We start from the raw sequence: 56,492 nt of genomic DNA, 5'->3' as shown, positions 1-56,492 counted from the left end.
AGGTGGACGGACGCCGCATCGACGTGGTGTACCGCTTCTTCCTCGTCGAAGAGATCGTGGGCCCCGCCGACGCCGCGCTCGTCGAGCCCATTCTGCGCGCGTTCGAAAAGGGCACGGTCGGGCTCTTCAGCCGTCTCGACGCCGAGCTGTACGGCAACAAGGGCGCACTCGCCATGCTGTCCGACGACCGCAACAGGTCGGCATTCTCGGCGGAGGAACGCGCCTGCATCGACCGGTTCCTTCCGTGGACCCGGTATGTGCGGAGTACCGCGACCGACCTCCAGGGGCAGGAGATCGACCTCGTGGAGCACGCCGTCGCCCAGCAGCAGGACCTGATACTCAAGCCGACGCTGCTGCACGGCGGCAATGGCATCGTTCCCGGCTGGACGGTCACCGCGGACGAATGGAAGGCCCGGCTCACCGAGGCGATGGACGGCCCCTACGTGGTCCAGGAGCGCATTCGCCCGCTGCCCGAGACATTCCCCGCCGACGAGGGCAGCGGAACTCAGGAACTCTTCCTCAACTGGGGTGTCTTCCTCACCGATCCCACGGTCACGGGAGAGGACGGATACAACGGGTGTCTGGTACGGGGAAGCACCGATCCCCAGGTCGGCGTCGTCAGCATGTCGGGTGGCGCCCGGGTGGCCTGCGCCTTCCATGAAACCAGCGAGCCGGCCTGAACAGCCGGCGGGATATCGAGGACGCCGTACACATGAAGATCGCAGTTGTCGACGGATATTCGACCGGACGCACACTCGTCAGCGCACTCCGCAACCGCGGAAGCGCGTGTATCCATGTGCAGAGTTCCCCGGACATGTCCGACTACTTCACCCGGGGATTCCACGCGGACGACTACGAAGCCGTACTCGGCGCCGGCGAACCCACCGAACTCGCCGCCGAACTCGCCGGGTTGGGCGTGCAGCGCGTCGTGGCCGGAACGGAATCGGGCGTCATTCTCGCCGACACCCTCACGCATCTCATGGGGCTGCCGGGCAACCGGTACGAAACCATCGCGGCCCGCCGCGACAAGGTTCTGATGGGCGATACGGCAGCCGCCGCCGGCGTGGCCACTCCTCTCGGCGGGGCATTCGCCGACGCGGCCGAGGCGGCGGAATGGTTCGCCTCGCACGGCCTGGAAGAAGGGGTCGTCAAGCCGACCAGCAGCGCGGGCACCGACAACGTACGGTTCTGCCGTACACCGGCCGACATTCACAGCGCCTGCGAGGCGGTGCTCAACTCGGCCAATCTGTACGGGCAGCCCAATACCGTGGCGCTGGTCCAGGAACGTGTACGCGGCGTCGAGTATTACGCGAACACCGTCTCCCACGAGGGTGTGCACCGCATGGCGGAGCTGTGGCGGTACACCAAGCGGGTGGGCAGCGCGGGATACCCGATATACGACTACGAAGAGCCGGTACCGGTCGCCTCGGCCGAGGCGGCACCGCTGCGGGAATTCGTCGCCGCGACCCTGGACGCCCTGGGCGTGGTGTCCGGCGCCGCCCATACCGAGGTGATGATGACGGCCCGCGGCCCGGTACTCATCGAAACCGGCGCCCGGCTGGGCGGCGGAACCGCACCGGCCGTCGTGGAGAAATTCTCCGGGACCTCCCAGACCAGCCTCTTCGCCGACACCCTGATCGACCCGGAGCATCTCCAAGAATTCGATGACGCGGCCATCACGTGGTCCCGCACGGTACGGAACGTCGCCCTCATCAATCCCGTTGCCGGACAGGTGAGTTCACTGGACTGGACGGAGCGGATCGAGGCACTGCCGACGCTGGTCACGCTCACCCATGGCGTCACTGTCGGGGAGCATCTGGCGGCCACCACCGATCTGATCAATTCGCCCGGATACGTGTATCTGGCCGCCGAAGACCCGCAGGACATCGAGCGGGATTACCGCGCGCTGCGGGACATGGAGGAAGAGGGCCTTTACACAGGGCGCGTCCGTACCGGCTCCGCCGCGCGGCACGCCTGAAGGCCGCCACCTGCGACAACCGCCCGCCGGGGCGAGCCGCTCGCGCGGTGAATCCCGGCGGCGGTCGGCCGGGGCCCGTCGGCTCCGAGCCTCGACGGCACCACCACGCGGCCCGCACCCGCCACCTCCCGCTCACTCAACGAATCGATGTCTCAGGGCCGCCGGTTATGTCAGGGGGAGGGCTGAGGCCGATGGATCAGCTGTGAAAGGAACCCGATGACACTGGCCATGGGGCCCGTGCCCGCTATCAGTCATCATCAGATGCTCGTGTTTCTCATACAGATAGGTCTGCTCCTGGCTGTCGCCGTGGGGCTCGGCCGGCTCGCGGCACGCGTGGGCCTGCCCTCAGTGGTGGGTGAACTCACCGCCGGAGTCGTTCTCGGCCCTTCCCTGCTGGGAAATCTCGCGCCGGGAGCCTCGCAGTGGCTGCTGCCCAGGAATCCCGAGCAATTGCATCTGCTCGGCGCGGTCGGGCAGTTGGGTGTCATTTTCCTCGTGGCCATCACGGGAGCCCACATCGACCTGGGACTGCTCAAGCGCAAACGACGGGCCATCAGCTGGGTGAGCGCCGGAAGCGTATTACTGCCGCTCATCATCGGATTCGTACTCAGCCTGCTGCTTCCCGACGCGCTGATGGGAAAGGCGAGCGACCGCCTGACCTTCGGCCTTTTCATGGGCGTGGCGGTAGCCGTGAGCGCGCTCCCGGTCATCGCCAAAACACTGCTGGACATGGGTCTTCTGCACCGCAATGTCGGCCAGATCATCATCGGGGCCGCCGCGGTGAGCGACATCATCGGCTGGCTGCTGCTGTCGGTGGTGTCCGCCATGGCGTCGTCCGGATTCCGCATCGGCGTGCTGATGGAATCCGTCGGCTACCTCATTCTCGTGCTGCTCACCACGGCGTACGTGGCCAGGCCCCTGATCGGGCGGCTGCTGCGCACCGTCGAGCGGTCGTCAGGGCGCGAGGTCAGTCTTTCCGCCATCGCGGTGCTGATCGTGCTGGCCGCGGCCGGCACCCATGCGCTGGGCATGGAACCCGTCCTGGGCGCCTTCCTCTGCGGCATCGTGGTGGGCTCCCTGGGCACGGAGAGCCGGAGGTCGCTGGACTCCATGCGGGCGTTCGTCATGGCGACGCTCGCCCCCCTGTTCCTCGCGACGGCCGGCCTCCAGGTGGATCTGACCGCTCTGGGGAAGCCCCAGGTGCTCATCGCCGCTCTGGTCACGCTCGTCGTCGCCATCGGGGCGAAGTTCGCGGGCGGCTATCTGGGGGCCCGCGCCGGCCGGTTGGCGCACACCGAATCCGTCGCCATCGGTGCCGGCCTCAACGCCCGCGGCGTGGTGGAGATCATCCTCGCCTCCGTCGGGCTGCAACTCGGTGTGCTGACCACCGCCTCGTACACCATCGTCGTTCTGGTCGCGGTGGTCACCTCGGTCATGGCACCGCCGATCCTGCGCCGTACCACTCGGCGCATGGCCAAGACCGAGACGGAGATCGCGCGCGAGCGGGAGTTCATGGCTCAGGCCCAGTAACTCATCGGTACACCGGGCGAGTTCGCACCCCGGGCGCGTCAGAAACCGTGGCGCGCGCCGCCGTCCACCGGAAGCATGACGCCGGTGATGTAGGAGGCCGCGGGGGACAGGAGGAAGGCGGCGGCGCGCCCGAACTCGTCGGGTGTGCCGTAGCGGCCCAGCGGGATGGCTGCCGAGCCGCGGGCCCTGACGGCTTCCGCGTCGCCGGACATCTCGTCCAGCTGCCTGGTCCGGTCCGTGTCGATGCGGCCGGGGATGAGGCCGAGTACGCGGATGCCGCGCGGGCCGAGTTCGTTGGCGAGCGACTTGGCGAATCCGGCCAGTCCCGGGCGCAGACCGTTGGAGAGCATGAGGCCGGGGATCGGCTCGTGGACGGAGCGGGAGAGGACGAAGCCGATCACGCCTCCCTCGGGCAGGGCGCCGGCGGCCGTGCGGGCGAGCCGGACCGCGCCGAGGAAGACGGCCGAGAAGGCGGCCTGCCACTGCTCGTCGGTGTTGGCGCTCTCCCCGGAGGCGCCGCTGCCGGGGGGCGGCCCTCCGACGCTGATGAAGACGCCGTGCAGGGCGCCGAAGCGGTCACACGCCGCGGCGACCAGGCGCTCGGCCGCCTCCGGGTCGGCGTTGTCGGCAGCGACCCCCAGAGCGCGCGGGCCGAGCGCGGTGGCCGCGGCCTCGGCGGACTCGGGCGTACGGCCGGTGACCACGACGTTCGCGCCCTCGGCGGCCAACTGGCGGGCGGTGGCGTAACCGAGCCCGCGGGTCGCTCCTGTGACGAGGAAGGTACGGTCCTTCAGTCCAAGATCCATAGGGACATTCTGCCGCAGTTTCCTCAACCCCCTTGCCCCCGGCCCTCGTTGGCCACGCCCACCCCGGAACGCACCGCTTCGCCCCCGCCTCCGACCGCGCCGCGGTAGGCGAACCACGGAACGAAGAACTGGGTGATGGGGCCGACGGCGAGCGCGTACAGCACCGTGCCGATGCCCGCGGTGCCGCCGAGCAGCCAGCCCACGACGAGCACACTGATCTCGATCACGGTGCGGACGAGCCGCATGGAGCGCCCGGTGACCGCGGACGCGCCGGTCATCAGGCCGTCCCGCGGCCCGGGGCCGAAGCGCGCGCCGACGTACACGGCGACGGACAGCCCGTTGAGCAGGATCCCGCCGACGAGCAGGCAGGCACGGGCGGGGATCCCCAGGTGCGGCGGGATGAGGAAGAGACCGAGGTCGGAGAAGCACGCCAGGACGACGATGTTCGCGAAGGTGCCGAGCTTCGGCGCCTGTTTGAGCGGGATCCACAGCAGCAGCACGAGAACGCCGATGACCGCGCTGATCGCGCCGAAACTCAGGGAGGTGTGCTGCTCAAGGCCCTCGTACAGGACGCTCCACGGGTTGACGCCCAGCGCGGCCCTGACCATCACCGACAGGCTGAAGCCGTAGAGGGCCAGGCCGATGAACAGCTGGGGAAGGCGCCGCAGCGGGCGCTCGCTGACGCGGACGTAGGTGAGCGGGGGCAGCTGCGGGGCCGGGCGGCCCCTCAGACGTGCCGCCCGGCGATGCCTGAGCCCGCCTTCGCCGCCATCGGAGATCTTCTGATCCACACTCGCCTCCACAAGGAAGTTGTCTGTCCGTCAGGTCTGTCCGTCAGGCCAATAAGGCGAGTCTGTAGACTGATTGGCCCAGTTGACATGGCCAATCGGAGAGGAATGGTTGGTATGGCTGATCCGGACCCGCTGCATCCCGTGGACGGCATAGAGCGCAGCGACCGCACCCTGGGCAGTCGTCAGCTCGCCGCGATGCTCCCCGATCTGACGGGCATTCGGCCCGCCTACCGCCGGCTGGCCGATGCGATCGGCGAACTGATCCTGGAGGGGCGGGTCGCCCTGCACGTCAGGCTCCCCGCCGAACGGGAACTCGCCACCGCCCTGCACACCAGCAGGGCCACCATCACCGCCGTCTACGACCTGCTGCGCGAGCGCGGGTTCGCCCACAGCCGCCAGGGCTCCGGCACCTGGACGGATCTGCCCGAAGGCCGCAAGCCCAAGGGCGTCACCCGGCTCCTGGGCCCCGAGGACACCGCGATCGACCTCGCCCGTGCCGCCCCAGGACTGCCCGAGCAGGCGCTCGTCGATGCGCTCGCCCACGTCACCCCGCACCTCGCCGCGCACGCCCACACCCCCGGCTACCACCCCTACGGCCTGCCGGAACTGCGCGCCGCCATCGCCGAGCGCTTCACCCGGCGGGGGCTTGCCACCGTGCCCGAGCAGATCCTGGTCACCTCCGGCGCGCAGCACGCCTTCACCCTGGTCCTGGGCCTGTTGTGCGCTACCGGCGACCGGATAATGGTCGAGAACCCGTCCTACCCCAACGCCCTGGACGCGGTGCGCAGAGCCCGGCTGCGCACCGTGTCGACGCCCATGACCGACGTCGGATGGGACATCGAGATCGCCGAGTCGACGCTGCGTCAGGCAGTGCCCCGCCTCGCCTACTTGATCCCCGACTTCCACAACCCGACCGGCTGCCTGATGCCCGAGCACGAGCGGATCCGCCTCCTGCGGGCCACCCAGCGCTCCGGCACCTGGCTCGTCATCGACGAGACCCTCACCGACCTCGCCCTCGACGTCCCGGCCCCACCGCCCTTCGCCTCGCACGCCACACCGGGCGGCGCAGGACAGATCATCACCATCGGCTCGATGAGCAAGACCCACTGGGCGGGCCTGCGCATCGGCTGGCTGCGCGCCCCGGCCAGGCTCGTCACGGAAATCGCAGGACAGCGGGTCGCCACCGACATGGGCGGCTCCGTCATCGACCAGCTCCTGGCACTCGCCCTGCTGGCCCGCGCCGACGAACTGCTGCCGCCCCGCCTGGAACAGCTGCGCACCCAGCGCGCCGCCCTGGCCGCCGCCCTGGCCGAGCACATCCCGCAGTGGAGCTGGCAGCTGCCACCCGGCGGCCTGTCCCTGTGGGTCGACCTGGGCAAGCCCATCGCCTCGGCGCTGGCCGACCGCGCACTGGACTACGGCGTGCGGATCGAGGGCGGCACCTACTTCGCCACCGACCCCGGCATCTTCGAACAAAGGCTCCGCATCCCGTACACCACCGCCCCCGACACCCTGCGCGAGGCGGTACGCCGCATGGCCAGGTCACTGGACGACGAGCCCACCCCCTCGTCCGGTAGCCGCCGCCCCCACTGGGTCGCCTGAATCCGACCGTCCGGTCCCCGTCGGCCGCGCTCATCGCGGCGGATCGTCGTCCGATGGCCCTTCTCCGGCGGCCCGCGACACCACATCACTGAGCCAATGGCCCAGTGACATCGGTTTCTGTTGAGCCAGGCGCGCTCAGGATGGTCTGATGGTCCTGTCGATGGCGCTGCGGATCCCGCGGCGCCTTTTTCATGCCGTAGCGGAGGTTGGGTTGGCAAGCGTGCTGAAGAGAGTGATCGTCGCTCCGGATCCCGGGCGGATGCGCCTGCGGAGCGCCACTCGGGCCGTGCTCGGCATCGGCCCGGCCGCGGCGCTCTCGGGCCTTGCGGGCGGCTCGCTGCCGGCCGCTGTCGTCGGCGGGCTCGCCGCGCTGCTCGCGCTCTTCACGGTCACGGACACCACCGTCAAGGGGCAGGCCGTCACGACCGCACTGCTGCCCGCCGTAGGTATCCCCGTACTGGCGCTGGCCGCCGTCCTGCACGAGCTTCCGCTGCTGCGGGACGTCACGTTCCTGGCCACCGTCTTCGCCGGTGTCTACGCCAGGCGCTGGGGCCCGCGCGGCCATGCGCTGGGAACCTTCGCCTTCATGACGATGTTCGCGGCACAGTTCCTGCACACCGTCCCCGGGCAGTTGCCGATGCTGTACGCCGCCATCGCCCTCGCCCTCCTCGTCTCCTCGACGGTCCGTTTCGGGCTGTGGTGCTACGAGCGACGCCTGACGCCGCCCGCCGTGACGGCCCCGCCGGCCGGCAGAGGGCTGGCCCGCGCGACGACGCGCCAGGCGCTCCAGGCGACCGTCGCGGGAGGGTTCGCCCTCGTGGCGGGACAGATGCTGTCCGCCGACCGTTGGTACTGGGCGGTCGGCGCCGCGTGGTGGATCTTCGTGAACACCGCCTCGCGCGGGGAGGCGCTGGTCAGAGGCTTCCGAAGGATCCTCGGTACGGTCCTCGGCATCGTCGTCGGACTGTTCGTCGCGGTCCCGCTGCACGGCGCCGCGATCCCCACCGCCGTGCTCCTCGCGGTCTGCGTCTTCGGGATCTTCTACACCGCCGCGGTGTCCTACAGCTGGATGGTCTTCTTCGTGACGGTCCTCGCCGGGCTGCTCTACGGAACGCTGGGGGTCCTCGACGGCGGGCTGCTCGTGCTGCGGGTCGCCGAGACCGGCGCCGGAGCCGTGGGCGCGGCCCTGGCCGTGCTGCTCGTGCTGCCGGTCACCACGCACGTCACCACGGACGCGTGGATCCGGCACGCGCTGCGCTGCGTCCACGCCTGCGCCGCCGAGAGCGCCGCGCGGCTGGCGGGATCGCCGACCGCCGACCCGGCCCCGCGGGTCGCCGAACTGGAATCGCTGCTCGGCAAGGTCAGGCAGACGCTGGCCCCGCTGACGCACCCCGTCAACCCGTTGCGCGCCCGCAAGGCGCGCGCCGCCCACGTGCTGCGGCTGCTCGACGACTGCGCCCGCGAGGTCCGTGGACTCGCCGCCGTAGCGGCCGACCCGGATGCCTCGCACGACGCGCGCCTGACCGCTGCCTGCCGTCGCGTGGAACTCACGGTCGAGGCGCTCTTCGCGCCCGGCGACGCCCCCGGCGACCAGGCCGTTCCGGCGGCGCAGCACGGTGCGGCGGAGCCCGCGCTCGCGCATCTGCACGGCCTGGAACGCGCACTCGCCGAACTGGCCGCGCCGCTGCGCAGCCGGACCCGGGAACCGCTGGGAGCCTGAGCCGGCAGCGAAGTCCGCCGTCCGCCCGATGCCCCCTGGCCCCGGCTGTTAGCGTCGCCGTATCCGTGCGGGCGGACGCCTCCCGGCCTCCTGCGGGCGGCCGGGCAGCCGGCCCGGACGGGGACGAGCGGCGGCCGGTGACGAAGGGCGGAGCAGTGGGGACCACGGAGCGCGGACTGCGGGCGTACATCGGATCGTTCACCACGGCGGGCGGCGCGGGCCTCACCACCGCCGCCGTCGACCCGGGGACCGGCGCCCTCACCGCGCTCCACACCACGGACGTGCTGCCCAACCCCTCCTTCCTCGCCCCGAGCCCCGACGGCCGCCACCTCTACGCGGTCAGCGAGACCACCGACGGCACGGCTGCCGCCTTCGCCCTCACCCCCGAAGGCCCCGCACCCCTGGGCCCGCCCGTCCCCGTCGGCGGCGCCGACCCCACCCATCTCACCCTGACCTCCCGTCACTTGGTGACCGCCCACTACACCTCCGGCAGCATCAGCGCCCTCCCCGTGCGCGCCGACGGCACACTCGGCGGACTCGCCGCCGTCCTGCGGCACGAGGGCAGCGGCCCGCGGGCCGACCGCCAAGAGGGCCCGCACGCGCACGCCGTACGTGCCGACCCCTCCGGCCGCTGGCTGCTGAGCGTCGACCTCGGCACCGACTCGGTCCGCTGCTGCACCCTCGACCCCGCGAGCGGAACGCCGGCCGTCCACGCCGAGGTCAGGCTGCGCCCCGGCAGCGGACCGCGCCATCTCGCCTTCCACCCCGGCGGCGCCTTCGCCTACGTCATCAACGAGTTGACGCCGACGGTCACCGTCTGCCGCTGGGACGCGGCGACCGGCACCCTGACGCCACTGGGAGAGACCCGGCTCCTCCCGGACGCCGGGGACGCACCCGGTGCGCCCGAGACCTTCCCCTCCGCGCTGGTCCTCTCCCGGGACGGCCGGTTCGCCTGGGCCGCCAACCGCGGGCACGACAGCATCTCCGTGCTGGCCATCGACCCGTCGGACGGGCACGCCACCCTGGTCGGCACGGTTCCCTGCGGCGGTCACTGGCCCCGCGACCTGGCGCTGCACCCCGGTGGCCGGCACCTCTACGCCGCCAACGAGCGCTCCGGCGACGTCACGTGGTTCACCCTCGACCCGCACACCGGCCTGCCGGTCCGTGCCGGATCACTCGCCGCCCCCGCCGTCTCCTGCGTGGTCTTCGCCTGACCAGGCCCGCCGCCGTCAGCCCGATGCGGCGGCCCGACCGGCCTGACCGGCCCGAATCGTCGTCCGCCGGTCGCCGTGGGCATCCCAGGTCCGCCCCGAGAGGCCCTGACGGCCCTCCTCGCGGGCGCCCGCCCGGCGGGCCGCTCCCCGCGACCCACCCGCCTGCCGCAAGCCGTCTGACGGGCATCTGGCGACCTCGGCCGACGGGCCGGGCCAGGGAACGCGCGAGGGCCGCCCCACGCCCTGCGTGAAGCGGCCCTGCGAAGTGCTGCGAGCGCTACAGGTGTCCCCGTGCCGGGCCCCGACCCCGGCTCGACGGCACGACCTAGTGGGCCGGTGTGCTCTGGCCCGCCGGCCGGAGGGTGATGCCCACCGAAGCCGCGTAGTTCGACAGCACCAGCCGGCCCACGGCGCCGTACGCCCCCAGGGCCTCGGCCGACGCACAGCCGGCCTCCGCGGCAGCCGCCCCCAGCAGCCCGTCGGAGATCTCAGGGCCGATCAGGTACGGCGCGAGCGCCAGCTGCCGCGAGCCGGACCCGCGCAGCTGCTCCGCCGTACGCGAGATCGCGCCGTCCTCGTCCAGCGCGGCGGCCAGTACCGGCACCGCAAGACGGGCCGAGAGCAGCATGCCGGTGATCCCGGCGGCCTGCACGGCCTCCTCGCCTCCCACGGTGGCCAGGATGATGCCGTCGGCCGCGGTGGCGACGGTGAACAGCCGCGCGCGGTCGGCGCGTGCCAGACCCGCCTCGGACAGCCGGACGTGCAGCGCCTCGGCGAGCAGCGGGTGCGGGCCGAGCACGTCGGTCAGCTCGGCGCCGGAACCGCTGTTCATGATGGCCTGGCGTATGCGTCGCAGCAGCGAACTGTCCGGCCCCGCCAGCAGCGGCACGACCACCGCGGCGGGCCCGGTCTGGCCGGTGGCGCCGGTCCGCGCCTTGTGCTCGGCGCCGGCCTGCGCCAGCACCGCCTCCAGCGCGGGGAACTCCGCGTCGCCCCCGTCGACGTACCCGATCCGGGCGTCGAGGCCGGGCAGTTCGGAGCGGGCGATGCTGGAGACCTCATCCGCCAGGCTGCGGGCGGCGGATGTGGGGGTGCCGGGCACGGCCAGGACCAGGACGGGTGCGTCCTCAGGGGCGGCGAGCGGCTCCGGCTTGCGGTGGCGGCCGGACTGCCGCGGGCGCGGCATACGTACAGGCAGGCCGGGTGCCGGGCTCAGGGAATCGTCGTCAAAGCGGGGCGAGCCAGGTGCGGGCCCAGTGGGGGAACTCATGGCGCCGCATGCTAACGCCTCGGAGTACCCCGGTGCCGAGGGAGGGTTCGGTCAGGGGGCATCCGTCCCGATTTATCCCGCGCGTCTTGGTGGCTTCAGCCCGCCACAGGCCGCGTGATCTGCAACAACTCGCCGTCGGCCGGCAGCGTCAGCTCCTCGCGGGCCAGCGCGGCGGCGAGGGTCAGCGCACCGTCGAGCGGGCTCCCAACGGCCTGGGTGCAGACGACCCCGGGAAGCCGCGTGGCGAGTGCGGTGCGCAGCGGGCCGAGCAGCGGCTCGCCCATGCGGAACAGCCCGCCGGTCCACGCCACCGTCCGCGCCCCGCCCGCCGGGCAGACCGCGGCTGCCGCATCGGCGATGTGCCGTGCGGCGTCCCGCAGGATGCCCGCCGCGACCTCGTCGCCGTCCGCGCATCGTGCGACCAGCGGGGCGAACGACGCCAGGACGGCGGGCCTGTCGGTCCGTGGGTAGAGTTTTCCCGGCAGCCCGCCGGCCGGCCCGAACTCCGCCTCGGCGCACGCCAGTAGCGCCCGCGAGCCGCCTGTGCGTCCGTCATGGGCGCGCAGTGCGGCCTCCAGACCGGCCCGGCCGATCCAGGCGCCGCTGCCGCAGTCGCCCAGCAGATGCCCCCAGCCGTCGGCCCGCCGCCAGCTTCCCGCCGCGTCCGTGCCGAGCGCGATCAGGCCGGTGCCGGCGGCGATGACGGCACCGGGGCGCTGGCCGAGCGCGCCGGCGTACGCGGTGACCGCGTCGGCGGCCAGCACCAGATGCCGGGTGCCGAAGGCGGCGGCCAGCGCCGCGGGGAGTACGGCTCGCAGGTCCTGCCCGAGCGTGCTCATCCCGGCGGCTCCGACACAGACGGCGGCGAAGCCGTCCGCTCCGGCAGCGAGCCGCAACTGCTCGGCGGCGGGCAGCAGTTGGGACATCAGCTGCTGTGCGTCGATGCCGCGCGGGCCGGTGCGCACCGGCTCGTCCGACGTGTACGTGGCCGCCGTCCCGGCACGCGGGTCGGCCGCGGGTGCGACGGCCATCCGCAGCCCCGAGCCGCCCGAATCGACGCCGAGAACATGGCGGCCGGGTGCGGCGGATCTGCGCTCCGCGGTGCCCGGCGGCTCAGCCAAGGCCGCGGGCGTCCTGCTTGAGCGCGGTGTCGACGGTCAGCGCCGTGGCGACGACCAGGCTGAGCAGCGGATCGGGGAGCTGCCGGTGGACCTGGAGCACGTAGTTGTCCGCCGTGGTGAACATCGTCTTGGCGAGACCTTCCCAGGTCTTGGTGATCCGGGCGACCTCGGTTTCGGTGTGGTCGACGATCGCGAAGTTCCAGGCGCGCCAGTTCTCCGCCTTGATGGCGCCGATCTGCTGGCCGTTGACCATCATCCCGAAGTTGATCTTGCCGATGGCGTTCTGCTGCACGATCTCGCCGACCGGCTGGCCGTCGGGGCGCTGCACGATCACCTTGGACTTGAGGATCTTCGCGGGCCGGGTCAGCACCAGCAGCGGCTGCCCGTACGCGTCCCGGATCTCCAGCTTGTGGGTCATGTACTGGTCCAGGCTGGAGACGACCCGCAGCACCTTCTTGGCCGTGCTCTGGCCGACCTGGACGACCGTGCCGAGCGTGTTCCCGTGCTGGTCGAAGACGCTGTACTCGTTGGTGACCTCAATGAGCTTGGCCTTCTGGTTCACCACCAGGACCGGCTCGGTGAACAGGCTGCCGCCGCCGGGACCGCCCGGCGCGACCCCTGCCTGCTGCTGGACCTGACGCTGCACACCCTCCGGATGGCCGCCGGCCGCTCCCGGTGCGTGCTGGGGCGGGTACGGCTGCGGCATCGGCTGCCCCGGCGCCTGCTGCGCGGGCTGCCCCTGCGCGTACCCCGGCTGTCCGTGCGCCGCGCCGGCCGACTGTCCGTACGGCGCCTGCTGCTGTCCGTACGGCGCCTGTCCCTGCTGGTGCGGGGCCTGTTGGGGCGCGGGCCCCGCGGCCTGCGGGGCGGCCTGGACCGGCTGGGCGGGGGCGGGCTGCTGCTGGGGGACCTGCTGGGCGGCCGGCTGGGGCTGCTGCGGCTGGGCCCGTTGCGGCTCGGCGTGCGTGTGCTCGGTCCATCGGGCGCCGTCCCACCAGCGCAGTTGGTGGGGGGTGCCCTGCGGGTCGGCATACCAGCCCGCAGGGATGTTCGCGTTCGTCATGCCGGAACAGTACCGCCCGGCCTCAGGGCAGCTGCCAGTCCACCGGCTGGGCTCCCTGCTGCGCCAGGAGGTCGTTGACGCGGCTGAAGGGACGGGATCCGAAGAACCCGCGGTCGGCGGACATGGGGGAGGGGTGTGCCGACTCGACGGCCGGCAGATTGCCGAGCAGCGGACGCAGGTTGCGCGCATCGCGGCCCCACAGGACCGCGACGAGCGGGCGGTTGCGGCCGACCAGTGCGCGGATCGCCTGCTCGGTGACCTCTTCCCAGCCCTTGCCCCGATGCGCCGCCGGTTTGCGGGGCGCGGTCGTCAGCGCTCTGTTCAGCAGGAGTACGCCCTGTCTGGTCCAGGGGGTCAGGTCGCCGTTGGACGGCCGGGGAAGGCCGAGGTCGGAGTGCATCTCGCGGAAGATGTTCTCCAGACTCCCGGGCAACGGTCTGACGTCCGGCGCGACGGAGAAGCTGAGTCCCACCGCGTGTCCCGGCGTCGGATACGGGTCCTGTCCGACGATCAGCACCCGTACGTCGTCGAACGGTTGCTGAAAGGCGCGCAGCACATTGCTGCCTGCCGGGAGATAGGTGCGTCCCGCGGCGATCTCCGCCCGCAGGAAGTCGCCCATCGCGGCGATCCGTCCGGCGACGGGCTCAAGTGCCTTGGCCCAGCCCGGTTCGACAATGTCTTGTAGAGGTCGTGCAGCCACGGGATCACCCTACTGGCCCAGCGCCCTCCCGTATCAATCCATGACTTCCCTCCTGGTCCTCGGCCCGCGCCGTCCCTCGTGCCGCCGCTTCTCCCCGTTCTCCCCGCCGCTCGCTCACGCCACCGCCGCCGCCCGTACGCACAGCACATCGGGCAGGTGCGAGGCGAGCTGCCGCCAGCTCTCGCCGTCGTCCGCGCTGGCGTAGACCTCGCCGTTGCGGTTGCCGAAGTACACCCCTGCGGGGTCGGTGTCGTCGACGCACAGGGCGTCCCGGAGCACCGTGCCGTAGTGGTCCTCGTCCGGCAGGCCGTGGGTGAGCGGTTCCCAGGCGGCCCCGGCGTCGGTCGTGCGGTACACCCGGCACCGGTGGCCGGCGGGCACCCGGTCGATGTCGGCGGTGATGGGGAAGAGGTAGGCGGTGTTCGCGGCGCGCGGATGGGCGGCCACGGCGAAGCCGAAGTCGGACGGCAGGCCCGCGCCGATGTCCGTCCACCGGACGCCGGCGTCGTCGCTGCGGTAGACGCCCCAGTGGTTCTGCAGGTACAGCCGGTCGCGGTCCACCGGGTCCTGGGCGATCTTGTGCACGCACTGGCCGAACTCCGGGTGCTGGTCCGGCAGGAAGACCGCCTTCACGCCGTTGTTCGACGGCTTCCAGCTGGCCCCGCCGTCCGTGCTGCGGAAGACGCCGGCCGCCGAAGCCGCGACCGTCACCGCGTCCGCGTCGCGCGGGTCGGTGATGACGGTGTGCACGGCGAGCCCGCCGCCGCCCGGCATCCAGTGCTTCCGGCTCGGGTGGTCCCACAGCGACCTGACCATGGTGAAGGTCTCGCCGCCGTCGTCGGACCGGAACAGGCCGCCGGGTTCCGTACCGGCGTAGACCACATCGGGGGCCGCGGGCCCCGCCGGGTGCAGCTGCCACACCCGCTCCAGTGAAGTCCCGGTGTATTCCGGGTACTTGACCGCGGGTCTGGTCGGTTCCTGCCAGCTTTCGCCGAGGTCGTCGGAGTGGAAGACGGACGGGCCCCAGTGGGGGCTGTCGGCCCCGGCCAGCAGCCGGGGCGCCGCGCGGCGGGTGTCGATCCCGAGGGAGTACACCGCCTGCGCGGGGAAATGCGGGCCGCTCAATTCCCAGTCGCCGTGCCGTCGTCGGCCGACGAAGAGCCCTTTGCGGGTGCCCACCACGAGTAGTACGTCAGTCATGCCCCTACACCTCCGGGACGCCGTTGTCTCAGATGCCGTCAGTCTGCACCCGACCACTGACAACGGCGTCCCGGAACGGCATCGGCGCAGGTCACACGGCCATGCCCGGCCTGCAGTGCGCGCCGGGCACCCGCGGTTCCGGTCCGGGCGAACGGCGGCGGCAAGGCCCGCCTTCATGCGGCAGGCGCGCGCCGCACCGACTGCCGGTGCGACGCGCGCCCACCGCGTGGCGACCGCCTCAGACGGCCCGCTGGTACTGCTCCGGTACGCGGATGCCGATCCCCAGCTCACGGGCAGCCAACAGCGCGAAGCTCGGCGACCGCAGCAGTTCCCGGCCGAGGAGTACGGCGTCGGCCTGCCCGTCCGCGACGATCTTCTCGGCCTGCTGCGCCTCGGTGATCAGGCCCACGGCCCCCACCGGCAGCCCGGCCTCCTTCTTGACCCGCTCGGCGAACGGCACCTGGTAGCCGGGCACCGCCTCGATCCTGGCGTCCGGTGCGTTGCCGCCCGTGGAGGTGTCCAACAGGTCGACACCGTGCGCCTTCAGGTCGGCCGCGAAACGGACGGTGTCGTCCGCCGTCCAGCCCTCGCGGGCGTCGTCCTCGTTCTCGGAGAGCCAGTCGGTGGCCGAAATCCGGAAGAAGACCGGCAGTTCGTCGGGCCACACCTCCCGTACGGCGTCCACGACCCGCAGTGCGAAGCGCGTCCGGTTCTCGTAGGAGCCGCCGTACTCGTCGGTGCGCCGGTTGGTGAAGGGCGAGAGGAACTGGTTGACCAGGTAGCCGTGCGCGCCGTGCACCTCGACGACGTCGAAGCCGGCCGCGCGGGCCCTGCGGGCGGTGGCGGCGAACTGCCCGACGATCTCGTCGATCTGCGCGGTGGACAGCTCGTCCGGGGTCTGCGAACCGTCGTCGAACGGCACCGGGCTCGGGGCGAGGGGCGTCCAGCCGTACGGCTCGTCGGAGCGGATCGTGGCGCCGCGGTCGACCCACATCCGCTCGGTCGACGCCTTGCGGCCGGCGTGCGCGATCTGGATGCCGGGGACGGTTCCCTGCGAATTCAGGAAGATCGTGATCCGCCGGAACGCCTCGGTCTGGGTGTCGTTCCACAGTCCCAGGTCGTACGGGCTGATGCGGCCCTCGGGGCTGACCGCGGTCGCCTCGGTGAGGATGAGTCCGGTGCCGCCTGCCGCGCGGGCCGCCAGGTGCTGGAAGTGCCAGTCACCTGGCACCCCCTCCATGGGGCCTTCGGGGGCCGCCGAGTACTGGCACATGGGAGCCATCCAGATGCGGTTCGGGATGGTCAGCGACCGAAGACGGATGGGCTCGAACAGTGCGCTCACGGCTGGCTCCTGTACCTCACGACGTGCGGACTCCGGCCGAGCCCGCCCTCATACGATAAACGCCGTACTACGGCAGGTGTCAAACTACGATGTTTCTCGTACGAACCGCGCCGCCGTGCCGGAAACCCCGGTCGGCGTGACACCGGGACCGTGCCCCGTGCGCTCTCCCCGCCCTGAGGTAGCCGCGCCCGTGCACAAGCGCAAACATGGCCGTGAGGCGAGGAGCGGACGCCTCGGTCCCGGAACGGACGCGGAAAGGGGACGGACGTGGACGAGCAGGCCGGTACGGGGGACGAAGGCACCGCCGACAGCCTGGCGGCCTACCACCGCAAACGGCACTTCGACCGGACGCGTGAACCGCGCGGCCGACGGGCGCCGTCCGGTGATCGGCCCTGCTTCGTCGTGCAGATCCACGACGCGCGCCGGATGCACTTCGACTTCCGCCTTGAGGTCGACGGCGTCCTGAAGTCCTGGTCCGTGCCGAAGGGCCCGTCCGCCGACCCGCACGACAAGCGCCTCGCCGTACCCACCGAGGACCACCCGCTGGACTACCGGGAGTTCGAGGGTGTCATCGCCCCCGGGGAGTACGGCGCGGGCCCGGTGATCGTCTGGGACCAGGGCACCTACCGGCCACTCCCCGGCAAGCGCAAGGACCGGGCGGGCAGCTTCGCCGAGGCCCTGGAGCGGGGACACGCCGCCTTCTGGCTCGACGGTGCGAAGCTGCACGGCGGCTACGCGCTCACCCGGTTCCGCACCGGTGAGGAAGCGGGCGACCGGGAATCCTGGCTGCTGGTCAAGGAGAACGACGCCCACGCGGCCCACCACGGGGCACCCGATCCGAAGCGCGCCCGCTCCGTACGCAGCGGCCGGACGCTCCACCAGGTGGTGGCCGACGCCTCCGAAGGGCGCGAGGACGGCCGGTGAGCCACAGCGGGACAGCCGGTCGGTGCGCCTGCTGTTCCTGTCGTGCCGGCTGCTCCTGGAGGAACGCCACGGGGAGGCACGCCCCGGGGTGGCTCATCTGTCGTCCGCGCCCCCGACGGTGTCCGGGCAGACGTGGATCGCGGCCTCTTCGGCCGACGCGGCACCGCCGTCGATACCGACATCGTGGGCGACGACGTCGTTGGTGTGCCGCGGGTAGCCCTCGTCCGCGCCGACCAGCCGCCCGGCCCGCTCGTTGCCGACCTGGTCGTCGAACGCCTCGCCGTCGCTTTCCAGCAGGTCGCCGATGCCGTCGCCGTCGGGCACGGTGACGTCAGGCGTCTCCTCGGACAGCCGCTGATCGAGGGTTTCGCCGTCGTGCTGCTCCTGCGCCGTCGTTCCGCGGTTCACCGCGAGCGGGTGCTCGGGCGGCGAATAGCCCTCGTCCAGCATCTCGTCGAGTCCCGGCTCGTCGAGGGCATCCTCCATATCCAGATCGTCTGGATTGTCCTGGGGGTCGGACGCGGAGGGCTGATACACCTCGTCGCCCATCGCGTTGTCGGACATGCCGCCCTCCTTCTCCGGGTACGCCGGTGGTCTCACGCTGCGGTGCCGGTCCCACGCAGAATGCTGATGACTTCCGTGTCCTGCACCTGGTCGAAATCGAGATACCACTCGCCCACCGCGTGAAAATGCTGCGGCTGGTGCACACAGACAACATCGTCCGCCTCCTCGCGCAGCGCCGCAGCCGCAGCCGCGTCGCCCACCGGAACGGCGAGGATCAGGCGGGCGGGCCGCAGCCGCCGCAGATGACGCAGCGCCGCGCGGGCCGTGGCGCCTGTGGCGAGCCCGTCGTCGACCAGCAGGACCACGGCGCCCGTGACGTTCAGCGGGGGCCGGCCCGCCCGGTAGGCCGCCTCGCGCCGGTGCAGCTCGGCCCGTTCCCGTTCGACGTCGGCGGCGAGCAGCTCCTCGGTCAGGCCGAGTACGGTCAGCGCCGCCGCGTCGAAGACGGGCGGTTCGTCGTCGACGAGGGCTCCGACGCCGACCTCGGGCAGGCCGGGAATGCCGATCTTGCGGGCCACGAGCACATCGAGCGGGGCCCCGATGGCCCGCGCGACCTCCGCCGCCACCGGGACGCCACCGCGCGGCAGCGCCAGCACCAGAGGGGCGGTGAACCCGCCGGTCCGCATCAGCGCGAGACACCGGGTGGCGAGTGCCTGCCCGGCATGCCGACGGTCGAAGTACCGCATGGCGCGCCGTACCTCACTCTCTCCGCCTCCGCGTACGGGCGGCCGGCCGGTGAGCGGAACCGGCCGACGCGTCAGCTCCGGCGGTGTTCCGTCGCGAGTCCGATGGATTCGGCGATGGTCTGCACGTTCGGGTACAGCTCGCCCGCCGGGAGCCGCTCCGCGAGGGCGACCAGCCGGTCCGGCGCATGGTCCCGACGGAGTTTGTCGACGACGGTGGGTTTGTCGGCCGGGTAAATGCTGCGGCCGAGGTGCTGGGCGAGTTCCGAACGTATGCCGACGTCCTCTTCTGTCATGCCGAGCGGAGTTCCGCCCCGGAATACGGTGTCGGGGGCCGTGCCACATCCGGCTGGTCCTCACCCGCGGGCTGGAGTTCCCGTTCCTCCACCGCCCGCAGTGACCGGTCCGCCGTCAATTCCGCCCGCAATTGCTTCTTCATCACGTCGTCCCGGGCGGGCCCGGTCTTGTCCGCACCGTGTTCCATGACCATGGTTTCCTCCGGATTCACCAGAACTGAACTGAATTGCTGTCGCCGAGTGCTTTCCCGCTGTTACGGGCAGGGCGTCCCGTTTGCTGAACGGGCCGACGCAGGACGTGTCACGCGCACTCCGGATCCAGGGGCCGGGGGGCTGCCTCACAGCTCCGCGGCCCGGCATCTCCGTGGTGCGGTGTCCACGGCCGGTGCGTCGTCCCTTTCATCGGGTGCCCGTTATTCTTTCGCGCTAACGCCGTGTTCCGGCGCCGTCGTTGGGCCGTCTCCGCGGCGGCTGACCATCCGCACACCGCAGGTTCCGCATCACCGCCGTCCGGCGCCCAGCTCGTTCACGAGCGTGGTGCAGAAAGCCTTCAGATCGCCCGGCTTTCGGCTGGTGACAAGGGTGTTGGGCCCGTCGGTGCAGACCTTCACCCGCTCATCGACCCAGGTGCCGCCGGCGTTCCGGATATCGGTTGCCAGACTGGGCCACGAGGTGAGCGTACGGCCGCGCACCACGTCGGCCTCCACCAGCGTCCAGGGGGCATGACAGATGGCCGCGACCGGCTTTCCCGCGTCGAAGAATCCACGGGCGAAGGCGACCGCCCGCTCATCGGTGCGCAGCTCATCCGGATTGGCCACGCCGCCTGGCAGTATCAGGCCGTCGTAATCATCGACCCGCGCCTTTTCCAGCGTCCGGTTCACCGTGAAGGTGTCCGCCTTGTCCAGGTGGTGGAAGGCTTGCACGGACCCGGGAGCGGTGGATACCAGGTGCGGTACGACACCGGCGTCGACGACGGCCTGCCACGGCTCGGTCAATTCGACCTGCTCGACCCCTTCGGGAGCCACCAGAAACGCTATCTGCATGCTGTCCGTCCTCTCGGTGGTCCATCATTCCGTCCACTCAGGGCCGCATTCCCACCGCATCCCGCGATATTCCCTTCGGGTGCACACCGGACCGTCTCAGGCGCACCTCGGACAGTCGATTTCCGTCACGCCTCCCGGCCATTTCCGACGGCTCGCGCCTGCTCTGCTCTTCGGCCTGCCGACGCACGTCATCCCGAACTGAGAGGAATCGCGATAATCGCCGGTATCCCTTCCGGGCCCAGCGTCCCGACGAGCTGCTCGACGGTTCCTGAGTTCGCCCCCCGAGACTCCGCGCCCTTGCCCGAATGCCTCCATCGGACTCCGGATACGGCGAGATCGCATCCCGGCACACGGCACGAACCGGCGGGGCCGGCAGGCCACCGGGCATCTCGGGACACCCGCCGCCCAGCGGGCCTGCGCGGCGTACCGGCACCGGGCCCCATGAGCGTCCCGGTGCGGGACCGTTCCTGGGGACGGGCGGCGGCGCGCAGGGCTTCTTGCCTGCCCGAGCGCGGCAGGGGAACCGGGGGTGAGGCGACCGCTGACGAGGACGGAGCTTCCGCCAGTCGGGCGACGGAGAGCCCGTCGTGAACGGTCACCGGGGAGCGGGAATCGAGGCGGATGCGGCAGGGCGGACGGCCCGCTCGCGCGAGCAGGACGCGCGCAGGCCGGGGGCGTACCGTCGAAGACGGGCCCGCGCTCCTACCGGGCGGCGTGCGCAGACGGCGCGTACAGAGACAGACATGGCATCCCGTGCCACTGGGACGCTCCCCGTGACGGCACCCGCCGCTCCACAGCCGAGGCCCACCGGCACCAGCCCTCACGGCCCCGTCCGGGAAGGGAGACGCCCACCATGACAACCGCAGAACACCGCTCACCCGTCGGCGGCGGGCACCTCGTCCCCGTGCACGGCGCGCCCTGTTGGGTGCACCTGATGTCCCGCAACCTCCAGGCGGCCCAGGACTTCTACGCCGACGTCCTCGGCTGGCGCTTCCGCCAGGGGAGCCTGGGCGACGAATTCTGCGTCGCGCTGGACGGTGGACGACCGGTCGCCGGGATGGCACAGCTCTCCGACAGGCTCAGGGGCGCCGTGGCATGGACCCCGTACTTCGCGGTCGACAGCGCCGACGACGTCGCCGGGCGGGTCAGGGAACGCGGCGCCACGGTAGCCGTCGGCCCGCTCCAATTCGGCACCGGGCGGGCGGCGCTGGCGGCCGACCGCGACGGAGCCGTCTTCGGCATCTGGGAGGGCCAGACACTCCGCTGGTCGGTCGGCCACGGCAGCGCCCCGGTGTTCCTGGAACTCCGCACCCGAGACGCGTTCGCCGCCGCCATCTTCTACGCGGAGATCTTCGACTGGGCCACCACGGAGCCGGGCGGCTGCGATGTCACCTACGAGGACGACCAGGTCACCGTCCGGCAGGAGCGCCACCTGGTGGCCGCCGTGCGGGGCGGCGGCGTGGAGGAGGCGCCCGACCCGCACATGCGGCCCCGGTGGCACGTGCACTTCCGGGTCAGGGACGTCGAAGCGGTGATGTCCGCGGCGGTGGCGGCCGGCGGCGCGGTGCGGTCGACGGCCCCGGTGGCGGACGGTTCCGGCCGCCGGGCGGTGATCTGCGACCACGAGGGCGCGCTGTTCACGGTGACCGACGCGGCGCAGGAACAGGAGGCGGCGGCCGACGGCGAGGGCCGGTGACCGCGCGGTACCAGGGCGCTGAACTCTCCCTACGCCACGCCACACGCACGCTCCCCGTTCGCCTCAGGCGGCACATGCGACCGGCGGCCTCCGCTCCCAGATCCCCTGGGACGGAGGCCGCCGGATGGTGCGCGTGCTCACGGCGGGGCCGGAGCGGTGGAAGCGATCAGAGCGAGGGATGGATGTCCCCGCTGCCCATGCCGCTCTCCTGCTCGCTCCTGCTCTGCAGCTTCCGGGCCTTCTCCTTGAGCCGCTTGCGCTCGTCGGGATCGTTGGTGCGCTGTGCAGCGTCTTCCAGCTGCTGCGCCTTCTCGCGCATCTGCCGGAGCCGGCCGCGCGTTTCGTCGCCGCTCATGATCACTCCTCGGATGGATGGGGTGGCACCCTTCAGCGAACCAGGGCACACCCGCTTCGGCACCTCGAAAACGCTCCGGCCGTCCCGGTCACCCTGTGTAGCCCCGTTCCGGACGGCCCGAGGGGCGCATCCCGCCGTTCCAGCCCGCTCCCATCCCCGTCCCGCAGTGGCGAACGCCCTGCTCAGGGGCCATTCCACCGTCGCCGTCCGCCCCCGGCGGCGACCCTTGTCGCGCACGCTGCCCGACTGTTGCAGAGTAGAAGGCATAAAACGGAAATCAAGTGAAAGAACGGGCAGACCGGACGGGCTGCCGCAGCTGCGGGACCACCGATCGGAAGGCGGTGTGCAGGATGACTTCTCCTACCACGCCCGGCCGGAATCCGGCGTCTGCCCGACCCGGCCGGCATCCACAACTGGATCCGGACACCGGCGCGGCCTTCGACGAACTCGCCACCTTGCCGGACGGCCCCCACCGGAAGCGGCTGCGGGAGGAGATCGTCTGCGCATGGCTGCCGATGGCCCACCGCCTGGCCAGGCGGTACAGCGGTCGCGGAGAGAGCGACGAAGACCTGCGTCAGGTCGCCGCCCTCGGCCTGCTCAAGGCCATCGACCGCTTCGACCCGCAGGCCGGCACCGCGTTCGGAGCCTTCGCCGTCCCCACGATCATCGGCGAGATCAAGCGGCACTTCCGTGACGACCTGTGGGCCGTGCACGTCCCGAGGCGCGCTCAGGAACTGCGCGCCCAGGTACACCGCGCCCGGGTGGAACTCTCCGTACGCCCCGGACACGAGGCGATCACCGTCCAGGACGTCGCGGCCCACACCGGCATGTCCTACGACGACGTGCTGATCGGCCTGGATGCGCAGAAAACCTTCACGGCCCTCTCCCTGGAGCGCCCGCTCGGCGGCGATGGCACCCAACAGACGCTCGGCGACCTCGTCGGTCAGGAGGACCCGGCACTGGGACTCGTCGACGACCGGGAGGCCGCCGCCCCCGGCCTGCGGATGCTGCCGGAGCGCGAGCGCCGCATCCTCTACCTGCGGTTCTTCATGGGCCTGACGCAGAGTGAGATCGCCTCCCGCGTCGGTGTCTCGCAGATGCACGTCTCCCGGCTGCTCCGCAGATCCTGCGATTACGTACGCGAGCAGGCCCTCGCCCCACAGCGCTGACGCCCGCGCCTCTCCGGACGCCTCCGCTTGCGGGCAGCCTCTCCACGCACCGCACCGCACCGCACGCACCGCACCGCTACGCAACGCACCGCCTTCGGACCGGTTCACGGTCTGAACGGGCCGGGGCGGCGAGTTCCCGTCGGTACCCCGAAAACTTCCCGGTCTCGCGCCCGCCCGAACTCCCGTCGTCTCAGGGTGATCCCCGAGCCTTCCCTGACCTTCGCCGATACCCGTTCCGGCGCGACGTACGCGGCGGTAGCGTGCGAGGCGATGGAGCTGCGGAGACGCACACGAGCAGGGGGGCGGGGAGTCGTGCAAGGGCAAGCACAGAGGCAAGAGGACGGTCACGTGCAGGTGTCGCGGAAGGCGGCACGGGCGCTCTGGTTGCTGACCGAGCCGCTGCACGCGGTCAGTTACTTCGACGAGGGGTGCCGGGGCCTGGGCAAGGCCATCGGCCTCAAGGGCTTCTGGATGGGGTACTTCGCCGCCCGCACGGCTCCGCTGGGCGCCGTGGACGCCACGCTCGCCACGGCGATACTCGGTGTCTTCGCCCCCGGAATGCTCGCCGGTTCCCTGCCCGCTGCCTGGGAGACGGTCGCCCCGGCCCGCGTCCTGGACGCACGGGCCCGTAGCGCGGCCGGCGCCCTGCGCGCGATAGACCCCGCGGTGGAGGCATCCGCGGCCCGGGTGACGCCGACACTCCGGGCGATGGTGGAGGACGCGCCGGCCATCGCCCGCCCGCTGTTCGCGGCGAACCGGCCGCTGTGCGACCGCGCCGACCCGGTGGAAGCGCTATGGCAACTGGCCACCGCACTACGCGAGTTCAGAGGGGATGCCCATCTGGCCGTACTCGCCGACCACGGCTTGGACGGATGCGAGGCGCTGGTGCTCGCCGTCGCCTGCAGCAGGGTGCCCGGGGACACCATGCGGCAGGACCGCGGGTGGAGCGAGGAGGAGTGGGCGGCAGCGGAGGAACGGCTGCGTTCCCGTGGCCTGGTGGACGCGTGGGGCGGCGCGACGGAACGTGGCGTGGCGGAGCGGGCGCGGATCGAGGACTCGACGGACCGGCTCGCGGCGAGGCTGCTCCGCCCCCTCCCGGAGGCGGAAACCGACCAGCTCCTGCGGGAGTTGAGACCCGTGGCCCATCGCGTCCTGGCCGCCGGCACCCTGCCGTTCCCCAACCCGATGGGCCTGCCGGCTCCCGAAACGGACGGTTCGGGCGTGGACTGCGGGGTGTGAGAGCGGGCCGGGGCCGGAGCGGCGCCGTCAGCGCAACGCGTCGAGCCGCTTACGGGCGGTGCGCAGGGAGCGCCCGTGGCGGAGCACACCCGCCCAGGGGTCGGTCCTGGCCTGCGTCAGCACCGAGTCCACGTCACGCAACGACCATCTCCGGGGGGGGGGGGAGTTCGGGATCGTCGAGCAGGTCCCAGGCGATCGGGGTGGCGATGGGCCCGCCCGGCTTCGCCCGCACGGACCAGGGAGCGACGGCGGTCTGCGCGTAGCCGTTGCGCTGCACGTCGAGATAGAGGCGGCCACCGCGGGCTTCCTTGCGTACCGCGGTGGTGAGGTGCTCGGGATGACGCTGTTCGAGCACGTCGGCCATGTCCTTCGCGAGGAGACGGGAGGTGTCGAAATCCGCATTGCCGGTGAGCGGGATCGTGATGTGCAGTCCTTTGGAGCCGGTTGTCATCAGGGTGGCCGGCAGGCCGAGTTCATCCAGGAGACCGTGGACCTGCCTGGCGGCGTGCCGGACCGGCTCGAAGTCGGTACCGGGCGGATCCAGGTCGAAGATCAGCCGGTCCGGGTGTCCGGGGCGGTCGGCACGAGCGGGCCAGCGGTGCAGGGTGATGCACGCCTGATCGGCGAGGAACATCAGGGTGGCTGTGTCGTCGCAGACGGTGTGGGTGACCGTGCCGCCTTCCTTGCCGACCTCGGCCCGCCGGATCCAGTCCGGGTAGTGATCGGGGGTGTCCTTCTGCATGAAGTGCGGGCCGCCGAGCCCCTCGGGAAGACGCTCCAGCATCAGTGGCCTGCCCCGCAGGTGGGGGAGCATGTACGCCGCCACCTGCCGGTAATAGCCGACGAGATCCGCCTTGGTGAAGCCGTCGTCGGGGAACAGCACTTTCTCCGGCCGATGGATCTCCACTGTGCGGCGGCCCGCCCGCACCTTCTCCGTGTCGTTCATGCGGGCCGGGGTACCCGTTCGGCGGGATCCTAAGCCCACGGGTGCGGGAGGCGCGGTACGGGTTGTGACGGGGGAGGCGCCGTGCGGTCCGGGCCCGGAGAGCCGGCTGTGCGCGGTCGGCCTGAAGACCTGAAGAGGAGCTTGCCGGAGAAGGTCTGCGGGCCGGAGCCGAGGCGGCGGAGTCGAGGCGCCCCGTGTACGCGTGGATCGCCGGGCACCGGGAAACCGGGAGGGACGGCCCGCTGAGAACCCTGCGTGCTGGACCGCTTCCGATACGTGCGAACGGCGTGGCGAGTGGCTCCGTGATAGGGGTCGAAGGCCGCGAAGCCGCGAGGTATCGCAGGGAGGAAGGAAGAACGATGAACACCGAACCATCTCCCGGAGGGCCGGCCCCCGTGCCCAGCGGACCGAGCCCCATACCCCGCGAACCCCAGCCCCGGGGACCACAACCCCCTGATCCGGACCAGCAGCCCGGCAGGGATCCCGGCCCCCGACCGGACCCCAACCCGGAGCCGGAACCGGACGGTGCGCCGGAGCCTCCTGACTGAACCGGATGGGGCGGATGACCTGGACGGGCCGGATGACGCGTACCGGCCGGACCGGCTGGACCGGCCGGACCAGGCGGGCGTGCCTCCGGAGCCGGGCAGGCCCTCGCTCCTCACCCGGTCGCGCTCCAGCCGCTGGACGGAGAAGAGGCGCGACACCGTCCGAGTTGTGGCCACGACCCACCTGGCACAGGGTGGAACGGATGGACCGACGGCCGGACGGCCGGGCGTGGGCCCTTGTGCGGGCGCCCGCCCGGACACCGGGCACCCGCCCGCACCCCGTACAACATCGCCGCGCCGACCACGCCCGGCACCGGCACCGGGGCCGCACACCCGCCCGCCCCAGTGAGCAGGCAGGCAACCGCCTTCCCCACAAGGCTCAGGCCCACGAAACAAGGCTCAGGCCCACGAACGCCCAAAGGAAGCATCCCGCGGGACACACGCCGTACGCCTGGAGCGTCTTGGGCGCAGCGGCGCAGGCCACACCGCACATTCCGCTGATGGCGTACGTGTACCTGTCCGACGATGCGATACCGCCCCGACGCGCTCCCCCCCCCCCCGCACACCCCACAACGTGGCCAGCCAAACCAGACCCCCAGGAGATGACCCCCATGCCCACCGCACAGGAGACGGCCACTGTGGCGAGCGCCCTCGGCCCCGCGGAACTGGGGGAGTTGCTGGCGCACTGGCGCGCGGCCAACTACCTGGCCGCCGGGCAGATCTATCTGATGGCCAACCCCCTCCTCCAGGAGCCGCTGCGCCCTGACCACATCAAGCCGCGCCTGCTCGGCCACTGGGGCACATCGCCCGGCCTCAACCTCGTGTACACACACATCAACCGCGTCATCAAGGCCCGTGACCTGGACGCCCTGTGCATCTGGGGGCCGGGACACGGCGGCCCGGCCGTCCTGGCGAACTCCTGGCTGGATGGGACCTACTCGGACACCTACCCGGACGTGAGCCGGGACGGGGCGGGCATGGCGGAGCTGTTCCGGCAGTTCTCGTTCCCCGGCGGGGTGCCGAGCCACGTCACCCCCGAGACCCCCGGGTCGATCCACGAGGGCGGCGAACTCGGCTATTCCCTCGCCCATGCGTACGGCGCGGCGTGCGACAACCCCGGCCTGCTCGTGGCCTGTGTGATCGGTGACGGCGAGGCCGAGACGGGACCGCTCGCGGCATCCTGGCACGCCAACAAGTTCCTCGACCCGGTGCACGACGGCGCCGTACTGCCGATCCTGCACCTCAACGGCTACAAGATCGCCAATCCCACGGTCCTCGCCCGCATCCCCGAAGGCGAACTCGACGCGCTGCTGCGCGGCTTGGGCCACGAGCCGGTTCACGTCACCGGCGACGACCCCGAGACGGTCCACCGCGCGATGGCCGCCGCCATGGACCTGGCCCTGGACCGCATCGCCCGCGCGCAGCGCCGCGCCCGCACGGAAGGGGCCACCGAACGCCCCCGCTGGCCCATGATCGTGCTCCGTACGCCCAAGGGGTGGACCGGCCCTCGCGAGGTCGACGGGAAGCCCGTCGAAGGCACCTGGCGCGCTCATCAGGTCCCGCTGCCCGATGTCCGCGAGGACGCCGGTCATCTGCGGCAGTTGGAGGCATGGCTGTGTTCCTACCGGCCCGAGGAACTCTTCGACGCCGAAGGCCGCCCGCGGCCCGAAGTGCTCGCCTGCGTGCCGGAAGGCAATCGGCGCCTCGGCGCGTCCCCGCACGCCAACGGCGGCCTGCTCGTGCGCGACCTGCCGATCCCGCCGCTGGAACGCCACGCCGTGCGCGTCGAAGCCCCCGGCAAGGAGTTGCACGAACCGACCCGGGTGCTCGGCGGCCTCCTGGAGAGCGTGATGGCGGCGACCGCCGCGCGGCGCGACTTCCGCGTCGTGGGCCCGGACGAGACCGCGTCGAACCGTCTGGAGGCGCTGTACGCAGCCACCGGCAAGGCATGGCAGGCCGAAACCGTCGCGTCCGACGAGCACTTGGCCCGCGACGGGCGGGTCATGGAGGTGCTGTCCGAGCACCTGTGCCAGGGGTGGCTGGAGGGCTACCTCCTGACCGGCAGGCACGGGCTCTTCGCCAGTTACGAGGCGTTCGCGCACATCGTCGACTCGATGGTCAACCAGCACATCAAGTGGCTCAGGACCGCCCGCCGCCTGCCCTGGCGCCGTCCCATCGCCTCCCTCAACTACCTGCTCACCTCGCACGTGTGGCGCCAGGACCACAACGGCTTCTCCCACCAGGACCCCGGCTTCGTCGATCACGTCCTCAACAAGAGCCCCGAGGTCGTCCGCGTCTATCTGCCGCCGGACGCCAACACCCTGCTCTCGGTGGCCGACCACGCGCTGCGCTCCCGCGACTACGTCAACGTGATCGTGGCGGGCAAGCAGCCGGGCTTCGACTGGCTGACCCTGGAGGAGGCCCGTGCGCACTGCGCCCGCGGCGCCGGCGTCTGGGAATGGGCGGGCACGGAGGACGGCAGCCGTGACCCCGACGTGGTGCTGGCCTGCGCCGGAGATGTGCCCACCCAGGAAACCCTCGCCGCCGCTTCCCTGCTGCGCCGGCACCTTCCGGACCTCGCGGTCCGGGTCGTCAACGTCGTGGACCTGGCGCGCCTTCTCCCGCACGAGGAACACCCGCACGGCATGCCGGACTTCGAGTACGACGCCGTCTTCACCCGCGACAAGCCGGTCATCTTCGCCTACCACGGCTACCCCTGGCTGATCCACCGCCTCACCTACCGGCGCTCCGGGCACGAGCAGCTGCACGTGCGGGGCTACAAGGAGGAGGGCACGACGACCACACCCTTCGACATGGTGGTCCGCAACGACCTCGACAGGTACCGGCTGGCGATGGACGCCGTCGACCGGGTACCTGGCCTCGGTGGCCGCGCGATAGCCGTCCGCCAGGCCATGGCCGACGTCCGCACCCGGCACCACGCCTGGATACGTGAGCACGGTACGGACCTGCCGGAGGTCGCCGAGTGGACCTGGGACGCCTGACGGGAACGCGGGCGCGCCCCGGCGCGGACGCGCCCCCTACGCCACCCGCCCACGCCTCAACCGCTCGCCTCCCGCACGTCATCCACCACATGCTGGTCGAGCGCCGCCCGGACGAGCCCGGCCGCGAACCCCGCGATCTCCTCGGTACCGACCAGCCGGGCCAGCTTCGCCGTGTCATCCGGCAGCCCCAGCCGCCCGGCACCCTGGAGGGCCTTGTCGTCGAGGAACGGCGCGAACTCCTCCCACACGCCCTGCACTTCGCGGAGGAAGATGGCGGACCCCGCGGGCCCGATCCCCGGCATGTCCTGAAGCGCCTCGCGCAGCGCCGCGCGGTCGCCGTCCGACGCCTCCCGCATCCGCCGCAGATCGCCCCGGTACTCACCCTTCAACAGTTCGGCCGCGGTGCCGAGTTGGGTCGCGGTGCGTTCGTCGTAGCGCCGGTAGCCGCCCTCGCCGAGTGCGTCGACGCGCTGCTGCCAGGTGGCCGACGCCATCGACCGCGGCGCCCGCATCCCCGCGGCGAACAGCTCACGCGCCGCCGCCACCGCCACCGACGCCCGGATCCGGGCGCTGAGCAGGGACGACAGCACCAGCAGTTGGTACAGCGGCTGCGGGGTGTCCCGCATGCGGATGCCCGCCTCCGCCGCGTACGTCCTGCCGTGCCGGTCCATGAGGACGCGGGCCACGGCCCGGTGCCCGGCCGGGCTCACGGCGCGCCCCCGCACGACCGCACCACCCCGCCGGCCGCCGAGACCCGGTGCTCGGGCCCGTCCGCCGGCCGTCCATTGCGCGAGCCGATCACCACGTCATCACCCCTCGTTCGCGTGCGTCCGCCGCATTCGCGGGTGTCCCGCTTCCGTTGTCTCACAGCCCGCCCTGCTCGCGCGCGTCGGCGAAGCGCTACGAGGAGGGGCCTCGCGGATCATCGGCGAAGCGGTCGACGCCTCAGCCGAAGACCGGGCGCACACCGCCGCGAGCAGCGGTTTCTCCGGCCCCGCAGGGCGAAGGACTCCGAACTACGACACTCCTCGTACAATGAGGTGCGGGCCTTCCACCCCGCCAGAACCTCGTAGCCGCACGTCAGGAGCCGCCATGCAGACCGATACGACGCCTGCCGACGCCCCGAGCGGCACACCGACCGGCTCGCGGGTGCTGGAGCACCCACGCCGCGAGACGATCCGGCTCGCCGATGTGCTGCACGCGCTCGCCGACCCGATGCGACTGCGCATCGTCTGCCGGCTGGCCGCCGCCGAAGGCGAGCTGAACTGCGCGGACATCGAACTGCCGGTGAGCAAGTCCACCTGCACCCACCACTTCCGCGTGCTGCGCGAACACGGCGTCATCCAGCAGATCTACCGCGGAACCGCCAAGATGAACGCGCTGCGCCGCCAGGACCTCGACGACCTCTTCCCCGGACTGATCGACGGCATCCTCCGGGCCGCCGACCTCCAGGCCGAACGGCTGGGCGACGCCTGACCCACGGGACGCCAGGACCACGGCTCTCACCGCACCGTGGCCCCTCCGTCGTCCGTGTGCGCCGCCGCCAGCAGGCCCTGCCAGTCCGCCAGTTTGACGCTGCCGCGCCCCAGCCGACGGCCGAGTGCGGCTTCGGCCGCCTCGATGCGCAGCCAGCCGGACCAGGGGACCGGGTCCTGGCCCGCCCGCCGCAGCGCGGCCACCGGATCATCCGCCACCGTACGAGCGGCGAGCACCCCCGCGTCCTCCAGCAGCGCCGCCGCGGTCTGCTTCGCGCACGGCCGGTTGGATCCGATGACCCCGGTCGGGCCCCGCTTGATCCAGCCCGCCACATACAGGCCAGGGCACGGCACGCCATCGCGCAGCACCCTGCCCTCCCGGTGCGGCACGGTCCCGCTCGCCTCGTCGAACGGCAGCCCAGGCTGCGGCATTCCCCGGTACCCGACCGAACGCAGCACCACCTGCGCGGCGATGTCCTCGTACGTGCCGGTGCCTGTCACCCCGCCGTGCCCGTCCGGCGCGGTCCGCTCGAAGCGGACGGCGCGCACCCCCGAGGCGGCGTCGCCCAGCATCTCGACAGGGCGCAGGAAGAACCGCAGATGGATCCGCCGCCGCGGAGCGTGGGGTCCTGGCGCCGCGTCATCGGCCGGCCCGGCCCCCTGCGACCAGCCGCGCAGCACCTCCACATTGCGGCGGACCACGGCCGGCAGCGCACCGGGATCACGGAACCCGGGATCCCGCGCCAGCTCGGCGCCGTCCACGCGGACATCGGCGCCCGGCAGCGCGCCCAGTTCCCGCAGCTCCTTGGTGGTGAACTTGGCCTGGGACGGCCCGCGGCGGCCGACCATCCAGATGTCCGTCACACGGCTGCCGGCGAGCGACCGCAAGGCGTCCTGCGGCATGTCCGTCCCGGCGAGATCGGTGGCACCGCGCGCCAGGATCCGCGCCACGTCGACCGCCACATTCCCCACACCGATGACGACCGCCGACCGCGCGGCCAGCGCGAAGCGGGTGCCGGCGGCGTCCGGATGGGCGCTGTACCAGGAGACGAAATCGGTCGCCGCGTGGCTGCCAGGCAGGCCCTCACCGGGAATGCCGAGCCGCCGGTCGGTAGCGGCGCCCACGCAGAAGACCACCGCATGGAACATCTCCCGCAGCCGCTCCGGAGTCACGCCTCCGGCACCCACCTCCACATTCCCCAGGAAACGCACCCGGGGATGTTCCAGCACGCTCCGCAGCGTGCCCTGCAACGACTTGATCTTCTCGTGGTCCGGAGCGACGCCGTACCGGACCAGCCCGTACGGGCACGGCAGGCGGTCGAGGACGTATACCTCGACGTCCGGCACGACCTGCTGCTCGATCAGGGACTGGGCGGTATAGACACCGCTCGGCCCGGAACCGATCACTGCGACACGAAGCACGGGAGGCCCCTCTCGCGAAGTACCCCCAGCATCGCACCGCCGCGCGTCGCGTGTGGTGAGCTATCGGGGTTGTCCCGGTGCGATGAGCGTGCCGCGGGACTGGGCCGGGCGGGCGGGGCGCTACGTTTCCCTGGTGTCGGAAAGCGACTTTTATACCGTTAATGACCGATATAAATCTCACGGTGACGCTTCGGAGTGGCCCGCCTGGGAGGTGCGGGGGTACGGCTCGGCCGCGCCCGCCCCCGACGATCCGGACACCGCCCCCGGCCTCGGCACTCCGTCGTCGCCCCGGCTCGACCCCCTGGCGCCCTGGGTGAGCGCCCGCCTCACCTTCGCAGACGGCGCCCGCATCGACGTGCTGGTCACGGTCTCGGACGACGCCATCACGGTGGAGGACCTGCGCGCCGACCCGCCGCTCGCCCTCGACGGCTTCGCCACCCTCGCCCACTGGATGGAGGGCCCGCTCGACGAAGCCTGCCGCCTCGCCACCGGCCGCCCCCGCAGGCCGCGCCCCGTACCGGCGCCCCCGGCAACACCATGGGGCGAGACCCTGGCACAGGCGGATGCCGCGTCCCTGCCGGAGGGCGAACGGACGCCGGACCACGCCCCGGACCCGACGGCGGCGCCGGAACCGCAGGGCGATCCGGCCCCGGAGCGCGAGGCGCCGGAGGAGGCCGTACTACCCGGTGGAACCGAGGCTCCCGCGGAAGCCGTGACGTACGGCACGGGCGAACAACGATCCGTGCCCGCCGCCGACCCTGCCGACGCCGCCCCCGACACCGATGATCGCGTCGGCCCCAGCAGAGCCACCGGCACCGCAGTCCCCAGCGGAACCGCCGCCGCGCCCGAGGCGGCCGAGACCGTCGAAAACGCCCCGGAATCCGTGGCCGCACAGGGTGCGATCCGCGTGCGGGGCAAAGAGCGGTGCAAGGTCGCGGCGGACGCCTACCGGCAGGCGCAGCGGGAGGGCCGGGATCCGGTGGCTGCCGTGATGGATGCGACCAGGCGCGGCCGGCGCCGGTCCCTGAAGCTGATCGCCGCCGCCCGCGACGCGGGATTCCTGGCCCCGCGCCACAACAAGCGCTAACGGCACGGCCGGTACGGCGGCCAGGCCGCTACCCCGTCGGCGCGGAGCCCCGCCGCGGCACCCCGCCGGGCGGACCCTCGACCGGCGGGAACCCCAACTCCCATTCCAGCCCATACCGTTGGAAGAGCTCGGCGCGCAGGCGGGGCAACGGCGTGGGTGCTCCGGGCAGCAGCAGCGGAACCACCGAGCCCATCAGCAGCGCGCGCAGCAGCGGGTAATCGGCATCCGGATCGGTCGAGCCGTACGCCACGACCGTCTCGCGCAGCAAGTGGGCCAGCCGCTGCTGCTCGGGGCACTGGATGAATCCGTCGGCCGTCAGGATCCCCGCCATGTGCGTCCGCATCAGCAAGGGATGATCGCGGGTCAGCCCCAGGATCGCGTCGATGGCCCGCGCCAGCAGCTCACGCCCCGCCGATGGCCCGTCCGGTCGCGGTTCCCGCTCCAGCGCTTCCTGGAGTGTGAGGTGCATCAGCCGGTGCACCGCGGATTGCAGCAGTTGGCGCTTGCCCGGGAAGTAGTACGAGACCAAACCGCGGGCCGCGCCCGCGCGCTGCGCGATGTCCCCGAGCGTCGTCGCCTCGTATCCGCGCTCACCGACAAGATCGACGGTCGCCTGGAGCAGCCGCTCGCGGGAACGTCGCCGCAGTTCTTCATTGACCGATGGACTGCGGGGGGTCATCCTGGAACTCCTGCGTTGACTGGCTCGGAGCCAGTATACTCGGGTGCATCGCCGGATGTCCGTCTGCCCGAGGCACGGGGTCCGGTCGAGCCACCTGATTCGGGCGACGCGGGGGATCGCCCGAAGCGGGTGGCATCACGGTCGGCCTCTTGACCCGTACGACGTGGGTCGAGAGGCCGATCCCCGTCGAGGGCGTGCGCAGACCGCGCCGGTTGCGGCTCTTGCCGACTTCCACCCGTACGCGGGAGCGGGCCCCGCCCCCGAGTGCGCGGAGCAACTCGCCCGGGACGCACGGGAATTCGTGGCCCAACGGGCGGGGCGGCGCGAACACTTCGCCGGCGCCCCCTTCGTCACGGACGAGGACAACGGCCGCGTCCGCGCCGCCTCTCCACGTGCGACGACGGCATCGACGACGCCCCGCACGCCACACCGGCCGACGACTGAACCACGCGGTGCCCCCGGTTCTATTCGCTGAATCGGGTTGTCTCGCTGAGGTCGGCGCGGGGGATGGTGATGCCGTTCACCGGAGCGGACGGATCCGCGTAGCCGAAGGAGACGCCGAGCAGCAGCTTGCGGTCCTCAGCGACGCCCAGTGAGCTACGCACCGTGTCGGCGTAGAAGCTGAGGAGCCCCTGAGGGCAGCTCGCTATGCCGTACGCCGTCAGGGCCAGCAGCAGTGTCTGGCTGTACATGCCGATGTCGGCAGCCATCCGCACCTCGGCGGTGGCCGGCAGGAACAGCAGGGCGACGTGCGGCGCACCGTAGAAGTTGAGGCTCTCGGCGTCGTACGCGGCACGGGCCGTCTGATCGGTGCGGTGGATGCCCAGGGCGTCGTACATCGCCGCGCCTGCCGCGCTGCGCCGCTTCTGATGCAGGTCGCCGTACATGTCCTCCCGGTAGGGGAAATCCGGAGTCCGGTGCTCCGCGGCATGGGCGGCGAGGAGGTCCGCGCTGAGGCGGTCGCGGGCGGCGCCGCTGACCACCTCGGCGTGCCAGGGCTGGGTGTTGGAGTTGGAGGGCGCCGCGCCCGCGAGGGAGAACACGGCGCGGAGGGTTTCCTGCGGTACGGGGTCGGGGCGGAAGGCACGGATGGCGCGACGGCCGCGGATGAGCTGCTCCGCGTGGGCGCGCAGGGGTGCGGTCGATGCGGGGGCGGTGGTCATGGCGTTGTTATTCCTCGTTCGGCTGCGGGCTGCGGGCTGCGGGCTGCGGGCTATCGGTCCATGAAGGACTGGATGAGGCGTTCCGCGGCTTCCTTGAGCGCCGCCGCTGAGCGTTCGGCGGTGAAGATCTGCGTGCTGATGTTGGCGCCTTCCACCAGCATCTGGAGCATGTAGGCCAGGCCCTGGGGGTCGCGGACGGGCAGCGGCGCGACCAGTTCGGCCAGCATCTCCAGGTACTCGGCCTTCAGATCTCCGGCCGCGCGGTGCACCGGGTGGTCGCGGTCGGGGAATTCGACGCAGGCGTTGGCCAACGGGCAGCCGCGGAAGTCCGGTTCGCCGATCCGGTCCGCCATGGCGCCGATCACGTGGTGCAGTTGAGCCAGTGGATCGTCGGGACAGGCGGCGCGTGCCGCGTCCAGCCAGACGTGCCGGGGTTTGGCCTGCGCCTTCACGTAGGTGACGGCGAGGTTCTCCTTGGAATCGAAGCTCCGGTAGATGCTCGGCTTTCCGACGCCGGAGCGCTCGGCGATCTCGGCGACGCCGACCGCCCGAATCCCTTCCCGGTAGAAGAGATCACAGGCAACTCCCCAGACACGCTGCCCTGTTGGTGACCGGACTTCCATGCGTCATGCCTTCCTGACGTCCCCGGACGCGCACACCAACCGTGCGACGTACCGATCGGTACTAGCGGAACGACCCTCACCGTACCGATCGGTACGGTGAGGGTCAATTGCCAACGAGTGGGGGAGGTGCGGACGAGCGCGTCGTTCGCCGGCTGACGTCCGGCTCTTTCCGCGACGGCACCCGACGGCTTCGTCAGCGGTCGTCGTGGCTCGGCCCGGCCATCCTGGCGGCGATCTCCTCGCGCTGGTCTCCCGTGGCCGGCATCTCCACCGCGTCCCGGTAGAACCACCGGCTGAGCGCCGCCCGCAGGCGTTCCGTCCGGCGCCGCGGGCCTTCCGCCGGGGAGGTTTGCAAGGGGCGGGGGCGCTCGCGGACCAGGAGGGTGTAGTGCACCGACGGCGACAGAGCCACGTGCTCGTCTTCCATCCGTCCCTCGACGAACTGGTGGATCTGTCCCGTCTCGTCTCCTTCGACAAGGCGCTTCCGGTCGTGATCCTGAAGTGCCAGACAGAGACGTTTCGTGACGATGAAGGCAATGGGCGGAGCCAGGACGAGACACACCCTGAACGTCCACGTCAGGGCATTCAGCGAGACGTCGAATGTCTGCGCAATGACGTCGTTCCCGCCGGCCAGGAGCAGCACGGCGTAGAACGTCACGCCGGAAACCCCGAGACCCGTGCGGGTGGGGCGATTGCGGGGCCGCTCGCACAGGTGGTGTTCACCGGTGTCGCCGGTGACCCATTTCTCGAAGAAGGGATACGCGTACAGGCACAGAAAGATCAGACCGGGAAGCACGACGGCAGGCACCAGCACGTTCCACATGATGGTGTGCCCCCACAGGTTCGTCTCGAAGGGCGGCATCAGCCGTAGGGAACCTTCCAGGAACCCGATGTACCAGTCCGGCTGCGATGCTGTGGACACCTGGTCGGTCTGGTAAGGGCCGTAGTCGTACACAGGGTTGATCTGTGCCAGCCCGCCGAGCAGCGTCAGCACCGCGAAGACCATGAAGAACAGGCCCGTGGATTTCGCCATGAACTGCGGGTACATGGGCTGTCCTACGGCGTTCCTGTTCGTCTTTCCGCGTCCCGCCCAGTGCGTGTGTTTGAGATGGACGACCAGGATGAGATGTCCCACCAGCAGCGCGATCAGAATGCCGGGCACCAGGAGGATGTGGATGACGTACAGCCTGGGGATGATGTCCATGCCAGGGTATTCGCCGCCGAAGGCGAAGAAGGTCAGATAGGTGCCGACGACGGGAATCGACAGCATCACGCCCTCGGCGATACGCAGGCCCGTCCCCGACAGGAGATCATCGGGCAAGGAGTAGCCACAGAATCCTTCCAAGAGGGCGAGCGTGAACAACGTGACGCCAACCGCCCAGTTGATTTCCCGCGGCCGTCGGAAAGCCCCGGTGAAGAACACCCGCAAAAGATGAACGCCAATGGCGGCGACGAATACGACGGACCCCCAGTGGTGGATCTGGCGGATGAGCAGGCCCCCGCGGACCTCGAAGCTGATGTGCAGGACCGACGAGTAGGCATCGGTCATCCGGACGCCCCGCAGGGGCCCGTAAGGACCGTGATACGGGCTCTCCGACATCCCAGGGTCGAAGAAGAGTGTCAGATACACGCCCGTCAGCAGCAGTACCAGGAAGCTGTACAGCGCCAACTCGCCGAGGAGAAACGACCAATGATCGGGGAACGCCTTTCTGAGCAGCCCCTTACCTGCCTCCGCCGCCGGCAGGCGCCCGTCGAGCCACGCGAAGGTACGCGCGAACGCGTCACGTTCGGCACTCCGTCGTCTTGTCTTCTGCCGAGCGAAAAGCATACCTAGTCTCCAATCGACGCACCACGTGCGGAATCCGGCACCACTGCCTTACGGGAAGTCGGACGCTGCCTTGCGCACGGGGAACAGCCCAGCGGTTTGCGGAGTGACCGTGTGCCGGCTGAAACCGGGTGACAGGCCGAACGGATGGTGCTCTGCCCTGGTGCGCCGTCACATCACCCTGCGCTGCCCTGCCGTCACGTTGCTGTGCCGTCACGATCCGAGGTCGTTGTGCTGGAAGGCGAAACCGGCGACCCCCGCGGCGAGTACGCCGACCCCGATCAGAAAAAGCCACAGTCCGTAAACGATGCCGATCCCGAGCAACGCGGATCCCGCGGCAGTGAGCACCGGGTAGTAGCTGCGCGGCGAGAAATTCCCCAGTGGGCCGACGGCTTCCTGGATCCGCACCCGCTTGCGGTCCTGTAGCCGCTGACCCCGCCGTACGTGCTGGGTCCAGAGGAAGAATGAGATCAGCGCGGACATCAAGAAGGAGACGATGAGTGCCGCGAGCCCGGCGGGTTCTCCCGCCAGCCAGCCGTACACGGCGGCTGTGATGGCGAAGAACAGGGTGACACCGGCGAAGAGAAATGACTCCGCCTTCATCGGGCCACCTCACTCTCTCCGGAGGGTGATGGTCCGTTGCGTGATGTTCTCGGCGGGGGTTCGACCTCGGGATGGTGAAGGTCAAAAGCCGGAGCTTCCGAGCGGATGCGGGGAAGCGCCACGAAATTGTGCCGCGGCGGCGGGCAGCTCGTTGCCCATTCGAGGGACCTGCCCCACCCCCAAGGGTCGTCCGTAGCGACCTTTTCCCCGTACCGGCTGGTTCGCCAGACGTTGTAGAGGAAGGGAAGCGTGGACAAGCCCAAGAGGAAGGCACCGGCGGATGAAATCGTATTGAGCGTGGTGAAGCCATCGGCCGCCAAGTAGTCGGCATAGCGGCGGGGCATGCCCATCTCGCCCAGCCAGTGCTGTACGAGGAAGGTGCACTGAAAGCCGACGAAAAGCGTCCAGAAGTGAATTCTGCCCAGCCGTTCATCGAGCATGTGGCCGGTCATCTTGGGCCACCAGAAATAGAATCCCGCGAACGTCGCGAAGACGATGGTGCCGAACAGTACATAGTGGAGATGGGCGACGATGAAATAACTGTCCGTCATGTGAAAATCCAGAGGCGGCGAGGCGATCAGTACCCCGGAAAGGCCGCCCAGCAGAAACGTCACCAAGAACCCGATCGACCACAGCATGGGCGTTTCGAACGACAGCGACCCGTGCCACATGGTGCCGATCCAGTTGAAGAATTTTACGCCTGTGGGTACGGCGATGAAGAAGGACATGAGCGAGAAGAAGGGGAGGAGTACGGCGCCCGTGGCGAACATGTGATGGGCCCATACGGTCGCGGAAAGCCCGGTGATCGCTGCCGTCGCACCGATCAGTGAAATGTAACCGAATACCGGCGCACGGCTGAAAACCGGAAGGATCTCCGTCACGACCCCGAAGAACGGCAGGGCGACGATATAGACCTCGGGATGGCCGAAGAACCAGAAGAGGTGCTGCCACAGCAGTGCTCCGCCGTTGGCCGAATCGAATACGTGCGAACCGAATTTCCGGTCGGACTCCAACGCGAACAGGGCGGCTGTGAAAACGGGGAAGGCGAGCAGGGCCAGGATGGAAGTGAAGAGAACGTTCCAGGTGAAAATCGGCATACGGAACAACGTCATGCCGGGGGCTCGCAGGCATACGACCGTGGTGATGAAATTGACGGATCCCAGGATGGTGCTGAGGCCGGCCACGGCCAAGCCCATGGTCCACAGGTCGGCCCCGGCTCCGGGAGTGCGCACCGCGCCGTTCAGCGGAGCGTAGGCGAACCAGCCGAATGATGCGGCACCGTTCGCCGTCAAAAAGCCCGATACCACCATGAGCCCGCCGAACAGGTAAACCCAGTAAGTGAAAGCGTTGAGACGCGGAAAAGCTACGTCGGGGGCGCCGATCTGGAGGGGCATGATGACGTTGGCGAACCCAGTGAAGGTGGGTGTCGCAAACAGCAGCATCATGATGGTGCCATGGATCGTGAACAACTGGTTGTACTGTTCGTTGGAAACGATTTGCAAGCCGGGTCGGGCGAGTTCCGCGCGCATGGCCATGGCCAGGAGGCCGGCGAAGAGAAAGAAAGTGAAAGAGGTCGCCAAATACATGTTGCCGATGACTTTGTGGTCGGTTGTCGTCAGCCAGCCGAGCATTGTCCGGCCGGCCCGCACCTTCTGGTCCGAAACGGTATCGGTATCGATATCGGCGGGCTCATTCTCCGTGACGTGCATGGGGCCTCCGGGATGCAATGGCAGGCCATGTCCCATCGGGCGGCGGCCTGAGTCCGTGCGTGGCTCCCTGGTCTGCCCTCGGCCCGGGTGCCGGGACGACGCCGGACGATGGAAGCTTCGCCATCCTGGCGGGCGCGTAGCGGCCCTGTGCTCCGCCACGCCGCGAGGGCGGAGGGGCGGGATCCGACTGGCCGCTTAGTCGGGTAGTTCGCCTGTCGGATCAATTCGGCAACGACAGCGCATCGAGCGGCCAACGCTCCGCCGTCCTCCGGAAATCTCAAGCGTCGGATTTTTTGCGCAATGAGTTGTTGAAATCGCCGGAAAGGGAATTCGGCGGTACAGTTGATTACTGGATCAGGAGGTTGCCGTGATCATTCTCGGAATCATTCTCCTCGTCATCGGACTGGTTGCCGGTATTTCGATCCTGTGGACGATCGGCTGCGTACTCGTCGTTATCGGAGCAGTGCTCTGGGCCATGGGATCCCTGGGACACGCGGTGAGGGGCCGGCGTCACTACTGGTGACGGGGCGGAGCCCGGCGGTTCGCCGCAGGCCGGTGGGGTGGTGGTGCCGTGCCGGGCTGCGTAGACCGAATGCAGCCCCTTTGTGCGTTCCGGGGTTAAATCAGTTGCCCGCATCGAGGTCTGCGCCGGACCATCCCCGTCCATGAACGCCACCGATGAGAATCAGGTAGCTGCCTCCGGCGGATCCCGCCCCCTCGCGCTGGTGACCGGCGTGGGCCGGACCGTCGGCATCGGCGCAGGGGTAGCCCGCCAACTGGCCAGCTCGGGTTGGGACATCGCCTTCACGTACTGGCCCCCCTACGACCAGCGCATGGTCTGGGGCGTCGAGCAAGGGGCAACGGGCGCGATCGACAGCGCGCTGACCGTGTGCGGCGCGAGGACGACCGCGATCGAGGCTGACCTCGCCGATCCCGAAGCCCCTGCGCGGATCTTCCAGGAGGCGGAACGCCGGCTGGGCAGTGTCACCGCCTTGGCCATGTGCCACTGCGAGTCGGTCGATTCCGGTCTGCTCGACACCACCGTCGAGAGCTTCGACCGGCACTTCGCCGTCAACGCACGCGCCGTCTGGCTGTTGATCCGCGAGTACGGCCTACGCTTTCGCGGCGCCCACGGAACGGGCCGGATCGTCAGCCTTTCCAGTGACCACACCGTCGGCAATCTTCCCTACGGCGCGAGCAAGGGAGCTCTGGACCGCATCACCTTGGCCGCGGCCCAGGAATTCGCCCACCTCGGCGTCACCGCCAACGTGATCAACCCCGGGCCGACCGATACGGGTTGGATGTCCCCGGAGGTTCGGGAGAGTTGCCTCGCCCGGACGCCGCTCGGCCGCCTCGGCACTCCGCGAGACACCGCCCACCTGGTGGACTTTCTGTGCTCCCCACAGGGGCAGTGGATCAACGGGCAACTGCTGAGCAGTAACGGTGGCTGCGTCTAGCTAGGACCTGTCCGGGCGATCACGCGTCCCGTTAGACATCTCAGGGGGCTAAGAAGTCAAGAAGGTCCGCGAGTCTTGATCGCTGCTGAGCCTGCTGATTGGCTGGCCGACATGAATGATCTCGGACTCCTTGCGTGGCCGCCTGCACCGATCAGGACCGAGAGGCTCGTGCTGCGTGAGCCCGAGACCCGGGACCGTGCGGCGTTCATCGAGCTGCTGGCGTCGCCAGATGTGCACACCTACCTCGGCGGCCCCCGCCCTCGTGACGAGCTTGAGCGCGAGATGCCCGAGGTGCCCGAGCGGTGGCCCGGGAGCTTCGTCGTTGATCTCGACGGGGCGATGATCGGCCAGATACTGCTCAGGAGAGCGACGGAACACCATCGCCCGGCTGCCGCGGGAAAGGTCGATCTCGGCTACCTGTTCCTGCCACGGGCGTGGGGATTCGGGTATGCCGCCGAGGCGTGCGCGGCGGCACTGGACTGGCTCGAAGTCGTCCTTCCCGGTGAGCCGGTGGTGCTCGCCACTCAGACCGCCAACGACGGCTCGATGCGCCTCGCGGCAAAGCTGGGGTTCACCGAAGTAGAGCGGTTCCGGGCCTGGGACGCCGATCAGTGGCTCGGCCTGCGGTCCCCGGTACTGCCCTCCGATGGGACGCCGGGGCCGGAACCCACCGGAGGGCAACGGTGCCAGTCTCAGAGCGGGTCTCCAGGACCGTGAGAGTCGAACGTTCCGCTGCCCGTTGTCGGCCGGCTCACCGGCCCCTTGCGGGGACCGGACCAGGCCGCCTACACCCTGGATTAGGGTGACTAGGCGGGGGGACCTGATGAGTGCTGTGGAGATGATTCGCTCGGATGCCGTCACGCTCGTGCAGCGGATCATGCAGGCGGACTACGCCTCAGACGACGAGGTGGACGGCTGGGTGGACAGGCTCGACAGAGCCCTGGCATGCCCGTCCGGTTATGTCAGCGACTTGATCTTCTGGCCGACGGAGCGGGAGCTTTTGGCTGATGAGGTAGTCGATCAGGCCCTGGCGTATCGGCCAATCGCTTTGTGAGGTCGGGACTCAACTCCGAAGCCAGATGAGCAGAGCTGCGGTTGTTGCGCGAGGAAGACGTAGCCGCGCTTGTCATAGCGAGTGGCCACGGCCCGGGACTGCTTCAGCCTGTTGATCGCTCGTTCAACGGTGTTGCGCTTCTTGTACCGCTCTTCGTCGACGCCGGGTGGTCGTCCGCCGCGTGAGCCTTTTCGTAGGCGGGCGGCCTGGCTATCGGACTTCTCCGGGATCGTGTGCCGGATGCCCCGGCGCCGCAGGTACTTACGACACGGGCCGTTGCTGTATCCCTAGTCGGCCGCGATGCTGTCGGGCTTCGTGCGCGGCCGGCCCGGACCGGCCCGCGGAACGCAGATCTTCGCCAGCACCGTCTGGAACTGGCTGCAGTCCGCCCGTTGTCCGCCGGTGACGACCAGGGACAGCGGGCGGCAGCGGCCATCCGCGCTCGGGTGGAGTTTGCTGGTGAACCCGCCCCGCGAGCGGCCCAGACCCTCACTTCCAGCACCACCTCCACCAGCCGGGCGAGCAGGCTCTGCCACGGTGTTTCGCCCTGGTGTTCTGCCGCTTCGGCCCCCTTTGACGCGGGCGCCGGCGGCGGTTGCGTCCGGGCACCGGCCGCGTGCTGATGAGCCCGCACGATGGTGGAGTCCACCGAGATGTCCCAGTCGATCTCGCCCGCGACGTCGGCAGCGGCCTGGACCTGCTGTAGCAGACGCTCCCACGTCCCGTCGGCCGACCACAGCCGACGGGTCCTAGCTAGGCGAGAGGGCTCCGCCTGGATACCGGGCCCCCGGGCGTCTTCCCCCGACCTGGCGTTCACTCGTGGGGGACGACCGCCACGGGGCACGGGGCATGGTGAGCCGCGGCGTGGACGACGTGCCCTATGGGCGGGCGCAGCGCTCGGTGTTTGTGGCGGCGGCCCACGACGAGCAGGCCCGCATCGTCGGCGCAGTGCAGCAGTGCGGGTGCAGGGCTCTCCATCATGACGCAGTGCTCCACAGGCACGTCGGGGAAGGTGTCCCGCCAAGGACGCAGTGCCTCGGTCAGCTCCCATTGAGCGTCCCGCGCCGCGGTTTCCACCGCGTACGGTTCCACGCCGCCGCCTCGGTTGTACGCGTACGAGGGGAGGTGTCTGCCGAGCACGGCGCGCAGGGGGACGTCCCACCGTGCAGCGGTGTCGAAGGCGAAGGCGAGCAGCGCCTTGCAGGGCTCGTGCAGGCTCGCGCCCACCACCACACAGCCCTTCTGTGCCGTCGATTCGGGGTCCTGCGGGGCGCGGACGAAGACGGTGGGTACGCCGGAGTGCGACATCACCTGGAGCCCCACCTCGCCGAGCACGTAGCGGGCCATCGGGTTCGCGTCCCGTGAGCCGAGGACGAGGAGGTCCGATCGGTCGGCCGCGTCCAGCAGGGCATCCAGTGGGTCCTTCACCACCAGTTCGTCTTCCATGGGGAGTTCGGGGCGGCGTGCCTGGATGGCGGCGCGGGCCTCGTGCACGATCCGCCGGGGCCAGTGGCCCTGCTCGTCGTCATCGCCGGGCTGTGGGGCTCCGTGTGCCCGCAGCGTCCACGCGTGCAGCAGCCGCAGTCGGGCATGACGCAAAAGGGCCTCCCGCGCGGCCCAGTGGGCGGCGGACAACGACTCGGGTGTGCCGTCCAAGCCGACGGTGATGACGTTGTTCATGGTCGCGCTCCGTGTTCTTCGACGACCGCCAGGGGCTGTGCGTCGGCGGGAATCACGCGGCGCCCGCGGGCCCGCGTAAGCCCTTCCCGACTCGGCGTGCCCGTGCACGAACCGGGTCTTCTTCATTGTCCTTCGGCCGCACGTGCGGGTCATCCGGTGGGGGGTGAGGGGAGGGCAGGGGGCGGGGCTGCGGGCGGTCGGTGCGGGAGCGGCTACCGCCGCGGGTGGATCGTGGAACTGGCATATGCCAGTTGGTAACTTGTATTGTCGTAGAGGCTTGCGGAAACTATGGTTGTCGTCATGAAGCCGACTGAGACCGCCGATGCGGAACTGGTAGCCCTCGACAAAGCCCTTTACGACGCACTCAACCCGCTTGCCTCGGCCATGCGTGCCCGGTCGACCGGGCTTCCCAAGGACCGTATGTGGGATGCGGATCCCGTGGAGGTGACGCTGTCGATACTCGCCGCCTGGAAGGTGGTGGATGTAGAGGTCGGACGGTTGGCGGCGCAGGCGGCCCGCACCGCCGGTTCCTACGGTGCGAGCTACGAACAGATGGGTGCTGCCTGGGGGATCACCCGGCAGGGTGCCCGCAAGAAGTGGCCCGAGGCCATCGACAGGCCGTCCACTGAGGCGAAGCGGAAGTCGAGCACCGTCGAACTCTTCGGCGGGACCGCCGAGTTGTCCTGGAGTCCGGCGTGCGGCGGCTGGCGGTGGTCCGGGCACGGTGCCGACGGCATGCGCGGGGAGGCCGAGCGAGCCTCTTCCTTCAGCACGAAGGAAGAGGCCGCCGCGCACGCCGGCGTCTTTCTGAAGGAGCATGCCGCTGACAGGCCCTGAAGTGGCCCTGGGGCGGACCGCTTTGGCGCCGCTGGGCGCGCCCTCGGGAGAGCTCGACGGGGAGCGCACTGCCCATCGCGGCGACGCCATGGCCGAAGGTCGTTGCGCCGGGCGCGAAGTCCGGGTGGTGGGTGAGTCATCGGCGCGTTGTCGGATTTTGCCATTGGGGGCGCCCGGGGGAGGCGGCAAGCCAAATAGGGGGAGTGGGGAGCAGGGAGTGGAAAGGGGGGAATCAGTCGTGGCACGGAATGGCCTGGTCGACCGAGGGCGGCGCGGGTTCGGGGCAGTTCTCACGGCCCATGGTCGGTGCTTGCCACGCCGCGAGCATCTACGCGAGGCGGCCCGCAGTGTCCGTCGCGGCTTGGCCGTTGTCGGGATGGCGGTGTGGGCCGTCCTGTCGCAGGGGTGGCTGATGGTGCGGGCGGGCCGTGGAGCGTGGCGCGCTTTACCGCGCCACGCTGGACCGGAGCCTACGGATGATCGCGGCGCCGATGACGGCGGGAGCGGTCGTCGTGTCCGGGCGCGGGCCGTGGCCGCCGCCCGCTGCTGGTCAGCGGGCGGCGAGGTGTGCGGTCACGCAGGGGTCTTCGTTGCGGTAGCCGAGACGGGTGTAGAGGCGTTCGGCGGGGGCGTTGTCGGCGAGCTGCCAGAGCGTGCAGAAGCCGTGGTGGTGCACGGCGTACCGGGTCAGCCACGAGGTCAGTCCGGCACCGAGGCCCTGGCCGCGCTGCCGGGCGTCCGTGGCAACCGATGCCATCAGCGGGGCGCCGTTGTCCCGCAGGGTGCTCAGGGCACCGCAGGCCACCAGTCGGCCGTCCGTGTCGCAGATGCCCGCCCACAGGCGCACATCGGACGAGCCTGGGCCGGTCGAGTGGGCGGGGCTGTGCTCGCCGAGGAAGTCACGCAGCTCCCCGTGGTGGGTCGGGCCGAGCGCGACCACCCGTTCCTCGGCCCGTTGGACCGGCGGCGCTTCCAGGGTCCAACGGAAGACCCATTCGACGGCGGAGGTCACCGGAAGGTGCCGGGCAGTCAGCGCGTCGGTGCCGCGAGGACCGGTGAACTCCCTTACACCATCGGGGAGTTCATGGGCGGCGCGCAGGATGAGGCCGGCGCAGACGTCCGGCTGCCCGACGCTCCACACGTGCCCGCGATCGGCGTCAAGCCAGGCCACGGCGCCATCGCCGGACCAGCTGATCCGGCCCGCAGGGCGCGGCCGTGCGGCGCCGAAACGCAGCAGGGCGGAACCGGTCTGGAACTCCAGGCCCTGGGTGAACAGGTCTGCCGTCGGGGGGAGAAGAGTCGTTGCGTGCATCGTTCTCTGGGGGAAGGGCGTCACGGGAAGGCGACAGTCCGGGCGCGCGCAGGGCGCGACCGGAACCGTCTGAGGTATTGGGGGCCCGGCGGCGGCTGCGCACAAGGCGCGCCCGGCCGACCGGACTGCCCACTGTTGCACACCGCCCCTGGGCTGGGGCAAATTCGCCGCTTATGGGAGGCACGGCCCGGGGCATCGGGCGGCTTCGGACGGCGGGGGAGCGGAGGGGCATGTCCGGTAGGGCGCCCACCCCGTGACGGGTGCAGTCGCCGCGGCGCGCCGGGCGCCGGACCGGCCCCAGGCCCTGCGCGAGGCGTCCGCAGGTCAGGGGAATGTCCGGATGCTGAATTGCCGCTTCTTGTGAGTCGGGAGAAGCGGCCGGTCGCCGCCGGATCAGCAGGAAGGGGGCGACGGTCGTCGCCGACGAGCGCGCGGCAGGCTGCCTGGTGCGGACCGGTGCGGCCTCGGCCTTCGCCACGGACTCAGCACCCGTCGGGCCAGACGGACGGGGCGGCCCGCACCGTGGCCGAGCGCCACGTACAGGAAGCGGTCGGGGCGGCGGGCGGCTGGAGCACCGGGGGCGGCAGCGGCGGGGAACGGCTCCAAGGGTTCCTGGTGAACGGCGATGCCGGCAAGGGCGACGCCGCGAAAGGCGATGGCTCGAACGGTGATGTGTGGAACCGTGACGCGACGATCCCGCTGATCGAATGGCGTGGACCGCAGCCCTGGCCGGCCGGTGGACGGACGGCTGATCGGGGATCTTCGCAGGTGCCGGGCAGGCACGTCGGCGCCGAGCGGAGACCTCGATGCCGATCAGGAACTTCCCGACGTGTCCTTGGGCTCCTGGTGGTCACCCCGGCCATCTCCGCCCTGCCTGTCGTGGCCGACTTCCTGGTCCGGAGCGTCGTGGCTGGTGCGGAAGGACGGCTTGTCGTTTTCGATCTCGACGCGTACCCGGTCGCCGGGGGACAGGGTTCCGTCGAGCAGCAGCCGGGAGAGCGAGATGTCGATCTCGCGTTGGATGGTGCGCCGCAGCGGTCGGGCTCCGTATTCCGGCTGGTGGCCCCGCTGGGTGAGCCAGTCGACGGCCTCCGGCGTGAACTCGATCGCGATGTCCTGGGCATGGAGCCGGCGGCGTGTCGATTCCAGCAGCAGGTTCGTGATCTGGCGCAGCTGGTCGTCCGTGAGGCGTCGGAAGACGATGATCTCGTCGAGCCGGTTGAGGAATTCCGGGCGGAAGTGGCCGCGCAGGGTGCTCAGCGCCCGGTCCCGCGCCGCGTCGCCCGTACCGGCCGCGCCGTCGCCGGGGCCGAAGCCGACGACGCCGAGACCGCCGCTGAGCGCGTCCGAGCCGAGGTTGCTGGTCATCACGATGACCGTGTTCTTGAAGTCGACCGTGCGGCCCTGCGAGTCGGTCAGATGGCCGTCGTCGAGTACCTGAAGAAGCATGTTGAAGACGTCGGGGTGGGCCTTCTCCACCTCGTCGAGCAGCACCAGCGAGTACGGGTGCCGGCGTACGGCCTCGGTCAGCTGCCCCGCGTCCTCGTGGCCGACGTACCCGGGAGGCGCGCCGACCAGCCGGCTCACGGTGTGCCGCTCCTGGTACTCGCTCATGTCGAGCCGCACCATGCGCTCCTCGCTGCCGAACATCGCCTCGGCCAGCGCGCGGGCCAGCTCCGTCTTTCCCACACCCGTCGGGCCGAGGAAGAGGAAGCTGCCGATCGGGCGCTGCGGGTCGGCGAGTCCGGCGCGGGAACGCAGGATCGCCTCCGAGACGGCGGCCACCGCGTCGTCCTGCCCGATGACCCGCGAGTGCAGACGCTCGTCGAGGCCCAGCAGCCGGCTCCGTTCCTCCTCCGTCAGGTTGCTGACCGGGATGCCCGTCTGCCGCGACACGATGTCCGCGATGTCATCGGCGGTGACCTCCACGACCCGGCCGTCTCCTGGCGCCTCGCCCGCGCTTTCGCCTGCGCCGATCCGAGCGGTGAGTTCCGCGATACGGTCGCGCAGTTCGGTGGCCCGTTCGTACTGCTCCGCTGCGACGGCCTGGTCCTTGTCCCTGACCAGCTGCTCCGCCTCGCGTTTGAGGTCTTGCACGTCGGTGGCCGCGGTGCCCGACCGCAGGCGGATCCGGGCCCCCGCCTGGTCGATCAGGTCGATCGCCTTGTCCGGCAGGAAGCGGTCGGTGAGGTAGCGGTCCGACAGTTCCACCGCCGCGAGCAGTGCCTCGTTCGTGTACCTGACCTGGTGGTGTGCCTCGTACCTGTCCTGCAGCCCCCGCAGGATCTCCACGGTGTCGGGTACCGAGGGCTCGGGCACGAGGATGGGCTGGAAGCGGCGGGCGAGTGCGGCGTCCTTCTCGATGTGGCGCCGGTATTCCTCCAGCGTGGTGGCGCCGATGACGTGCAACTCCCCGCGGGCCAGGGCGGGTTTGAGCATGTTGCTGGCCTCCAGGGAGCCGCCTTCCGAACCGCTGCCGCCGGCCCCGACCACGGTGTGCAGCTCATCGATGAAGACGATCAGGGAGTCCGCATGCGCGCGGACCTCCTCGATGATGTTGTTGAGCCGCTCCTCGAAGTCTCCGCGGTAGCGGGTACCGGCGACGACACCCGTCAGATCCAGCGAGACGACCCGCCGCCCGGCCAGAACGTCGGGGACCTCCCCGTCGGCGAGGCGCTGCGCCAGGCCCTCGACGATCGCCGTCTTCCCGACGCCGGCATCGCCGACCAGGACCGGATTGTTCTTGCCGCGCCGGGAGAGCACCTCGATCGTCTGCTCGATCTGCTCCTCGCGGCCGATGACCGGGTCGATACGGCCCGACCGCGCCATGTCCGTCAGATCGCGGCTGTATTTGTCGAGGGTCGGCGTCTCGTGCCGTGCGGCGGGGCTCTGCTCGGGGGTGGCGGCCTGGTGGCTGCCCCCTTGATGGCCCAAGCCGCCCTGCGGGGTGGCCTGCGGGTCGAAGTGGAAGACGTTCAGGATGCGGCCCGCTGCCGAGTCCGGATTGGCCGCGAGTGCTTCGAGCACATGCTCGGGGCCGATGTAGGACGCACCGCTGCCCAGCGCCAGGTCGTGGGCGCCCAGCAGGGCCCGCTTCACCGCCGGGGTGACGGCGACGCGGGACTGCTGCGGCCCCGTCCCTGCGCTGCGGTCGATGTCGTTCGCCAGCGCGTCGGGATCCGCGCCGGACTGGCGCATCAGGCTGCGCGTCGGTTCGGCGGAGAGCGCCGCCCGCAGCAGGTGCTCGGTGCCCAGCTCGGGGCTGCCGTGATCCGCGGCGTAGGTGGCTGCGGTGGTGACCAGGTCCCGGGCGCTTTCGCTCATCAGACGGGCGATGTCCGCCTGCCGTGGTGTGCGGCTCGCCCCGTCGGAGCGGCCGAAGAATCGTCCGATGAAGTCGCCGAACGGGTCCGGGTCGTAGCCCTCCGGACCCATGAATCCGTTGCTCATGTGTGTCCGTTCCGCTGTCACGGTGCCGCGACATGCTGCGTGTCGGGTGCCTTGCGCTGCTGCTCTCGCGGGTGTCCGGGTGGAGCCCGGACACACATCCGTACCGCCCAACGGCGCCTCCGGCTGCCCGCGCCGCGCAGGCCCGGCGTACGCCCTCCACTGCTTCAGGATCAGGGCCACGACGGCGCTCCGCACGCGGGCGCAGCTGCCGGGCTGCCGGAGGACGTCCCCAAGCGACGGACTGCAGGGCAGGCGGAAGCGTCAGGTCGTGGTGGGCCGGAGCACGTGGTACCGGTACAGGCCGAGCGGGGCGTCCGGCGGCAGGGGCTCGGCGTGCTCGGCGCGGAAGGACTGGAGCAGCGGGGCGATGCGCCGGCAGCGCCTCGCGGCGACGGCGGAGCGGGAACGGCCGTGCGTCGGTCGGAGGCCGGAGGGCGGAACGACTGTGATCCAGGTGGGACTCAGGCGTCCCCCTGCTCAGCCCTCACCCCGTTCCCCTCAGCCCGCCCCGCCCGCCTGTTCCTCCGGTCGGCTGTCCGTACGGATGCGGGAGGCGAGTACCGCGATGTCGTCCTCCGCGTCCTCACCGAAGCGGTTCAGCACCTCGTCCAGCAGGTCGTCCAGGCGTCCGCTCGCGGGTACCCGCAGCGACGCCAGCCGCTCGACGGACACGTCGATCGCCTCGTCCCTGCGCTCCACCAGGCCGTCGGTGTACATGAACAGCACGGTCCCGGGCCCGCACGGCAGTACCTGGCTCTCGTACGTGCCGTAGCCGGTGCCCAGCGGCGGGCCGACGGGGAGCTGGGCGATGCGGGCGCTGGCGCGGTCCGGATCGATGAAGACGGGGGGCAGGTGTCCTGCGCTGGCCACCTCGCACACCCCGGCGAGCCGGTCGACGACCGCGATCAGGCAGGTGGCCGCGCGGTCGAGCCCGGAGCGTTCCACCATGGTGTCGAGCTGTTCCAGGATGCGGTGCGGCGGCAGTTCGTCCTCGGCGAGCAGGCGCAGCAGGGAGCGGTAGTGGCTCATGGCGACGGCGGCCTCGACGCCGTGCCCCATCACGTCGCCCATGGCCTTGAGGTGGCGGCCGTCCTTCAGCGGGATGACGTCGAACCAGTCACCGCCGACCAGCACATCGCGCTCGGCCGGCAGGTAGCGGGTGGCGATCTCGATGTGCGGGTGCTGGCCGCGCGGCTCGGAGAGGAGCGCGCGCTGAAGTTCCAGGGCGACGCCGTGCTCGTGCGCGTACCGGCGGGCGTGTTCGAGGTCGACGGCCGTGCGGCCGGCCAGCTCGCGGGCGACGACCATGTCCTCCTCTTCGGTGAAGGCGGGGGAGCCGCCCGTGCGGCCGAGCCCGAGTATGCCCTGCGGGTTCCCGCGTGCGGTGAGCGGGACGACGATCATCGAGTGCAGTCCCATGGCGCGGTAGGCGGCGGCCCGCTCGGGCGCCGGGCCCGACCGGCTGAGCTGTTCGTCGGTGGGGTTCGCCAGCACCGGCTGGTTGGTGGCCAGGGAGCGCTGTACGACCGAGTCCTCCTGGTAGTCGATGTACTCGCCCGGCTCCTGGAAGTTCCCGGTGACGGCGTCGCGGATGGCCGGGGCGATGGCCAGGGCGGCGCGGCGCATCCGGAGCACGCCGGGCGGCGGACGGCGCACGGCGTGGCCGATGTCCGGCGGGAAGACCTCGACGGACGCGACGTCGGCCAGGGTGGGCACCACGAACTCCGCCAGTTCCCGGCAGGTGGTGTCCATGTCCAGGGTGGTGCCGATGCTGGTGGCGGCGGTGTCCAGCATCGTCAGGTAGCGCCTGGTGCGCTCCAGGTCTTCCCGCTGGTGAGCGGCCGAGCTGACCTCCAGGACCACCCCGATCAGGCCCAGGCAGCTGCCGTCCGCCTCGATCCGGTAGTAGCTACCGCGCCAGTGCCGCCGGTCCTTGCCCGTCAGGTCACGCGTCCGACCGCTGAATGTCGTGTCGCGGGGCCGGCCGTCGCGGAGCACGGCACGGAGCACGGTCTGGCGCTCGTCGAACTCCGGCAGGACGGTGATGATGCTCCGGCCGAGGTGCTCGGCGGCCGGCAGGCCGTTGATGAGCGCCTGCGCCGGGTTGACGTACTGGTAGCGCAGGGCGGTGTCGAAGAGGGCGACGCCGTGCGGTGCACCCTCGAAGAGGGTGGCGAGGACGGATCTGTCGCACGGCAGCGGGCTGGCGGCGTTCGCATCGGCCTGCACGTCGACCTCCTGAGGCGGGCACGGACCACCCGCTGCCCGGTCCTCAATCGTCGGACGGCCACCGACGCAGCGCATCCGCGCGCCCGCTCCCCAGAGCCGCTGCGGACCGGGCAGGCAGAGGGGCGGCGGCGGGAGCGCAACCGGTCCCGGATGCCGTCCGGGACCGGTTGCTCCCCACCTCCGCCCCTCCGGGACGCCGGTTCGCCGTGTCCGCCGGGGTCAGACCGCCGGGGCCGGGTAGGTCGGGTACTCCACCCCGGAGACGTGCTGGACGACGCGGATGACCTGGCAGGAGTAGCCGAACTCGTTGTCGTACCAGAGGTAGAGGATCGCGTTGTCGCCGTCGACCATGGTGGGTCCTGCGTCGACGATCGAGGCGTGCCGCGAGCCGATGAAGTCGCTCGACACCGCGTCGGGGGCGGTGGTGAAGTCGATCTGGCGCTTGAGCGGCGAGGTCAGCGACACGTTGCGGAGGTGGTCGAGCACCTCGTCGCGGGTGGTCTCGCGTCCGAGCCGCAGGCTGAGGATGGCGATCGAGACGTCGGGCACCGGGACGCGGATGGAGCTGCCGGTGATCGGCGCGTCGAGGTCGGGCAGTGCCTTGGCGACGGCGGATGCGGCACCGGTCTCGGTGATGACCATGTTGAGCGGCGCCGAGCGGCCACGACGGTCGGCCTTGTGGTAATTGTCCAGCAGGTTCTGGTCGTTGGTGAACGAGTGGACGGTCTCCACGTGGCCGCGCAGGACGCCGTACTCGTCCGCCATCGCCTTCAGCGGCGGGACGATCGCGTTGGTGGTGCAGGACGCGCAGGACAGGATCTGCTCGTCCGGCTTGATCATGTCGTGGTTGACGCCGTGCACGATGTTCGGGACGTCACCCTTGCCCGGCGCGGTCAGCACGACCTTGTCGATACCGGGGCGCAGGTGCTTCGACAGCCCTTCCCGGTCGCGCCACTTGCCGGTGTTGTCGATGAGGATGGCGTCCTTGATGCCGTACGCCGTGTAGTCGACCTCGGAGGGGTCGTTGGCGTAGATCACCTTGATCTCGTTGCCGTTGGCGACGATCGTGCTGTTCGCCTCGTCGACGGTGATCGTTCCCTGGAACTGGCCGTGGATGGAGTCACGGCGCAGCAGCGAGGCGCGCTTGACGATGTCCTGCTCGCCGCCCTGGCGGACGACGACGGCGCGCAGCCGCAGCCCGTTGCCCGATCCGGCCTTCTCGATGAGCAGGCGGGCGACGAGCCGGCCGATGCGGCCGAAGCCGTAGAGGACGACGTCGCGCCCCTCGCGGCACTCGATCTTGTTGGCGCCGGTGGCGCCGGCGACGGCCTCGGCGGTGAACTCCGCCACCGACAGGCCGCGGTCGTCGGACCTGTGGGTCGCGGCGAGCATCCCGATGTCGATCTGGGAAGGGCCGAGGTCGAGCGCGGTGAGGGCCTGGAGGAAGGGCAGGGTCTCGGTGACCGAGAGTTCCTCACCGGCTATCTGGCGGGCGAATCGGTGGCTCTTGAGGATGCTGACCACCGACTTGTTCACCAAGGAGCGGCTGTGCAGCAGGACGGTGACGTCCCTCTCCCGGTGCAGCTTCCCGATGATCGGGATCATCGACTCCGCGATCTCCTCGCGGGTCTTCCAGTTGGTGAACGAGTCGTCATTGACAGTCACAGATTTAACTTTCGAGCTAGGCGGTGCTCATATGGTAGCCGCACCCTTTTTTGATCACGCAAAGGGTGCCGGTGTCAGGCGTCCTCGCGGTAGAGGTCGGCGAGCAGGGCCACGGCGGCATGGGTGGCCGGGTGCGGATCGTGCCGGCGCCAGATGAGGCGGACGGGGACGGGATCGGCGTCGCGCACCGGGCGGTAGGCGATGCCGTCACGGCGGTACTGGGCGGCGGTGGCCCGCGGGGTGACGCCGACGCAGCGGCCGGTGGCGATGGCGGCGAGCCAGTCGTCGATGTCGTGGGTGTACTCGACGGCGGGCCGGGCACCTTCGGGCCACAGGTCCAAGGTGGTGGTGCCGGTGCGGCGGTCCACCACCAGGGTGCGTTCGCGGATCTCCTCCAGGCGGATGCTGCGGCGCCTGGTCCACGGGTCGTCGGACGCGAGGGCCAGACAGCGGTGCTCGTGGCCGACGAGGGCGTGGGCGTAGCGGCGGGTGTCGACGGCGGTGCGCAGGACGGCCAGGTCGCACAGGCCCTCGGCGAGACCGGCTGTGGGGGTGTTGTGGCGGATGAGATGGAGTGCGACGTCGGGGTAGCGGTCGTGCCAGCGGCGCTGGAACTCGGTGGTGTGGCGCCCCATCGAGGACCAGGTGTGGCCGATCCGCAGCCGGGTGTGTCCGGTGGTGGCCTGGCGGACCAGTTCCTCGGCGTCGGTGAGCAGATGGCGGGCGCGGGCGAGTACCTGCACGCCTGCGGTGGTGGGGGTGAGGGTGCGGCTGGTGCGGTGCAGCAGCCGCACGCCGAGGATCCGCTCCAGTGCGAGCAGGGTGCGGGAGACCGCGGCCTGGGAGACGCCCAGCTCGATCGCGGCGTCGGTGAAGCTGCCCGTGTCGACGATCGTGACCAGACAGCGCAGGTGCCGCAGTTCCAACTCCCGATGACCATCCATGCGTTCAGGGTATAGATGGCGCGTCGGATGCATTTTGCGCATGTGCCGGAGCGGCGGATGGTCTGGCCATGACACTCGAAGCTCGCGCAGACGTGACCGTGGCCGTCGTGCCGCAGACGACGTCACACCGGTGGTCCGGGATGGCCCTGATGGTGGGCAGTGGCCTGTCCAACCAGGTCGGGGCCTCGCTCGGGGCGCTCGCCTTCCCGGTCATCGGTCCTGTGGGTGTGGTGGCGGTGCGTCAATGGGTGGCCGCTGCGGTGCTGTTGGGCATCGGCAGGCCGAAGCTGCGTTCCTTCACCGCCGCGCAGTGGCGGCCGGTGCTGGGGCTGGCCGCGGTGTTCGCGACCATGAACCTGACGCTGTACACGGCGATCGACCGGATCGGGCTCGGCCTCGCGGTCACCCTGGAATTCCTGGGCCCGCTCACGGTGGCGCTGGTGAGTTCCCGCCGCCGCATCGACCTGGCCTGTGCGCTGGCCGCCGCGGCTGGTGTGGTGGTCCTCACGCGGCCCCGGCCCAGCACGGATTACCTCGGCATCGGCCTGGCCCTGCTCGCCGCCGTCTGCTGGGGCTGCTACATCCTGCTCAACCGCACCGTGGGCGAGCGCCTTCCCGGGCTCCAGGGGTCGGCCGCCGCCGCGTTCGTCTCCGGGTTGCTCTATCTGCCGGTCGGCGCCGTCGTCCTCCGGCTCCACCAGCCCACCTTCGGCGCCCTGGGGTGCGCGCTCGCCGCGGGCGTGCTGTCGTCCGCGGTGCCTTTCCTCGCCGACCTGCTCGCGCTGCGCCGGGTTCCCGCCCGCTTCTTCGGGGTCTTCATGAGCGTGAACCCGGTGTTCGCGTCGCTGGTCGGCCTGTTCGTGCTCGGCCAGCGCCTCCCCATGGCGTCCTGGCTGGCCGTCGCCGTGATCGTCACCGCCAACGCCGTCGCGGTGGGCACCGCCACGCGCCACTCGGAAGGGACGGCCGCAGGGTGAGGGCGCTCGGTGCCGTCAAACGAGGCGCGGCTCCCGGGAGTTGTCCCCCGGCGTCGGTGGATCGGCGCGCAACGTCACTGCGAGCCGCTCGAACGCGGTGGGCGCCGGTTGCTGCGGCAGGAAGGCGCTGATCTGCCGGGCGCAGTCCACCGCGGTGGCCGTGGCCGTATCGCATTCGATGTCGTACACGCCGTGCGCATGCACCTGCTCGAACTGCCGGGCCGCCAGGCCCGCCGGGCGGTCGCCGCGTTCGCGTTCCCGCCGCTCCAGTTCCGCCAACGGGCACCGGACGCCGACCAGGACCACATCCCTGGCCGTGAAGAGCCCGAGGCAGTCCAGCAGCCGCCACGGTTCGCTCAGTACGTGATCCACCACCACGTTGTTGCCGGCCGCGGCCATCCCGGCGACGGCGCGGTGGAAGCCCATCCAGGTGCGTCGCAGGAGAAGCGGCAGCTCGCCGGGGGAGACCTCGCGGCGGGACCGCATCGCGTGGAAGGCGTCGACGGGCAGGTGGAAGTACGGCTCGTCCAGGGTGTGCAGCAACTCCCTCGCGATACTGGACTTTCCCGAACTGGACGTCCCGTTCAGGAAGATGATCCGCCCGCCGCTCCGGGCCCGATCGGGACCGGCATCGGACAGTGCCGGCTCGGGAACGCTGCTCTTCTCACCGGATCCGGGCATGGACGGGCTCCTTCGCTGCTGTCGGTGACGTCCGGGCATCATGCCCCCTGAGCTGGTTCGACGGTGAGTCATCGCCTCGGCACCCGGCTTCGCTGCCGTCCGCGCGTACGCATCGAGTCGCCGCCGACGGACGCAGCATCGGGGGCTTTCCCCACGGTGCATCGGCCCGTTGCCCGGATGGATCGGCGGATCGTGGCCGCGCAGGCTGAACGCGTCCGGAATCCCGACCGAAGGGACAGTTTTGTGTTCAGCCTGACCTGGGCGCACCGCCGTGCGGCGCGTGCCGCCGGAGTCGTCGCACTGGCCGGCGCGGTGTGCGCCACCACGATGACCGGCAGCGCCGGGGCGATCGTCAACGGGGGTAATTCCACGCAGCGTTACCCGTTCATGGCGACGGTCCCCGTGTCGGTTCCGCACGTGCGGGACGACGGTGTCTGCGGGGCGTCGCTGATCGATCCGCAGTGGGTGCTGACGGCGGCCCACTGCGTCGATCCGAAGCTGGTGAAGCCGGACGGCATCGTCCGCATCGGCAGCGCGCGACGGACGTCAGGGGGCACGGTCCGCGCCATCGACGCGAGCTTCACGCACCCGGGCTATGCGCTGGGCGGGCCCAACCGGAACGACGTCGCGCTGATCCGCCTGGACCGCCCGGTGAGCGAGCGGCCCATCCGGATCGCCGCACGGCCCGGACGGCCCGGCACACCGACCCGGCTGCTGGGCTTCGGCACCGTCGTCGACACGAAGGACCTCACCAAGGCGGTGTTCCCGGACCGGCTCAGGCAACTCGGCACCCGCCGGGGATCCGACGCCGAGTGCGCCCC

General features: G+C 70.8%; 49 protein-coding genes and 2 pseudogenes (2 of these 51 running past the window's edge). 20 read left to right on the top strand and 31 right to left on the bottom strand.

From position 1 onward, the window contains the following. From ACGFNI_RS06445 to ACGFNI_RS06435, 3 genes are all read left to right on the top strand, one after another. Positions 1 to 680, top strand: partial view of a hypothetical protein gene (locus ACGFNI_RS06445; RefSeq protein WP_393681132.1) — the 3' portion only. Its footprint begins 730 nt before the window's first position; 680 of the gene's 1,410 nt are visible here — the last part of the coding sequence; its start codon lies off the left edge, out of view; its stop codon occupies positions 678 to 680. Between the two features lie 32 nt (positions 681 to 712). Then, entirely contained in the window at positions 713 to 1,978 is a 1,266-nt protein-coding gene (locus tag ACGFNI_RS06440; protein WP_393681130.1) for an ATP-grasp domain-containing protein, read from the top strand. A gap of 261 nt (positions 1,979 to 2,239) precedes the next feature. Beyond that, complete coding sequence (locus tag ACGFNI_RS06435) at positions 2,240 to 3,508, top strand: cation:proton antiporter (protein ID WP_393681128.1); 1,269 nt, start codon at positions 2,240 to 2,242, stop codon at positions 3,506 to 3,508. Between the two features lie 38 nt (positions 3,509 to 3,546). On the opposite strand, the gene ACGFNI_RS06430 is transcribed toward ACGFNI_RS06435, so the two are convergent. After that, on the bottom strand, positions 3,547 to 4,314 hold the full coding sequence (locus tag ACGFNI_RS06430) for an SDR family oxidoreductase (RefSeq protein WP_393681126.1): 768 nt from the start codon (positions 4,312 to 4,314) through the stop codon (positions 3,547 to 3,549). Positions 4,315 to 4,337: 23 nt separating this feature from the next. After that, entirely contained in the window at positions 4,338 to 5,021 is a 684-nt protein-coding gene (locus tag ACGFNI_RS06425; protein ID WP_393681474.1) for a YitT family protein, read from the bottom strand. Positions 5,022 to 5,219: 198 nt separating this feature from the next. Between ACGFNI_RS06425 and ACGFNI_RS06420 the strand changes: the two genes are divergently transcribed. The 3 genes from ACGFNI_RS06420 to ACGFNI_RS06410 all read left to right on the top strand — a co-directional run bounded on the left by ACGFNI_RS06420 (position 5,220) and on the right by ACGFNI_RS06410 (position 9,641). Next, a complete protein-coding gene (locus ACGFNI_RS06420; protein WP_393681125.1) occupies positions 5,220 to 6,707 on the top strand; it encodes a PLP-dependent aminotransferase family protein in 1,488 nt (495 codons plus the stop codon). Positions 6,708 to 6,927: 220 nt separating this feature from the next. After that, a complete protein-coding gene (locus tag ACGFNI_RS06415) occupies positions 6,928 to 8,427 on the top strand; it encodes an FUSC family protein (RefSeq protein ID WP_393681123.1) in 1,500 nt (499 codons plus the stop codon). Between the two features lie 155 nt (positions 8,428 to 8,582). Beyond that, positions 8,583 to 9,641, top strand: coding sequence for a lactonase family protein (locus tag ACGFNI_RS06410; protein WP_393681122.1), 1,059 nt, complete (start codon positions 8,583 to 8,585; stop codon positions 9,639 to 9,641). Between the two features lie 325 nt (positions 9,642 to 9,966). On the opposite strand, the gene ACGFNI_RS06405 is transcribed toward ACGFNI_RS06410, so the two are convergent. From ACGFNI_RS06405 to ACGFNI_RS06380, 6 genes are all read right to left on the bottom strand, one after another. Then, complete coding sequence (locus ACGFNI_RS06405) at positions 9,967 to 10,911, bottom strand: sirohydrochlorin chelatase (protein ID WP_393681120.1); 945 nt, start codon at positions 10,909 to 10,911, stop codon at positions 9,967 to 9,969. 95 nt (positions 10,912 to 11,006) lie between these two features. After that, positions 11,007 to 11,942 carry an N-acetylglucosamine kinase gene (locus ACGFNI_RS06400; RefSeq protein WP_393681472.1) on the bottom strand — a complete coding sequence of 312 codons (936 nt, stop codon included), beginning with the start codon at positions 11,940 to 11,942 and terminating at the stop codon, positions 11,007 to 11,009. An 82-nt stretch (positions 11,943 to 12,024) separates the two neighbouring features. Next, a complete protein-coding gene (locus ACGFNI_RS06395; protein WP_393681118.1) occupies positions 12,025 to 13,095 on the bottom strand; it encodes a phospholipid scramblase-related protein in 1,071 nt (356 codons plus the stop codon). Positions 13,096 to 13,117: 22 nt separating this feature from the next. Continuing rightward, positions 13,118 to 13,795 (bottom strand): uracil-DNA glycosylase, encoded by a 678-nt coding sequence (locus tag ACGFNI_RS06390; protein ID WP_393681116.1) that lies wholly within the window; start codon positions 13,793 to 13,795, stop codon positions 13,118 to 13,120. Positions 13,796 to 13,909: 114 nt separating this feature from the next. Further along, on the bottom strand, positions 13,910 to 14,995 hold the full coding sequence (locus ACGFNI_RS06385; RefSeq protein ID WP_393681114.1) for a WD40/YVTN/BNR-like repeat-containing protein: 1,086 nt from the start codon (positions 14,993 to 14,995) through the stop codon (positions 13,910 to 13,912). Positions 14,996 to 15,233: 238 nt separating this feature from the next. Beyond that, positions 15,234 to 16,337 carry an NADH:flavin oxidoreductase/NADH oxidase gene (locus tag ACGFNI_RS06380; protein WP_393681112.1) on the bottom strand — a complete coding sequence of 368 codons (1,104 nt, stop codon included), beginning with the start codon at positions 16,335 to 16,337 and terminating at the stop codon, positions 15,234 to 15,236. A 267-nt stretch (positions 16,338 to 16,604) separates the two neighbouring features. Here ACGFNI_RS06380 and ACGFNI_RS06375 point away from each other — a divergent pair, with 267 nt between their 5' ends. Further along, positions 16,605 to 17,261 (top strand): DNA polymerase ligase N-terminal domain-containing protein, encoded by a 657-nt coding sequence (locus tag ACGFNI_RS06375; RefSeq protein WP_393681110.1) that lies wholly within the window; start codon positions 16,605 to 16,607, stop codon positions 17,259 to 17,261. A 93-nt stretch (positions 17,262 to 17,354) separates the two neighbouring features. Here the strand turns inward: ACGFNI_RS06375 and ACGFNI_RS06370 are convergent, their stop codons facing one another. From ACGFNI_RS06370 to ACGFNI_RS06350, 5 genes are all read right to left on the bottom strand, one after another. After that, positions 17,355 to 17,825 (bottom strand): DUF5709 domain-containing protein, encoded by a 471-nt coding sequence (locus ACGFNI_RS06370; RefSeq protein ID WP_393681108.1) that lies wholly within the window; start codon positions 17,823 to 17,825, stop codon positions 17,355 to 17,357. 32 nt (positions 17,826 to 17,857) lie between these two features. Then, a complete protein-coding gene (locus ACGFNI_RS06365; protein WP_393681106.1) occupies positions 17,858 to 18,511 on the bottom strand; it encodes a phosphoribosyltransferase in 654 nt (217 codons plus the stop codon). 71 nt (positions 18,512 to 18,582) lie between these two features. Continuing rightward, positions 18,583 to 18,804 (bottom strand): DUF2795 domain-containing protein, encoded by a 222-nt coding sequence (locus tag ACGFNI_RS06360; RefSeq protein WP_393681104.1) that lies wholly within the window; start codon positions 18,802 to 18,804, stop codon positions 18,583 to 18,585. Then, positions 18,801 to 18,992, bottom strand: coding sequence for a hypothetical protein (locus ACGFNI_RS06355; protein ID WP_393681103.1), 192 nt, complete (start codon positions 18,990 to 18,992; stop codon positions 18,801 to 18,803). Before ACGFNI_RS06355 ends, ACGFNI_RS06360 begins: the two co-directional genes overlap by 4 nt. A 312-nt stretch (positions 18,993 to 19,304) precedes the next feature. Continuing rightward, entirely contained in the window at positions 19,305 to 19,847 is a 543-nt protein-coding gene (locus ACGFNI_RS06350) for a type 1 glutamine amidotransferase domain-containing protein (protein WP_393681102.1), read from the bottom strand. Between the two features lie 853 nt (positions 19,848 to 20,700). Here ACGFNI_RS06350 and ACGFNI_RS06345 point away from each other — a divergent pair. Continuing rightward, the gene (locus ACGFNI_RS06345) at positions 20,701 to 21,543 is read left to right on the top strand and encodes a VOC family protein (RefSeq protein ID WP_393681100.1); all 843 of its coding nucleotides are present in this window, start codon (positions 20,701 to 20,703) and stop codon (positions 21,541 to 21,543) included. Between the two features lie 166 nt (positions 21,544 to 21,709). Here the strand turns inward: ACGFNI_RS06345 and ACGFNI_RS06340 are convergent, their stop codons facing one another. After that, positions 21,710 to 21,898, bottom strand: coding sequence for a DUF6381 family protein (locus ACGFNI_RS06340; protein ID WP_393681098.1), 189 nt, complete (start codon positions 21,896 to 21,898; stop codon positions 21,710 to 21,712). A 350-nt stretch (positions 21,899 to 22,248) separates the two neighbouring features. Here ACGFNI_RS06340 and ACGFNI_RS06335 point away from each other — a divergent pair, with 350 nt between their 5' ends. Together ACGFNI_RS06335 and ACGFNI_RS06330 are read left to right on the top strand one after the other, a co-directional pair. Further along, positions 22,249 to 23,067, top strand: coding sequence for a SigB/SigF/SigG family RNA polymerase sigma factor (locus tag ACGFNI_RS06335; RefSeq protein ID WP_393681097.1), 819 nt, complete (start codon positions 22,249 to 22,251; stop codon positions 23,065 to 23,067). Positions 23,068 to 23,415: 348 nt separating this feature from the next. Continuing rightward, positions 23,416 to 24,306 (top strand): hypothetical protein, encoded by an 891-nt coding sequence (locus tag ACGFNI_RS06330; RefSeq protein WP_393681096.1) that lies wholly within the window; start codon positions 23,416 to 23,418, stop codon positions 24,304 to 24,306. A 27-nt stretch (positions 24,307 to 24,333) separates the two neighbouring features. Here the strand turns inward: ACGFNI_RS06330 and ligD are convergent. Beyond that, positions 24,334 to 25,252 (bottom strand): annotated as a pseudogene (gene ligD / locus ACGFNI_RS06325) (non-homologous end-joining DNA ligase). A 1,156-nt stretch (positions 25,253 to 26,408) separates the two neighbouring features. Between ligD and ACGFNI_RS06320 the strand changes: the two are divergent. Beyond that, positions 26,409 to 28,799, top strand: a complete 2,391-nt coding sequence (locus tag ACGFNI_RS06320) for a phosphoketolase (RefSeq protein WP_393681094.1) — start codon at positions 26,409 to 26,411, stop codon at positions 28,797 to 28,799. Positions 28,800 to 28,855: 56 nt separating this feature from the next. Here ACGFNI_RS06320 and ACGFNI_RS06315 read toward each other — a convergent pair whose 3' ends face one another. Continuing rightward, positions 28,856 to 29,470 (bottom strand): endonuclease, encoded by a 615-nt coding sequence (locus tag ACGFNI_RS06315; protein WP_393681470.1) that lies wholly within the window; start codon positions 29,468 to 29,470, stop codon positions 28,856 to 28,858. Between the two features lie 421 nt (positions 29,471 to 29,891). Here ACGFNI_RS06315 and ACGFNI_RS06310 point away from each other — a divergent pair, with 421 nt between their 5' ends. Then, positions 29,892 to 30,275 carry an ArsR/SmtB family transcription factor gene (locus tag ACGFNI_RS06310; protein ID WP_393681092.1) on the top strand — a complete coding sequence of 128 codons (384 nt, stop codon included), beginning with the start codon at positions 29,892 to 29,894 and terminating at the stop codon, positions 30,273 to 30,275. A gap of 26 nt (positions 30,276 to 30,301) precedes the next feature. On the opposite strand, the gene ACGFNI_RS06305 is transcribed toward ACGFNI_RS06310, so the two are convergent. Then, the gene (locus ACGFNI_RS06305) at positions 30,302 to 31,696 is read right to left on the bottom strand and encodes an FAD-dependent oxidoreductase (RefSeq protein ID WP_393681090.1); all 1,395 of its coding nucleotides are present in this window, start codon (positions 31,694 to 31,696) and stop codon (positions 30,302 to 30,304) included. Positions 31,697 to 31,829: 133 nt separating this feature from the next. Between ACGFNI_RS06305 and ACGFNI_RS06300 the strand changes: the two genes are divergently transcribed. Next, entirely contained in the window at positions 31,830 to 32,783 is a 954-nt protein-coding gene (locus ACGFNI_RS06300; RefSeq protein WP_393681088.1) for a DUF6214 family protein, read from the top strand. A 28-nt stretch (positions 32,784 to 32,811) separates the two neighbouring features. Here the strand turns inward: ACGFNI_RS06300 and ACGFNI_RS06295 are convergent, their stop codons facing one another. From ACGFNI_RS06295 to ctaD, 6 genes are all read right to left on the bottom strand, one after another. Beyond that, a complete protein-coding gene (locus ACGFNI_RS06295) occupies positions 32,812 to 33,462 on the bottom strand; it encodes a TetR/AcrR family transcriptional regulator (RefSeq protein WP_393681086.1) in 651 nt (216 codons plus the stop codon). 464 nt (positions 33,463 to 33,926) lie between these two features. Further along, the gene (locus tag ACGFNI_RS06290; protein ID WP_393681085.1) at positions 33,927 to 34,625 is read right to left on the bottom strand and encodes a nitroreductase; all 699 of its coding nucleotides are present in this window, start codon (positions 34,623 to 34,625) and stop codon (positions 33,927 to 33,929) included. Between the two features lie 50 nt (positions 34,626 to 34,675). Continuing rightward, positions 34,676 to 35,248 (bottom strand): TetR/AcrR family transcriptional regulator, encoded by a 573-nt coding sequence (locus ACGFNI_RS06285; RefSeq protein WP_393681083.1) that lies wholly within the window; start codon positions 35,246 to 35,248, stop codon positions 34,676 to 34,678. A 193-nt stretch (positions 35,249 to 35,441) separates the two neighbouring features. Next, complete coding sequence (locus ACGFNI_RS06280) at positions 35,442 to 37,076, bottom strand: cytochrome bc complex cytochrome b subunit (RefSeq protein ID WP_393681081.1); 1,635 nt, start codon at positions 37,074 to 37,076, stop codon at positions 35,442 to 35,444. A 210-nt stretch (positions 37,077 to 37,286) separates the two neighbouring features. Then, the gene (locus ACGFNI_RS06275; RefSeq protein WP_393681080.1) at positions 37,287 to 37,676 is read right to left on the bottom strand and encodes a cytochrome c oxidase subunit 4; all 390 of its coding nucleotides are present in this window, start codon (positions 37,674 to 37,676) and stop codon (positions 37,287 to 37,289) included. Next, the gene (ctaD, locus tag ACGFNI_RS06270) at positions 37,673 to 39,307 is read right to left on the bottom strand and encodes a cytochrome c oxidase subunit I (protein ID WP_393681469.1); all 1,635 of its coding nucleotides are present in this window, start codon (positions 39,305 to 39,307) and stop codon (positions 37,673 to 37,675) included. Before ctaD ends, ACGFNI_RS06275 begins: the two co-directional genes overlap by 4 nt. 445 nt (positions 39,308 to 39,752) lie before the next feature. On the opposite strand from ctaD, the gene ACGFNI_RS06265 reads away from it, so the two are divergent. From ACGFNI_RS06265 to ACGFNI_RS06250, 4 genes are all read left to right on the top strand, one after another. Then, positions 39,753 to 39,908, top strand: coding sequence for a DUF6131 family protein (locus ACGFNI_RS06265; RefSeq protein WP_393681079.1), 156 nt, complete (start codon positions 39,753 to 39,755; stop codon positions 39,906 to 39,908). A 142-nt stretch (positions 39,909 to 40,050) separates the two neighbouring features. Next, entirely contained in the window at positions 40,051 to 40,842 is a 792-nt protein-coding gene (locus ACGFNI_RS06260) for an SDR family oxidoreductase (RefSeq protein WP_393681077.1), read from the top strand. A 111-nt stretch (positions 40,843 to 40,953) separates the two neighbouring features. Then, positions 40,954 to 41,559, top strand: a complete 606-nt coding sequence (locus tag ACGFNI_RS06255) for a GNAT family N-acetyltransferase (protein WP_393681467.1) — start codon at positions 40,954 to 40,956, stop codon at positions 41,557 to 41,559. 106 nt (positions 41,560 to 41,665) lie between these two features. Beyond that, positions 41,666 to 41,896, top strand: coding sequence for an e9imm peptide (locus ACGFNI_RS06250; protein WP_393681075.1), 231 nt, complete (start codon positions 41,666 to 41,668; stop codon positions 41,894 to 41,896). Here ACGFNI_RS06250 and ACGFNI_RS06245 read toward each other — a convergent pair. Both ACGFNI_RS06245 and ACGFNI_RS06240 read right to left on the bottom strand, forming a co-directional pair. Beyond that, positions 41,863 to 42,638, bottom strand: a pseudogene (locus ACGFNI_RS06245) (IS5 family transposase); the annotation flags it as partial. The gene ACGFNI_RS06250 and the pseudogene ACGFNI_RS06245 overlap by 34 nt on opposite strands. A 71-nt stretch (positions 42,639 to 42,709) precedes the next feature. Further along, a complete protein-coding gene (locus ACGFNI_RS06240; protein ID WP_393681073.1) occupies positions 42,710 to 43,576 on the bottom strand; it encodes a universal stress protein in 867 nt (288 codons plus the stop codon). A 300-nt stretch (positions 43,577 to 43,876) separates the two neighbouring features. Between ACGFNI_RS06240 and ACGFNI_RS06235 the strand changes: the two genes are divergently transcribed. Continuing rightward, positions 43,877 to 44,413: a hypothetical protein gene (locus ACGFNI_RS06235; RefSeq protein ID WP_393681071.1), complete on the top strand. Its 537-nt coding sequence runs from the start codon at positions 43,877 to 43,879 to the stop codon at positions 44,411 to 44,413. Between the two features lie 550 nt (positions 44,414 to 44,963). Here the strand turns inward: ACGFNI_RS06235 and ACGFNI_RS06230 are convergent. The 5 genes from ACGFNI_RS06230 to ACGFNI_RS06210 form a co-directional block, all read right to left on the bottom strand. After that, entirely contained in the window at positions 44,964 to 45,725 is a 762-nt protein-coding gene (locus ACGFNI_RS06230; RefSeq protein ID WP_393681069.1) for a GNAT family N-acetyltransferase, read from the bottom strand. Positions 45,726 to 46,538: 813 nt separating this feature from the next. Then, a complete protein-coding gene (locus ACGFNI_RS06225) occupies positions 46,539 to 49,175 on the bottom strand; it encodes an ATP-dependent Clp protease ATP-binding subunit (RefSeq protein ID WP_393681067.1) in 2,637 nt (878 codons plus the stop codon). A 498-nt stretch (positions 49,176 to 49,673) separates the two neighbouring features. Further along, positions 49,674 to 51,404, bottom strand: a complete 1,731-nt coding sequence (locus ACGFNI_RS06220; protein WP_393681065.1) for a SpoIIE family protein phosphatase — start codon at positions 51,402 to 51,404, stop codon at positions 49,674 to 49,676. 219 nt (positions 51,405 to 51,623) lie between these two features. Then, positions 51,624 to 53,069, bottom strand: coding sequence for a glyceraldehyde-3-phosphate dehydrogenase (locus tag ACGFNI_RS06215; RefSeq protein ID WP_393681063.1), 1,446 nt, complete (start codon positions 53,067 to 53,069; stop codon positions 51,624 to 51,626). 74 nt (positions 53,070 to 53,143) lie between these two features. Continuing rightward, the gene (locus ACGFNI_RS06210; protein WP_393681062.1) at positions 53,144 to 54,013 is read right to left on the bottom strand and encodes a LysR family transcriptional regulator; all 870 of its coding nucleotides are present in this window, start codon (positions 54,011 to 54,013) and stop codon (positions 53,144 to 53,146) included. A gap of 140 nt (positions 54,014 to 54,153) precedes the next feature. Between ACGFNI_RS06210 and ACGFNI_RS06205 the strand changes: the two genes are divergently transcribed. Continuing rightward, positions 54,154 to 54,990: a DMT family transporter gene (locus ACGFNI_RS06205; protein WP_393681465.1), complete on the top strand. Its 837-nt coding sequence runs from the start codon at positions 54,154 to 54,156 to the stop codon at positions 54,988 to 54,990. Between the two features lie 15 nt (positions 54,991 to 55,005). Here ACGFNI_RS06205 and ACGFNI_RS06200 read toward each other — a convergent pair whose 3' ends face one another. After that, positions 55,006 to 55,671 carry a chloramphenicol phosphotransferase CPT family protein gene (locus ACGFNI_RS06200; protein ID WP_393681060.1) on the bottom strand — a complete coding sequence of 222 codons (666 nt, stop codon included), beginning with the start codon at positions 55,669 to 55,671 and terminating at the stop codon, positions 55,006 to 55,008. Between the two features lie 243 nt (positions 55,672 to 55,914). Between ACGFNI_RS06200 and ACGFNI_RS06195 the strand changes: the two genes are divergently transcribed. Then, positions 55,915 to 56,492, top strand: the 5' portion of a protein-coding gene (locus ACGFNI_RS06195; protein WP_393681058.1) for a S1 family peptidase. Its footprint extends 238 nt past the window's final position; only the first 578 of its 816 coding nucleotides appear in the window; its start codon is at positions 55,915 to 55,917; the stop codon falls past the right edge of the window.

The organism is Streptomyces sp. NPDC048644, assembly GCF_043199105.1.
Classification (GTDB): domain Bacteria; phylum Actinomycetota; class Actinomycetes; order Streptomycetales; family Streptomycetaceae; genus Streptomyces.
The sequence above is the reverse complement of the archived record's forward strand: the minus strand, read 5'-3'. Positions and strand labels throughout refer to the sequence as shown.

What these genes read in the sequence shown, in the direction of transcription:
- ACGFNI_RS06440 (WP_393681130.1), top strand. Translation starts at nt 713, where the DNA reads ATGAAGATCGCAGTTGTCGACGGATATTCGACCGGACGCACACTCGTC.
- ACGFNI_RS06435 (WP_393681128.1), top strand. Translation starts at nt 2,240, where the DNA reads ATGCTCGTGTTTCTCATACAGATAGGTCTGCTCCTGGCTGTCGCCGTG.
- ACGFNI_RS06430 (WP_393681126.1), bottom strand. Translation starts at nt 4,314, where the DNA reads ATGGATCTTGGACTGAAGGACCGTACCTTCCTCGTCACAGGAGCGACC.
- ACGFNI_RS06420 (WP_393681125.1), top strand. Translation starts at nt 5,220, where the DNA reads ATGGCTGATCCGGACCCGCTGCATCCCGTGGACGGCATAGAGCGCAGC.
- ACGFNI_RS06405 (WP_393681120.1), bottom strand. Translation starts at nt 10,911, where the DNA reads ATGAGTTCCCCCACTGGGCCCGCACCTGGCTCGCCCCGCTTTGACGAC.
- ACGFNI_RS06400 (WP_393681472.1), bottom strand. Translation starts at nt 11,942, where the DNA reads ATGGCCGTCGCACCCGCGGCCGACCCGCGTGCCGGGACGGCGGCCACG.
- ACGFNI_RS06395 (WP_393681118.1), bottom strand. Translation starts at nt 13,095, where the DNA reads ATGACGAACGCGAACATCCCTGCGGGCTGGTATGCCGACCCGCAGGGC.
- ACGFNI_RS06385 (WP_393681114.1), bottom strand. Translation starts at nt 14,995, where the DNA reads ATGACTGACGTACTACTCGTGGTGGGCACCCGCAAAGGGCTCTTCGTC.
- ACGFNI_RS06370 (WP_393681108.1), bottom strand. Translation starts at nt 17,825, where the DNA reads ATGTCCGACAACGCGATGGGCGACGAGGTGTATCAGCCCTCCGCGTCC.
- ACGFNI_RS06365 (WP_393681106.1), bottom strand. Translation starts at nt 18,511, where the DNA reads ATGCGGTACTTCGACCGTCGGCATGCCGGGCAGGCACTCGCCACCCGG.
- ACGFNI_RS06360 (WP_393681104.1), bottom strand. Translation starts at nt 18,804, where the DNA reads ATGACAGAAGAGGACGTCGGCATACGTTCGGAACTCGCCCAGCACCTC.
- ACGFNI_RS06355 (WP_393681103.1), bottom strand. Translation starts at nt 18,992, where the DNA reads ATGGAACACGGTGCGGACAAGACCGGGCCCGCCCGGGACGACGTGATG.
- ACGFNI_RS06350 (WP_393681102.1), bottom strand. Translation starts at nt 19,847, where the DNA reads ATGCAGATAGCGTTTCTGGTGGCTCCCGAAGGGGTCGAGCAGGTCGAA.
- ACGFNI_RS06345 (WP_393681100.1), top strand. Translation starts at nt 20,701, where the DNA reads ATGACAACCGCAGAACACCGCTCACCCGTCGGCGGCGGGCACCTCGTC.
- ACGFNI_RS06340 (WP_393681098.1), bottom strand. Translation starts at nt 21,898, where the DNA reads ATGAGCGGCGACGAAACGCGCGGCCGGCTCCGGCAGATGCGCGAGAAG.
- ACGFNI_RS06335 (WP_393681097.1), top strand. Translation starts at nt 22,249, where the DNA reads ATGACTTCTCCTACCACGCCCGGCCGGAATCCGGCGTCTGCCCGACCC.
- ACGFNI_RS06320 (WP_393681094.1), top strand. Translation starts at nt 26,409, where the DNA reads ATGCCCACCGCACAGGAGACGGCCACTGTGGCGAGCGCCCTCGGCCCC.
- ACGFNI_RS06315 (WP_393681470.1), bottom strand. Translation starts at nt 29,470, where the DNA reads ATGGACCGGCACGGCAGGACGTACGCGGCGGAGGCGGGCATCCGCATG.
- ACGFNI_RS06310 (WP_393681092.1), top strand. Translation starts at nt 29,892, where the DNA reads ATGCAGACCGATACGACGCCTGCCGACGCCCCGAGCGGCACACCGACC.
- ACGFNI_RS06295 (WP_393681086.1), bottom strand. Translation starts at nt 33,462, where the DNA reads ATGACCCCCCGCAGTCCATCGGTCAATGAAGAACTGCGGCGACGTTCC.
- ACGFNI_RS06290 (WP_393681085.1), bottom strand. Translation starts at nt 34,625, where the DNA reads ATGACCACCGCCCCCGCATCGACCGCACCCCTGCGCGCCCACGCGGAG.
- ACGFNI_RS06285 (WP_393681083.1), bottom strand. Translation starts at nt 35,248, where the DNA reads ATGGAAGTCCGGTCACCAACAGGGCAGCGTGTCTGGGGAGTTGCCTGT.
- ACGFNI_RS06280 (WP_393681081.1), bottom strand. Translation starts at nt 37,076, where the DNA reads ATGCTTTTCGCTCGGCAGAAGACAAGACGACGGAGTGCCGAACGTGAC.
- ACGFNI_RS06275 (WP_393681080.1), bottom strand. Translation starts at nt 37,676, where the DNA reads ATGAAGGCGGAGTCATTTCTCTTCGCCGGTGTCACCCTGTTCTTCGCC.
- ctaD (WP_393681469.1), bottom strand. Translation starts at nt 39,307, where the DNA reads ATGCTCGGCTGGCTGACGACAACCGACCACAAAGTCATCGGCAACATG.
- ACGFNI_RS06260 (WP_393681077.1), top strand. Translation starts at nt 40,051, where the DNA reads ATGAACGCCACCGATGAGAATCAGGTAGCTGCCTCCGGCGGATCCCGC.
- ACGFNI_RS06255 (WP_393681467.1), top strand. Translation starts at nt 40,954, where the DNA reads ATGAATGATCTCGGACTCCTTGCGTGGCCGCCTGCACCGATCAGGACC.
- ACGFNI_RS06250 (WP_393681075.1), top strand. Translation starts at nt 41,666, where the DNA reads ATGAGTGCTGTGGAGATGATTCGCTCGGATGCCGTCACGCTCGTGCAG.
- ACGFNI_RS06240 (WP_393681073.1), bottom strand. Translation starts at nt 43,576, where the DNA reads ATGAACAACGTCATCACCGTCGGCTTGGACGGCACACCCGAGTCGTTG.
- ACGFNI_RS06235 (WP_393681071.1), top strand. Translation starts at nt 43,877, where the DNA reads ATGAAGCCGACTGAGACCGCCGATGCGGAACTGGTAGCCCTCGACAAA.
- ACGFNI_RS06230 (WP_393681069.1), bottom strand. Translation starts at nt 45,725, where the DNA reads ATGCACGCAACGACTCTTCTCCCCCCGACGGCAGACCTGTTCACCCAG.
- ACGFNI_RS06225 (WP_393681067.1), bottom strand. Translation starts at nt 49,175, where the DNA reads ATGAGCAACGGATTCATGGGTCCGGAGGGCTACGACCCGGACCCGTTC.
- ACGFNI_RS06210 (WP_393681062.1), bottom strand. Translation starts at nt 54,013, where the DNA reads ATGGATGGTCATCGGGAGTTGGAACTGCGGCACCTGCGCTGTCTGGTC.
- ACGFNI_RS06205 (WP_393681465.1), top strand. Translation starts at nt 54,154, where the DNA reads ATGGCCCTGATGGTGGGCAGTGGCCTGTCCAACCAGGTCGGGGCCTCG.
- ACGFNI_RS06200 (WP_393681060.1), bottom strand. Translation starts at nt 55,671, where the DNA reads ATGCCCGGATCCGGTGAGAAGAGCAGCGTTCCCGAGCCGGCACTGTCC.